This is a genomic window from Streptomyces sp. NPDC086549 (assembly GCF_044746205.1).
Lineage (GTDB): Bacteria > Actinomycetota > Actinomycetes > Streptomycetales > Streptomycetaceae > Streptomyces.
Genome location: NZ_JBIVBS010000003.1, coordinates 226,085 through 282,526 on the forward strand (window position 1 = coordinate 226,085; position 56,442 = coordinate 282,526).

A 56,442-nucleotide genomic window follows, 5' to 3' on the forward strand; every position below is an offset into this window, starting at 1 on the left:
CCAGCCACTTGCCGTGGTCGAAGGTGACGGCGGCGACGATGCGACCCCGGTGACCGTAGGCGGCGGCGAAACGGCGCTCCGAGACGGATCCCTGCGTGAAGACGATCTCGTCACCGAAAGGCGGCACGCCGACGGACTTGATATTGACGCCGAACTGACCGGACCAGAAGCCGGGAAGCAGCAGATGCGGGCGATAGTGGGGCTCGAGGTTCACCATGTTGTGGGCCGCGACCTCGGCACCGAAAACGGCGTTGTCCCAGTGCTCCATCGCGAGGAACTGGTACTCGTACAGCACATGCGGCGCACGCGCCACGTCCCCCGCCACGTAGATGCTGTCGGTGACCACGCCGTTGATGTCGAAGGCACGACCACCGGCGTCGCACCCCACGCCCCAGAATCCGGCCGCCAGCCCCGAGCCCTCAAGCCATTCCACGTTGCGGATCGACCCCAGCGAGGCCACCACCACGTCGGCGTCCACGGTGGCGCCGTCCGAAAGCTGAGCACGCCGCACGTGCCCGCCGGAGTCGCCCTCCAGCGACGACACCCCCAGCCCGCAGCGCAGGTCCACGCCGTGATCGCGCTGCATCTGCGCGGCGATCTCCCCGATCACCCCGCCGAGCGCGCCGACCAGCGGCGCCGAACCCCGCTCGACGACGGTCACCGGGATGTCCAATTCGCGGCAGACAGAGGCCACTTCCGAGCCGATGAACCCGGCGCCTATGACCAGGACCCGCGACGGTGACTCGGCCAGCGCCTTCTGCAGCTGTGCAGCATCATCCCGCGAGCGGATCGTGTGGACCCCGTGCAGGGCGGCCTCGGCGGGGTTCGGCCACTGTCGCGCGCGGGTGCCCGTGGCGATCAGCAACCGGTCGTACGGGACCTGCTCACCGTCGGCCAGGCGCACCTGCTTGGCCGCCCGGTCCAGCCCGGTGGCGGCCACCCCGAGCCGCCAGTGCGCATCCACTTCCCGCATGCGCGGCAGCTTGGTGTGGTCGGCCGGCACCCAGCCCTTGAGCACCTGCTTGGACAGCGGGGGACGGTCGTAGGGCTCGTACGGCTCGTCCCCGATAATGGTCAGAGGACCGGTGAAGCCCTCCTCGCGCAGGGCTTCCGCGGCCCGCAGCCCGGCCAGAGATGCACCCACGATGACAATCCGGCCACTGGCTCTGAACTCGCGCACCAGCTCTGCGACCGTTGCCGGCAACGTCATGACGTCGCGCTCCCCTCCGCGCCGTCCAAGCGGTCGATCACGATCGCCTGCACGGGGCATGCCGCAGCGGCTCGCTCGACCTGCAGGCGCCGCTCGTCATCAGGGTTCGGCTCGTAGGTGAGCGCCTCCTGACCACTCAACCTGAAGACGTCGTGAGCCAGATACACGCATTGTGCGTATCCCTGGCATCGATTCAGGTCCACGACGATGCGCATGGGCAGACTCCTTCCGCTCTGCCTCCCGCCCCACGGCAACCATCGACACGTTCCTGCAGCTATGGAGCGGTTCTCAAGCCTCCTGCACCTCGCCACCTCCGCGTGCCACGTATGGGCTGTGAGCGTCACATACGGCATCCGATGGCGTCGGTATCAAGGCCCGGCAGGGGCCGTTGGGCCCTAAAAAAATGATCGTCCCGCCTTACCGCGATCGCAAACGCGCTGTTGCGGAAAACACGCTGCGGAAAGCCTGTCCGCGGGGAAGCGACCCGACCCCAGCCGGCCGGCAGAGGCCACCGACAGTCCTGGGCCGATGCAGTGTGGGCAGGGGGCGGAGCAACGGCACGATCCTCAACGCCGCGGCAGCGCACCAGTGGCCGCTGCGGATCGCACATCTGATCGCCTCATCATGTTTGAGGGACTTGACGGCCAAGCTGTTACGGCTGACTATTTCATCAGAAGTGGACATATCTTCCACTATCTATCGTGTGCCGCTCATCCGGATCGCCGACGTCGTGCGCGCTATCACGCTGTGAAGCGGTCGCTGCACTTGCTGGGACCGGGCTCGACCGCGGTCGTGATCGGGGCCGGCGGCCTGGGCCAGATGACCATCCAGATCCTGCGCGCGCTCAGCGCGGCGACCACCGTCGTCGCCGTCGACACCGACGCCGGCAAGCTGGAAACCGCCAAGCGTATGGGCGCCGACGAGGCTCTGCTCTCGGGCGACGAAGCGATCGCGCGCATCAAGGATGTCGGCGCAGCAGGGCGCTCAGCTCGTGCTGGACATGGTCGGCACGGACCCGACGCTGCGGATGGCTGCCCAGGTGGCCAGGATGCTCGGCCACCTGACCATCGTCGGCCTCGGCGGCGCAGCCCTGCCCGTCGATTTCTCCAGCCCGCCGCACGGGTGCTCGGTCGCCTCGCCCTACTGGGGCTCCCTCACCGAACTGATGGATGTGATCACGCTCGCCCAGCAGGAGAAGATCAAGGTGCTGGTCGAGCACTTCCCCCTGCAACGCGCCAACGAGGCGTACCAGCTCCTGCACGACGCAGGATTCAGGGACGTGCTGTCATCACCCCCCACGCGTGATTGCCGTCGTCAATCTGAACGGGACGCTCGGCATGCCTCATGGGCCACGGACCCCGGTCCCGGTGAGCAAACATTCCCACCGAGCAACATGAGGCTGATCGGGTGACGATGGACATGTACGGACGTGACCACGGCTCCCAGGAGGAGGCGGGCGCCATGACATCCCCTTCCGCGACAGGATGACCGGTTGCAGGAGGTGGTTCTCGGCCTGCTGATAGACGATGAAGAAAACGATGGCTCCGATGCCGGCCGGCAGGGAGTGGACGAACGCCACCGTGGAGGCGACGACAGCCCCTATGGTGGCCCCCACCAGGGGAATGAGGTCGGTCAGGGCGACGAAGAGGGCCAGCAGGCCGGCAAACGGCACTCCGGAAACCAGAAGCATCACGTAGGTCAGGAGCCCGCAGATGACGCTGATCAGCAAGTTTCCGGTCAGGTAGCCGTTGACGGTACGGGCGCACGCGGCTCCGACGCGGCGTATCCGGGCCGCGGGCGCCTCGTCCACGAGGGACAGCGACCGATCTATGGCCTTGGGGCCCTCCAGCACCATCAGATAGGCCAGGACGAAAATGGTGAGAGCGCCTGCCGCGGTGCTCGCGGCACTGCGGATGAACTTCAAGGCGGGCGTGCTCAGTCCGGTCGCGAACGCGTGGATCTGCGCCTGATGCTGATGGACATACCGCAGAGCATGCATCCTCTCCAGCAGGCTACCGACTGGCCCGCGGCCGGCCTGGGCGTCCCTGATCATCGTGGGCAGACGACCGGCGAACCGGCTTCCCTCCTGGGCCAGGGGGATGACGAACAGGGCGACCACCGCGCCGACGGCCGCGGCCGCAGCCAGGAAGACCAGCAAGGTGGCCACCGACCGTCGGCACCGCGGCACCCGTCGGTGCAGCGCTTCGACCGCTGGATGAAGTGAGACGGCCAAGAACACCGCGATGACCGCCCAGATCAAGACACGGCGAGCCTGGACCACCAGCTCGAGTATGCCGTAGGTGGCGAGCACCAGACCGATGGTGGCGAGGATGGTTCGCACCGGAACCGGACGCGTCGCCATGGTCATCGGGTGCCCAGCCCAGTCACGGGAAAACGAGAAGACCTCCTCGCCGGGTGTTCCGCTGCCGCCAGTGGTGTGGGCCGGGCTGACGCAAACGTGTCGTTCGGCGCCTGTGCCGCCCTGGTACAGGACCCCGCCTATCGGGACGACAAACTCGGCACGGCCCCGTCCTCCCGGCCGGTCTGGACGGCGAAGCCGTCAGCCTGCCGACTCCCGTGCGGTGCCGCATCAGTCCTCGGGCGCTCCGGGTATGGGTTCCCCGGCATCGTCCCGGTGCCGGGACCTCCGGGCGACTGCGAGGTCGACCCGCCATCCGGCGGGTGGTCTGAGACTCCGGCGAGCCGTTCCCGGCCGCGGTACCGAGATCTATGACCGAAGTGTCCCGTGACGGGCTTGTCGACTGTCGTTGCGGGATGGTGCCTGCTGGTACCGAGCCACAGGGCGTGTCCCCATAGGGGGCTTGCCGAGGATCAGGCGCCATCACGGTTCAGACCGCCCGAGCAGGCCGGTGCCATCCACCAGCGCGTCACCATGCGGGAGGGGAACCACCATGACGACCGGACAGCGCAGCACCTCCTCCACCAGCACGGATTCTCCTGTCCCGAGCGAGGTCGTCCTGGGCGTGGACACGCACGGCGAGGTTCATGTTGCTGCCGTGGTCTCCCCGCTGGGGAAGGTCCTGGGCTCCCAGTCCTTTCCTGCCACGGCGGCCGGCTACCGTCGGATGCTCGTCCGGGCCCGCAAGCTGGGGACGGTGCGCCGGGCCGGTGTGGAAGGCACCGGCACCTTCGGCGCGGTCCTGTCCCGCTACCTGCCGGCTCAACATGTCCAGGTGTACGAAGTGAACCGGCCCGACCGCACGGCCCGCCGTCTGCTCGGGAAGTCGGACCCGCTCGATGCGCAGGCTGCTGCACGGGCCGTGCTCACTGGTCGTGCCCGGGCCCGGGCAAAATCCGGCGACGGCCCGGTGCACAGCGCCCGGATGTTCAAACTAGAGCCTCGGCAGGCAACGTTTGCCCGTCAAGGAGCGGCGTCCGGTGCGTGCTCTGGGGGTCCCCCCCCGGCCGGAGGCTGGGGGAGTGCCGGACGGAAGCCCTCGTACTGGGCGTACTTGGGCTTTCGGCCGGTGCGGCGAGAGTGCGTGCCGGGCGTCGCGACGGGGCGAACGTTGCCTGCCGGGGCACTAGCCAAGGACTCCGCGGTCAAGGCCCGCACCCAAGCGGTCAACCAGCTCAAGGCCGTCATGGTCATAGCCGACCCGGCCTTGCGGGAACGGCTGTCCAGTCTGGGCAACCGCGAGCTGTTCCGCACGTGCGCGCGCTTCAGCCTGCGCGAGGGGGACGACGAGGACGCCGTGGCCCAGGCGACCCGCATCACCCTGAGCCTGCTGGCCCAGCGCATCGAGCAACTCACCGGGCAGATCGATGAGCTGAAATCAGCGCCTGACCCGGCTCGTCGAACGCCACGCCCAGCAGCTGCTCACGCCCCTGGGTATCGGCCCGGACAGCGCCGTCACTCTACCGATCACCATGGGAGACAACCCCGAGCGGCTGCACACCGAGGCGTCCTTCGCTGCCCTGTGCGGAGTCAGCCCCATCGAGTACTCCTCGGGCCGGCGGAGCTCGTGTCGCTCAACCATGGCGGCGACCGGCAGGCCAACGCCGCCCTGCACCGCATCGTGTTCACTCGGCTGCGCCACGACCCGCGCACCCAGGCGTACTACGAACGCCGCAGCCAGGAGGGCAAGACCCCGCGTGAGATCATCCGATGCCTCAAGCGATATGCCGCCCGAGAGGTCTTCAACCTGGTCAGGACGGTATCCAGCATCCCCCGTTACAGCCGCGTCCGTGATACGTGAGAGGGTCTGAGGCGTGAGTGAGACACCGTCGAACACCCTGCAATACCGCTTTGACGGGCCAGAAGAGGCTCCCGTCCTGATCCTCGGTCCCTCACTGGGTACCACATGGCACATGTCGTAGAAGCCGTCCAGGGCCGTCCATCCAGTCCTATGCGGACGTGTATGTCCAGTTTCGGGATCCTGTGCCGGGAGGGCGTCCACGGGGTGTGTGATTCGCGCGTGACAGCTGACAGCACGACGAAGCCCGGCCGGTCTGGGCGGATTCCAGTGGTCGTCGCAACACTGTGAGAGGTGAGGAGCCCCCGTCGGCTGATGCCGATGGGGGCTCTGCGTGTGGTGGGTTGCGACGGTGTGCCGTGATTGGCGGGAGCAGTGGCTTCGGCTTTCCGTCGCGCCGCGCCGTTGCGACGAGGCCAGAATGCTTGGCTGCTCACGGCCCCTGGGGCCTGTGGTCCTGGGCTTCACGGGGTGGTCGCACTCTGGTGTTGATCCTGCGCGGCGCCGCTCGACTTGATCGTACGTGCCGGATGATCCGCGGCTGCGGGGCACGACGGTTCGCACGCCGTGGATGTGCGGGCTGTCTGGGGAGGGGCGTCGTGCAGTTCAGAAAGCGGGATCGCCGCGGACCAGCCGACCCCCGGCCCACGCATGCTTGATCCTGGTGAGGCCGTAACGCCGCAAGGACATGCCACCCGCGACGCGCACAGAGCGTGACCGGCGCGGGGCTGCTCGTACAGGATAAAGCGGCGCATATGCGTGACGATCGTCTTATGCCCTGGAGTTCCCGAAAGCGTGGTCCAAGGACCGATCCGGATCGCTCCGCGCACCGTGTCTCTGATAGAGGGACGCTTTCGACCGTAGATGAGGAACTGCTACGCACTCTGTACGCGGAGCACGCAGGAGCCCTGTTCCACTACGTGCTGCGACTGACCTCAGGAGACTGGCAATGGGCAGAGGACGTGGTGCAGGAGACACTGCTGCGAGCGTGGCAGCATCCCGCCGCGTTCGCCCCCGCACGCGGCCCGGCCCGGGCATGGCTGTGTACGGTCGCCCGGCACCTGGTCATCGACGCCCACCGGGCCCGGCAGTCCAGACCGGCCGAGGCCGGCGGCGAGGCCCTTCAGCGGGCCGCCGAGCAGACGCCGGGCGAGGACCAGATCGAGCAGGCACTGCAGAGCTGGGCGGTTGCCGACGCCATCCGGTCACTGTCCCCGGACCACCGCGCCGTCCTGCTGGAGACCTACTACCGGGGCCGGACCATGGCGGAGGCCGCACAGGTGCTGGCTATCCCGCTGGGCACCGTGAAGTCGCGGACGTACTACGCCCTGCACGCCCTGCGGCTGGCGCTGCAGGAACGGGGCATCGAGCCATGACCGTGGCGGGCAGGAGGTGGCGACCATGAGTGCGGAGCACGACGCCCTTCGGCTGACGCTGGGAGGATACGTCCTGGGCACGCTGCCCTCGGCGGACATAGAACAGGTGCGCGTCCACCTCGCGGCATGCGCCGAATGCCGGGCCGAACACGTCCAGCTGGCGGGATTGCCTGCGCTGCTGGGGACGGTGACCGAAGCCGAAGCCTCAGGCCAGACGGTGCCGACGGCTGACAGGGACCTGACCGGCCGGCTGGTGGCACGGGCAGCCGAAAGCGCGCAGGGCTCCCTGCACGAACGGCCCGCCGCGCCCGTGGTGTCGCAGGCGCCAGAGGGGGGTGTGCTGGAGAGGCTGCTCCAGCAGGCCGCGGCCCGGCGCCGCAAGTCCTGGCGTCTGCAACTGGCCGGCGTTGCAGTCTCGCTGACGTTCATCGCGGCAGCGGCAGGCGGCACATGGCTGGCGGCCATCGGATCCGTGGGCAGTCAGGCGACGCCGCCCGGGCCGATCGCGCCGACTATCTGGCGCACTCTCTCCGGAAGCGATCCCACCACCGGCGTCTCCGCCTCGGTGAAGGTCTCGCCCTCTGCCTGGGGCAGTCTTCTGCAGATCTCCGCCAGGGGGGCACCCGCCGGAATCACCTGCCGGCTCCAGGCGGTCGGGCCCGGCGGGGCCAGGACGGACGGCGCTACCTGGCGGGCAGGCGAGTACCCTGCCGGCACCACGATCCCAGGAGCGGTCGCCATGGCTCCGGGAGCCATCGAGCACTTTGAGATCCTCGCAGGCAACGGTCAGAAGCTGGTCACCATCCGAGCGTGAGGCCAGGCAGGCCATGGCGGTCATGTCACGGGACGGCCCGGCCGCCCAGTGACATGACGACGGCAGCCGGGCGTGAGCGGATGGTGGCACAAGAGGCCAAGAAGACGTCGCCTTCGAAAGGCCGGGCCCTCAGCGGCGAGGGGCCCCGGGCAGTCGACAACAACCGGGCCGCCTCAAGACCGGTGGACCGGGCCTGGAGGAGCGCGCACAGGACGTCCAGCCGATGGCCAGCGAGAGGGCTTGCGATCGGGACATCGGCTGTACAGGCACGCTCGTGATCACCGTCGTCCCCCGATGCCGCCACACCGCACAGCTCCGGGATCGGCGAGACCGTCCGACAAGGGCTCCCGGCCGATGAGCGCGGCGGCCTTGGAGGCCGACACCGGCACCTCTATGGCCGAGGGGCTGATCGGCACCAAGCGCGCGGAGGCGGCTGGTGGTCGAAGAGGCCGCCACCGGCCGGGAAACATCATCCCCGCGGCCAGGCTGATCAAGGTGAAGGCCGTCCGGGTGCACGACCAGCGGGTCGAGGGTCGGGTTCAAGCAGCCATCCGATCGATCTGGCCGCTGTGGTGCCACACATCGCGGGGCCGGTCAGCTGCTGCGGCTGCTTCGCCTGCACGACCTGTCATCGGGGGACTGTGTCGGTATCGGGGCAGTTCTGCAGCTCGGTCGTGGGGCTCTGGCCCGCTTCCGTCACGCGACCTCCGTAGTGGCTCCCGAGACGCGCCGACGGTTTCCGGGCCCTGGTCACTCTCGTCCCGCTCCGGCGAACCGGCCCAGTCCGCAGCTGACCTCATGCATGAGTGGGCCGACGGGGCGTGCACAACTCTTCTTATTCCCCGAAGTCCGTACAGCCCGGAGAAGAGGATCCAGCACGTCTGCACGCCGAGGACTGCGACCCAGCCGAGATGCGGGCAGGGATGTCGGTCCCGTTCTACGGCGCGACGCTCCCGCAGGGCCGTCCGGAAGACCACGGGCGAGGGGACCGAGCTGTCGGTGCCCGGTCCGGCCGTGCGGCAGTGGGCTCTGGGCAGCGGCGGCTGAGCCCAGACAGGCGCCGACATTGACACGACTCGCAAGAATCCGAACAAAAGTGGCGAATAGCTCGAACCGTCCGGCATACGTCGTCCGTGGAACTGATTGAGCGCGCCCATGCAGGATCAGGATCCGGCCTACCGACCGCCTCCGAAATTGTTTGCGCTCGCCCCGTTCCGGTCTCCGCACATCCACAGAAGAGTCAGAAGACCATGTTTGTGACCGATTCCGCCAGCCCGACTTCACTGCTCGGCCGGCCCTGCCGCCGCCAGGCGCTGCTCACCCTGCCGGCGCAGGAGGCGCACGTCTCCGCCGCTCGTCACTTCGCGGCCGATCTGCTGGAGACCTGGAGTGTGCCCGCGAGCGAGCGGGACTCCGCCGTTCTCATCGTCGACGAACTCGCCGCCAACGCGGCCCAGTACGGCCGTGAGCGCATGGCCCTGCTGCTCGCCCTCGACCACGACGCTCTGCACATTGTGGTCACCGACTCCGGCGCGGCCGTGGAGCGCCATCGCTCCGAGGTCGCCCCCGACGAACACGGCCGTGGCACCGGCATCGTCCAGTACCTCGCCCATTCGACCGAGATCCACCAGACACGCAGCGGCCGCGAAGTCCACGCCTGCCTGAGGTGCTCGCCATGACCGGACCGTACGCTCCGCACGAGCCGCGCCCCCCTGCCGGGGCCGGCACTGCGGCACAGGGCCGGGTCACCCGACGCCCCTGCCGAGTGGGCCTTCGCAACCCACAAGCCGTGCCCCGTCGACAACTGCCCGGGCCCGGCCCAGGTACCCATGCGGTCCGTGGCACACCCATCGGCCCTCGATCACGGCGGCCCTCACCACGACACGGTGCTGTGTCGACGCTGCGGCGCCGGCTCCTGCGTTCCGGCGGAGGTGTGAGCGTGGACGTCACCCCGAACAGCGGCAAAGACATCAGCGTCCCGCCCCCGCACGAGGCATACACGAATGCGCCGGATCTGCGGCGCGAGATGCATCAAGTGCTCGCTCTCGGAGCCGAACGCGACCGCCGCCAGGCCAGGCCCCTCACCGGCTCCCCGATCGATGCGACGGCCGCCGAACGCGCCTGGCTGCTACGGCGGGCCGCCCTCATGGACCGGATGGCCCTGGACGGCCCCGGCCCCGGCCCGGTCGCGGCTGCCGCAGAAACCGCCGAACAACTCCTCCTCCACGACCGCCGCCATCCCGACCTGGCGGCCGGCCCGCACCACCCCGACACCATCACGCTCGCGTGGCCGGCCCAGATGAGCCACGTGCATGACCGCCAGTTGCCACAGCCCGCCACCAGAGACAAGGAGCCACAGAACATGGGTGGAAAGCAGAAGACACTCGCCATACTTGCCGGAACCGCGCTGGCAGCCGGACTCACCAGCCCAGCTTTCGGGTCCACCACCGCTCACTCGCCGGCCCTGCGCACCGCCGCGACGGGGTCGGGGAAGTCGGTCGTGGAGTGGAACCGCGAGCTCATCACCATCCTCAGCGATCCGAAGGCGCAGCCGTCCACCGTCCAGCCCACGCGCAGCTTCGCGCTTCTCCAGGCCGCCGAGTACGACGCCGTGGTATCGATCACCCGGGCCGGCCCCGCCTACGTGTTCTCGGTGTCGGCGCCAGGAGGCGCTCGTGCGGATGCCGCAGCGGACCAGGCAGCCCACGATGTGCTGGTCGCCCTGTACCCGGCCAAGCGCGCAGGCGTGGACCAGCTGCTGAGCAGCCAGTTGTCCGCGATTCCGGGCGGCCCGGGCAAGCAGGCGGGCATTGGTGTGGGAGCCGCGGTCGCCCGCCGACTGATCAGCCTGCGGTCCAACGATGGGTCCTCGGCCAAGCCGCCGCGGTTCCGCCCCGGCGACAAGGCCGGTGACTACCGGCCCACCCCTCCCAAGTTCCCGGCACCGGTGTTCACCAACTGGGGCTCGGTCAAGCCGTTCGTGCTGGCCGACGGACGCCAGTTCCGCCCGGCACCGCCGCCGGCCGTGAGCGGCGCCGCCTACGCCAGCGCCTTGAACGAGGTCAAGAGCCTGGGGAGCAAGACCAGTACCACCCGCACCCCCGATCAGACGGCAGCCGCGAAGTTCTGGGCGGCGGCGCCCGTCTGGAACGTCTGGAACCAGGTCGCGCAGGGCCTTGTCACCTCCCAGAACGCGAGCCTGGAGAAGGCGGTGAAGGTCTTCGCCCGGCTCGACCTGTCCCTCGCCGACACCACAATCGCGATGTACGACGCCAAGTACGCCTACCGCGTATGGCGGCCCGTGACCGCCATCCGGCTCGGCGGTACGCACTACAACCCGAGCATCGTCGGCGATCCCAACTGGACCCCCCTGCTGCCGACCGCACCGGATCCGTCCTATCCCGGCGCTCACGGCGCTCTCAGCCAGGCGGCGGCAACGACGCTCGCCGGGTTCTACGGTGCGCGGCATCATCTCGCGGTGACATCGAAGGGCGTCACCCGAACCTTCGCCGGCTTCCAGGACGCCGCCACCGAAGCGTGGCTCAGCCGGATCTGGTCCGGCCAGCACACCTCCCTCGACAACCGCGCGAGCCAGCAACTCGGCACCCAGGTGGCCGATTTCGTGGCGCGTCATCTCTGACCGCCCCCACCGCGCGACAACCATGCGCAGCATGGCAGTGGCCAGAAGCCAGTGGTCCCGGCGCATCGGGTACCACTGGCTCGGACCACGCTCAAAGAGCGGCCATCCTCCGCACCGAGGGCCCGCAGTTGCTGGCCGGCAGGCCGGATGTCCGCCCGCAAGAAGTCCTGGCTTCCTACTGACTCCGGCTCGTCAGACACCCCATGGCGTCGAGATGTCTGACGAGCCGAAGTCAGGTAAACGGGGTCCTCACCGATGGAGCAGCGTCTGCCCGGGCGGGCCAGTTGGAGTGGACAGGACCCGAGCACCCGGGGCCAACTGGGAGAACAGGTCCGCTGGGGTCGTTTCCCGCGGCTGCGTGGATGCGCCGTCCGACACCATGGAGCGCTCATGAAAGAAATGGCCGCGGCGGCACTGCCGGCGGTTTCCGCCGTGCCGCTTGCTGCTGCAAGCGGCACTCCCAGCCGGACGATCTCGTCCGCCTGTCCCAGGCCCACATCTGGAGCGCTGTCAGTCGGCATCCCCCTATACATCGGCTCGGCCGCACCCGGCAGCGCGGCCGCCGCCACTGGCACGGCCACGGTGCACTCCAGCAAGCTCGGCCCCATCCTGGATGACGCCAAGGGGCGCACGCTCTACCTCCCCAAGGCCGTCAAGCCGACTACGCCGACCGGCGGCGGAGCATACGCGTTTGCCTGGCCGCCGCCGCTCACCTCCGGCACGCCCAAGGCGGCCCCGCTTGCCAGGAGCAACCTGATCAGCACCGCGAAACGCTCCAACGGCATCACTCAAGTGACCTACACCGGTCACCCGCTGCACTGCTTCGCGGGTGACACGACGGCCGGTGACACCAACGGCGAGGAAACCAGCGCGTCCGGCGTCACAGTGGTACGTCGCAAACGCATCCGGCAGCAAGGCCGAACCCGATTGATGGGGGCCTGATGACCGGGCACACGGGCGCGCGGATGCGGCGTCCCGCACGAACGGTGGCGGGCTTTTTGGCTGCTTTGCTGCCGGTCGCGGTCGCGGTGGGGGTGTATGCGTTCGGCCGCACGCACACACCCGACTACACCAGCGGCCTGTTCGGGCAGCACGGCGTCGGCGTCATCGATCTCAAGGCGCGCCTGGGCAGCGCTCTGATGGCACTCGCGGTCGTCCAACTGCTGCTCGGACTGTGGATGTACCGGCGCCTACCGGGAGCGGGGGCCGCACCGCACCGGGTGCACCCCGCACACCGGCTCATCGGCCTCCTTGCCTTTCTGCTCTCGCTGCCCATCTCCTACCACTGCATCACCGCGTACGGAGTCGATTTGACGAACAGCCGAGTGGCGGTGCACTCCATCACGGGCTGCGTCCTGTACGGCGCGTTCGTCGCCAAAGTGCTGGTGGTACACAGCCGCCGACTGCCCGGTTGGGCGCTTCCGGCCGCCGGCGGCGCCCTGGTCACCGCCATCGCACTGATGTGGTACACAGCCGCCTTGTGGTTCTTCGCCGGCTCCGCCCCCGGCTTCTGACCGTGCTCTCATCGAGGCCCGCCATGGCCTGCACGGCAGCCCTGTTGCAGATCGGACATCGCGTTGCTCCGTGCAACGCCCTCTCAGAGAGCGGTATGCGATTTGGTGTCCGTTTCGCCCTTTCGGGAGGGTAAGCGGGCCGGCCGTGGCGTCGCCGGGCGGTTACGGCCGCGGCTGGGTGAACAAGCCCTGCTCGGTCTCGACCAGGATTCCGCGCTCGGTCAGCCGCTTGAGCTTCAGGCGGGTGTTGTTGATGTTGTTGGGCGTGATCTCCAGGTCCATCGCCTCGCACACCTGCCGCGCCCGCAGCGGCGTGTCGGCCGCGGCGAACACCGCCATGATCTGCTGGTAGGCCGGATGGTCCGGCAGCTTCGGGGCCGGCGGCGCGTGCGGCTGCGGATCGGGCAGCTTCAGCAGCGTCTTGCGGGTGATCCGGACCTCCTCGGCGGCCCGGCCGAGCTCGTCCAGCCGTGCGGTCAGCTGCGCGATCTCCTTCCTCGTCGCCTCGGCCTGCGCGGCGATCTCCCGTTCCCGCTCCTCCAGCCGCGCCAGCACCGCCCCGAGGGTCAGCTCCCCGCCGGTCATGCGCTGCGCCAGGCCATAGCGGTGGCCCCGGTCAGCCGGCGCAATATCACCGCAGTCATCGCCCAGTACACCCGCGACTCCGAACTGCGCGGCAGGTGCTCGTAGTCGCGCACCAGCCTGCGGTGCAGCATCAAGATCCCGTAGGCGCGCTCCACGATCCACCGCTTGGGGATCGGCACGAACCCGGTCCGGGCCGGGTTGCGCTCGACGATCTCCACCTCGATGCCCACCGTCTGCCCATGCGCGACGACGGCGTTCTTGAAGCCCTGGTCGACCAGGGCCTTCTCCACGGTGTCGGTATCAGCGGCGACCCTGTCCAGGAGCGCGATGCCTGCGGCGTTGTCGTGCACGGACGCGGCGAGCACCGCCACCGCGATCACCAGGCCCAACACGTCAGCGGCCAGGCCGCGCTTGCGGCCCGGTACTTTTTTGCCGCATCACGCCCCGTCGACTCCGCGGGCACCCTGGCCGCCGCGTGCACGCTCTGGGTGTCGAGCACCACCTCGAACGCGCTGTCCGCGGAGGGGGCGCGAGGGACCTGTCTGGTGGCGTTCCAGTACTCGTTCGCGACGGCGGACATGGTGACGCCCGGCCTGTTCGGCTTCCTGTACGGCGTGAACCGGGTGCTGCCGTGGGTGGTCGTGGGCTGCCTGGCGCTGACGGCGGGCGTGGCGATCCGGCCTCTGGAGCGGCGCTTGGCGGACGACAAAGCGGTGGGAGGCTCCCTGCAGCGCCTGAGAGGTGACGGGCCGCGGGGGCGCCTGAGCGGCAGGGCATGCGAGCCGCTTGAGCGGCGGTTGACTGACTGCGGGACGTGGGAGGGACGCGGCGCGGATCGCGGCCGGGAGAGGTGTTCGAAGAGTGGGTGCAGGATGCGCAGCACCCGCACCAGCGGGTCTGCGGGCAGGGTTGGCATCTGCTGCCAGGTGTGTACCCGGAAGGCCGGCTCCGGCAACTGGCGCACGGCGCGTGGTGGTGTCCCGTCGTGTGCTGAGAGAGATCAGTTGTTGTCAGTGCTGGGCAGCGCGGTGGTGTCGGTGGTGGGGACGTCGCGGTAGACCGCGGCCATGCTCTCCTCAGAACCTGGCAGGTTCGACGATTCGGCAGGCCAGGCTCAGGTGCAGGCCCTCAGGAATTTGATGAGCGCCACGTTCACCTCGTCCGGGCGTTCCTGCTGAGTCCAGTGCCCGCAGCCGGCCAGCTTGAGGGGATTGCGCCACAGCTTGGGCATGAGGTTGGGGAGGCTCTCGATGACTTCGGGTGTGCCGGGGAAGGCGGGGACGGCGTCGCGGTCGCCGTAGATGTACATGGGGTGAGCCGCCGATCCCCGGAGCTGTCGGCTGCACGCTGGAGAACCGGATTTTCCGAGACGCCTGGCCCGACTTCCGGCGGGCGGGGGTGGATGTACGCGGGGCGAGCACCCAACTCCCCCACGAGCAGGCGGAGTTTGCCCGCTCCGAGGAGGTCCCGTACCCCCTCCTCTCCGACGCCGCCCACCAGCTGGCAGCTGCCCTGCGGCTGCCGATGTTCCGTGGCGCAGGCCGACCGCGCCACAAACGCCTGATCCTGATCGTCGACGTCGAACGGACCGTACGGCACACGCTGTTCCCGGTCCTCGACATCCCCCACGCGGTCGCCGAGAGCCTGCGACTGGCCGCGGACTGCGCCCGGACAGCGTGAGCGGCCCTGCCGTGTCCACTCGCCCAGTGAAGCCCGATGAAAGAGGCACCCAGTGAAGGAGACTGCACGCCGTGAATGATCCGACCGTGCCCGCTCAGACCGTCCACCACCCTTTCTCCTACGGCACCCTGCAACTGCCCGAGGTCCAGATCTCCCAGTTCGGCCGCCTGCTCGACGGCAGCCCGGACGCCCTGCCGGGCCACCGCATGACGACCATCCAGATCACCGATCCCGCCGTGATCAAGGCCAGCGGCACCGACCGTCATCCGCTGGCCGTCGTCTCGCCGGACCTGGAGGACGCCGTCGAGGGGCAGGTTTTCGCGATCAGTGATGCCGAATTGGCCGCGACGGACGCCTATGAGGTCGACGATTACGCCCGCGTCTGGGTGACCCTGCGCTCGGGAATCCGGGCGTGGGTCTGTCTGGAGCGCACGAACGGAGCGCCCGGCGCCACGGATGCCCCCGCTTCCGGCGAGCGTGGCGGCGCGGTGGGCGTGGACGACGGTGCCGGGGATCCCGTGAGTGTGCGGGAGTGGCTGCGGAGTCTGGAGGTGTTCGCGGGACCGCTGGCGGACTTCGATCCCGCCGGCGCCCCGGCTGAGCCTGTCGATCTGTTCCTCGGTTGGCTGAGGGAGGCGGTCGCCGCGGGTGTCTGCGGCCTGAAGACCGGTGCGGAGCTTCCGCTCGGCGTGCCCGCAGTCAACTCGACTGGATGCGGGCGTCTGAGGAAGACTGGGCACGTCCGGCAAGCGTTGGCGGGCGGGCAGGTTTTCCGAGCCGGTCCGCTGCGGGCGAAGTGCACCCAGCGCCCCGAACTCGCCGAGATCCTCATCTCCACAGGGGACGCTGTCATCCGGTACACCGGCCTTTCGGACTCGTCGTCCCGGAGGGATGTATCCGGCAATCGTGGATAGAAGTGGATGGGTCGACTGGTGGAGTTGACCGGTCCGAACTCGGTGCGATCCGTTCGGACCTGCCCAGGTCGGGGTCCTGGCAGGGTGTCGCATGACACACTCGGACCGGGTCGTCACAGGTGGCGGCAGCGGGAGGTAGCACCTTGCTGACATTGGATTTGCACCCGATCTTCCGGAACAACCGCGACATCGAACTCTCGCTGCGGCAGATCGTCTTCCAGGCGAAACGCACGGGGGAGCCCGTCGTGCAGATCATTCACGGAAAGGGCACTGGGCAGCTCAAGGGGCGCGTCCTCGCGTTCCTCGGCCAGAAGCACATCAGGAAGCTGTACGACCGCGTGGAGATCGACACGGCCAACACGGGCCGGATCCTGGTCCACTTCGCGCCACGCCCCTGAGCCCTCTCCCGTCTTGGTTCGGGGCGCCGGGGCGCCCGTTCCAGGGCCGTCCATCCGGCGCCCCGGTCCGTACGCCATCTCAGGATGGAGCTGACGCCGTCACCAGGTGACAGGCAACTCGTGGACGCCGTAGGCGAGTTTGTCGTGCCGGAACGGGACGTCAGCCAGCGGGACGGCCAGCCGCAGGCCGGGCAGTCGCCGCAGCAGAGTGGGGCAGGCGACCTGGAGCACGAACCGGGCGAGGGGCTGACCCAGGCACATGCAAGCAGCAGGGTGGGGTCTCAAGCCGAGTTCCATTGGTAAGGGAAAGGGCGTATCGCGCGTGGAAATACGCCATGGCGAGTGGTTCTAGGGGGAGCCATAGTCAAGAGTTGTGGGCGAGCTGAATTCGGCGCTTGCTCTGCTTCATCTCGTGGAACTCGACTATCCTCGACGGACGTGTGCTGCGCTCACACAGTACGAGGCCCGGCCGGCCAGGAGGCCACCAGCAAGGCGCTCACCGAGTCGCCGGCGACCAGCCCGAGCTGGTCGCCTGAAAGGCGTTCGTCGCCCGTCGCCCAGCGGCGCTGGCCTCGCCGGTCATGGGAGCACGAGCGCAGTACGTGGTGGTCGAGAAACGCGCCTGGCAGCGGTACTACTCGCACTGGGCCGCCAACCGGGTGGTTGACGATCTGCTGCCCGGTCCGGCCGCGGCGACACGCTGCTTCCGCGCCAACCGGGAGATCGACCGATGGCTCGACGACGTGTGGTGCGAGGGCGCTGCACTTGTCGACCACGACCGCCGGATCCTGCTCTGGTTTGCCTTCGCGGACAGCTGGGCCGACCACCTCGCCGCCCGCGCCGTACTGGCCCGGACATGGCCCGGTTGGGACGTCCGCTTCGCGCACGACGGCATGGGCGATCTGACTCACCACCTGGGCCTTGGCAGGGACCTGACCCGTCCGCCGGGCTGTGCCGCACCAACCGGCCGATCCCACCCCCGCCGAACTGGCCGCGCTGCGTACGGCGCTCGATGCGCTGGTCGCAAGGGCGGAGGTTGACTGACCACCACCTCATGGGCTTCCCATGGCCCGGATCGGACAGCACCGTGGCCATCTCCTCGGCATGCGCGACGTGCAGCGGCAGCAGGTCCAGCCGCCTGGTGCCGATGGCCTGGGCCGCGAGGGTGCTCACGCCGCGATCACCGGCGCGAGGCTGCGAGCCGTGATCACGACCTTGCCGGAGACGACGGTCGTCGGCCTGCCCCGCGGTGCCGGCGAGAGACTTGTCCGCTTCGTTGCGGAGCCCACATCTCTCCGCTGATCTGATAACCCACGGGGGTGCTACGTGACCTGGGGCGTTCCGGCCCTCGGGGCACGAGTGCTCCGCCTTGCTGCAGGCCCTGCCATAGGGGCTTCTGTGATAGCGGGTGATACGGCGAGGCCCGCCAGAAACCGTTCCGACGGGGACCTCCGCGCGGAGCCGTGAGACGCCGAAGCCGCACCGAAGCGCTCCGGCGCGGCTTCGGCGTGAGATCGGTTGCGCTCGCACGAGTGGTTCCCGGGAGCGGTGCAGGAACGCCTGCCCGAGCAGCCGACCCGCCGCAGGAAGGCACTCCCCGGTGCGAAATACTCTCCCGATGAGTTCACGCACTTCCCCGATCAGCCAGCCGATCACGATACGGAGGGCCGTCGCCCGGGATGCCAAACGGCTCACGCGGCTCGTGCGTGGCTCAGGCGCCTACGAGGGTAAGTACGCGGCCGCAGTCGCGGGCTACCGGGTCGGTCCTGATTACATCGAGGCCCACCGCGCCTTTGTGGCCGTCGGCGCCGACGAGCATGGAGGCCGGGTCCTCGGGTTCTACTCGCTCGTCCTCGCTCCACCGGAGCTCGACCTGCTGTTCGTCGCCGACGACGTGCAAGGACGGGGTATTGGACGGCTGCTCGTGGCGCACATGCAGTCCGAGGCCCGTGCCGCCGGGCTCGACCGTGTCAAGGTCGTGTCGCATCGTCCCTCTGAGGACTTCTACCACCGCGTCGGTGCGGTGCGGACCGGGACCGCGTTCGCGAACCCGCCCGCCGTGCCGTGGGACCGTCCCGAATTCGAGTTTCGCATTCCTTCGGAATGACGCGGTGCCGGTTCGCAGGGCACCGGCTATGCCTGCATGGTGGTCGGCATGCAGGAGCCGCTGGACGCCGCGCGCTCCGTGTGTGCCGTCGTCTCTGCCCTGGCGGGGGGATCGCCTGCGCCGGCGGCCTCTCCCGGCGACTCCCTCGCCTCCGGCACTCCCAGGGCCATCGAAATCGCGTACACCTCGGCTCGCTCCACACACGATCGAGGTCGGCCGCGTAAATACGTAGTTCACACAACCCTGATCTGCGAGACGAAGTGGCCACAGTCCACCGTCAGCGCTGTAGGGGGTGATGCCTTGCCAGTGCAGCCATCAGCGCAAGTGGAAGTAGTCACAGCTCTTGCCCCGTGGAGCTTGGCCGACCGGCGTCGGTGCGGCCCGCGGTGGAGCGGATCGGCGGGAGGCTCCGGACAGGGGCATCAGAGTCTGACTGTCGTGGGTGTTGGCCAGGTCCTACTCGGCGTTCGGGTCGTCGTAGGCGTCGACGATGGCGATGGTCCTGCCGGAGCCGCTGGCGGAGGCGGCGGAGGTCAGGCCGTAGGCCGACTGCAGGTCGCTGGGGCCGTAGCCGGTGGGGGAGTCCGCGGCGGCGTTCGGCCGGACGGTCTGGGGTGCGATGCCCTTCTTCGCCGCCTGCTCTTCCTGGAAGGCGGTGGTGCCGCTGGTGACGCGCAGGGCGTTGCAGGATGCGTAGCCCTTCTTCGGGGTGCCGGCGCACTGCAGCATCTCCAGGCGGAACCGCCGGCCCGCCCAGCGCTACGGCGTGGGGGGCCGCTGCGGGGAGCGGAGTACGAGCAGGGTGATCTCGCTCGGGGCGAAGACGCGGAAGGGCGGGCCCCAGAAGCCGGTGCCACGGCTGGTGTAGAGGAGGGTGCGGGTGCCGTGGCGGCTGAGGCCGGCGAGGGCGGGCTGGTCGATGCGGACCAGGTGGTGGAAGGGCCAGATCTGGCCGCCGTGGGTGTGGCCGGAGAGCTGGAGGTCGACGCCGTCGGCTGCCGCCCGGTCGACGAACTTGGGCTGGTGTGCCAGGAGCAGGACGGGGTGGTCGGGGTCGGCGCCGTGCAGGGCTCCGGCGAGGTGGGCGCCGTGGCCGGCGAGGCCGGAGGACTCGGCCGTGACGTCATCCACGCCGGCGACCACGAGGGTGTCGCCGCCGCGTTCGAGCAGCAGATGACGGTTGCGCAGTGGCTCCCAGCCCAGCTCGTCCATCAGGTCGACCCAGCCCTGGGCCTCGCTGTAGTACTCGTGGTTCCCGGTGACGTAGACCCGGGCCCGGGTGGCCTGCACGGTGCCGAGTGGGGCGGCCTGGGCGCGGCGGCGTTCGGCCGTGCCGTCCGCGATGTCTCCGGTGTGGCAGACCAGGTCGGCCTTCAGCGTGTTGACCGTCTCGCAGACCCGTGCCGACCAGTGGGCGCGGTCGAGCGGGCCGTAGTGGGTGTCGGTGATGAGGACGACACGCGTGCCGTCCAACCCGGCCCCCAGGCGCGGAAGTTGCACGTCCAGGCGGCGTACCCGTGGTACTCGGCGGGCCTCGGCGTACCCCCAGGTGAGCAGCACGGTGGCTGCGCCGAGGACCGCCCAGGTGACGATCCGGGCCCGGTCCTGGCCTTCGCCGACGCCGGTCACGGTCAGGGCGAGCCGCAGCGGGACGCCGAGCACGACGGACCAGGTGAACAGGGTCCAGATGGCGCCCAGCAGGGTGTCTCCGACGATCGCCGCCCAGTCCTGCTGGCGTCGGCCGTGGCCGCGCACCATCGCGAGCGGCATACCGATCAGGCCGAGGACGAACAGGGCGGTGCCGGCGAGCGTGACAGGGAGCGGCCAGTGCTGACCGGTGTGCAGCAGCAGCCAGCAGGGCACGGTCCACAGCAGGACGGGGGCGATCAGGGGGAGGTAGCGCATCAGGCGGTGCAGTCGGCTCTGCTGAGTCGCGTGCGCTGCACTGTCGGCGGATCGGGTTTCGCTGGTGTCGGTCACGCTTCCCCTCCTTGAACAACCAGGATGCCGTCGCGCGCACTGTATCCGGCCGTCCCGGGCCGGTCGGACGGACGGGGTGGTCATGGTGGGCAGCCCCATGTGGCGAGGTGGCCTCCGAGTTCGCCCCGGCTCACGCGGTTGGTGACTCTGCTCCTGACCGGGGCCGCGGCGGCTTCGAACGGTGAGGCGTAGAAGCTCCGGAAGCAGTGGAGAGTACAGCCCATCGTCGTGGGCCGGGTGAGATCCACATGCCGGTGCCCGTAATGCTCAGTATTTCTGGGTGGGGATGCTGTGACGGGCGGGAGGATGGGTGGGTGCTGTCCCGGGTCCGGGGTCTGACTCATGACACGCCTGACCGAAGTGTCCTGGTCTCACGGTGTCGGCCGTTGGCCGGGGATGGTGCGTTGTCGGTGCCGGGCCGGCGGGGCGTGTCCCGATAGGGGCCTGCCGATCAGTTGTGGCGTCCTCACGATTCTGACCGCCCGATGCGGCCCGGTACCGGCAACGTGACGCGCCATCGGACCGGAAGGGGGACGGGCATGTCCAGTTCGACCATGTCCAGTACGCCGCCTGCCCCGCAGACTTGTCGTCGACGCTCTGCGGGATACCGCGATCTGCTGAAGTAGGCCAGGAAGTGGGGAGCCGTGAGGCTGCCCGCGAGGTCTTCCACCTGGTCGGACAGCTACAGCCAGGACCCCGCTCATAGGGGCTGTGACAGCTGACAGCACGACGAAGCCCGGCCGGTCTGCCGATGGGGGCTCTGCGTGTGGTGGGTTGCGACGGTGTGCCGTGATTGGCGGGAGCTGCTCGTCTCGCTGGTTGGGGTGGTGGGAGCGCCGGCCAGGCGGGAGGAGGCCCGCGGCCTCCTCCCGCGGCTGTCAGGCGCCTACCTGGATGTCCACCTGGTCGGTGTAGAAGGCGACGTGGCCGGCGATGGCTGCGACAAAGTCGTACGGCTCGCGGTAGGACCACACCGCGTCGGTGAGCCCGCCTCCGGGAAGGGCGATGCCGTAGTAGGACGCGTCGCCCTTGTAGGGGCAGTACGTCTGGGTGGCGCTGGATGTGAGCAGCGACTGGTCGACGTCGTCGAGCGGGATGTACTGGACGGGCGGGTAGTTGGCCTCGCGCAGGGTCAGGGCCCGGGTGGTGTCGGCGACGATCTGTCCGCCGGCGCGCGCCACGACGCGCACGCCGGTGGGCTCGATGGTGATCGGATGGTCGGGACCGGGGATCTTGGGTTCCGGTGTCGTCGTCATGGTCTTCTCCTCAGTTCCTGGTGGTGGGTGGTCTAGCCGGCGATGAGGTCGAACTCGTTGCCCTCGATGTCGGCGAACGTGGTCCACCGGGCGCCGCCGCGCACGACTTCGTGGAGCTTGGTAGCCCCGAGAGCGAGCAGACGCTCGCTCTCGCCCTCGTAGTCCCTGGTGATCAGATCCGGGTGGAACCGGTTCTTGACGCTCTTGGCCTCGGGCACCTTGTGGAAGGCCAGCCGCGGTCCGCTGCCGGGATCACCGGCCTCCACCACGGCGTCGTGCTCATCCGCCCCGTCGGCGACTACGCGCTCCAGAACCGCGGCCCAGAACTGCGCCGCGCGTACGGCGTCGGTGGCGTCGAACGACACGCCGAAGAAGGCGCTACTCATGTGCTGCTCCCTGTGTTGAAGAGTGATTAGACCAGTCTGTTCACTCGTTCTCTAACCGTAGAAGCGGGCTATCCAGCTGTCAAAAACAACAGATGAGATGCCTTGACGACCTTGCCGAGTTGACGAGACTAGACCGACCTGTTTAGCTGGATAGCGAAAGAAGACAGACCGGTCTAACCAAAGCTAGAGGAGTTGCGATCATGTCCGAGACGCAGACAGCCCTGGTGACCGGCGCGACGTCTGGCATCGGCCGGGCCGCAGCGCTGAAGCTCGCCCGGGACGGATTCAAGGTCCTGGTCCACGGACGCGACGCCGAGCGCGGAGCCGCAGTGGTCAAGGAGATCGAGAGCGCAGGCGGCAGCGCCGAGTTCCTCGCCGCCGACCTCGCCGATGTCGGTGCCGTCAGGCAGCTTGCGGCCACGGCCGGGGACATCGACGTTCTCGTCAACAACGCCGGGTTCTCCTGGTTCGGCCCCACCGCCGACCTGGAGCCCGACACCTACGACGCGCTGTTCGACGCCAACGTGCGCAGCGCCTACTACCTCACGGCCGCCATCGCACCGGCGATGGCCGAGCGCGGCGACGGCGTCGTGATCAACCTGGGCAGCATGGCCGGGCAGGTCGGCCTGCCGGGCGGTGCCGCCTACAGCGCCACCAAGGCCGCGCTCACCTCGCTGACCCGTTCCTGGGCCGCCGAGTACAGCCCGCGGGGTGTGCGGGTCATCACCGTCGCCCCCGGACCGGTCTACACCGGCGGCTCCTCCAGGGAGAACCTCACGGCCCTGGGCAAGACCACACTCCTGGCCCGCACGGCAGAGGCCGAGGAGATCGGAGACGTCATCGCGTTCCTGGCCTCGCCGGCCGCCGGCTACATCACCGGCGCCGTCATCCCCGTCGACGGCGGACGCACCGCCGTGTGACCCCCACCGCTACAGAAACCGAGCAAGGCAATGGACAACCCCGTCGTATTGATCACCGGTGCCCTCACGGGCATCGGCCGTGCCGCCGCCGTCGCCTTCGCCAAGCAGGGCGCGAACGTGGTCGTCACCGGACGCCGCGATGAGGCCGGCAAGGCCCTGGTCGAGGAACTGCGCGCGGCCGGCTCGTGGGCCGAGTTCATCAACGCCGACGTCCGCAACGAGGACGACGTACGCGCCATGGTCGACGAGACCGTCACCCGTTTCGGCCGTCTGGATATCGCGGTGAACAACGCCGGCACCGAGGGCCGGCCCAGCCCGATCACCGACCAGAGCGCGGAAACGTACAACGCGACGTTCGACACGAACGTCCTGGGCGTGCTCCTGAGCATGAAGCACCAGGTCCGCGTCATGCAGGAACAGGGCAGCGGCAGCATCGTCAACATCTCCTCGACCTACGGGCACGAGGGCGCGGCCGGGGCCTCCGTCTACGTCGGCAGCAAACACGCCGTCGAAGGCATCACCAAGTCGGTGGCCCTGGAGGTCGCAGCCTCGGGAATCCGCGTCAACGGCGTGGCCCCCGGCCCCACGGACACCGGCATGCTGACCCGCTTCACCGGCACACCGCAGAACAAGGCAGCCCTGGTGAGCGAGGTCCCGCTCGATCGCCTCGGGCTCCCTGAGGAGCTTGCCGCCGCGATCGTGTTCATCGCATCGGACGACGCGTCGTACATCACCGGCCACATCCTCAACGTCGACGGCGGCCACACCGCCAACTGATCCGCTCCGGGTGCAGACCTTCCCTGTGCACCCGGACGGCCACAACGTGCGGCCGCCGAAACCGCTGCCTGGCTCACCACCTCACCTCCCCACGCTGATCCAAGGAGAAGCGCCACCGTGCCCGATCACATCCACGACACCGCTCCGACCCAGTTCGTCGAGGTCGGCGGCATCCGTTTCGCCTACCGGCGCTTCGGCGACACAGCCGCCGGTCGGACACCGGTCGTGTTCTTCCAGCACTTCATCGGCAACCTCGACGACCACGACCCGGCGATCAGCGACGGATTCGCCGCCGACCGCGAGGTCATCCTGTTCAACAACACCGGAGTGGCCTCGACCAGCGGCGTCGTCCCGGACACCATCGAGCAGATGGCCACCGACGCGGGCATCTTCATCGACGCCCTCGGGCTGACGAGCGTGGACCTGGTCGGCCACTCTATGGGCGGCCTGGTCGCCCAGCAGGTCGTCATCCAGCGCCCCGACCTGGCCCGCAAGCTCGTGCTGGTCGGCACCGGCCCGCGCGGCGGCGTGGGCATCGGCGAGACGCCGGCGGAGACCGCCGCACTGTTCACCGTCACGCTGCCCCGGCAGGAAGACATGTGGCTGCCGGTCCTGTTCGCCCCGACCGAGACCAGCCAGAAGCTGGGCCGCGCGTACGTCGAGCGGATCGTGGCCCGCAAGGAGCGCGACGCCTCTGCGTTCGGCGAGCAGGTCTACGCCGGCCAGGGCACCGCCATCCACGCTTACGGCGCCACGAAGGACCCCGCGTACTCGGTCCTGAAGAACATCAGGATCCCGGTCCTGGTGGTCAACGGCACCGACGACATCATCATCCCCACGATCAACTCGTACATCCTTCAGCAGTTCCTCCCGGACGCCGAGCTGATCCTCTACCCGGACGCCAATCACGGCGCCCACTTTCAGTACCCCGAGCGGTTCGTCACCCATACCAAGCTCTTCCTCGACCGCTAGGACACGGCGGCAAGGCAGAAGGCCGGCAGAGCAGAGGCGGTCACCGCAGCACGGTGACCGCCTCTGCTCGTCAGCGAGGGAAGACAGGTCTGTCTGGCTTTGTTGGACGGGGTAGGAGGCGAATGAGTCCCCGCGCGGAGCCGTAAACTGGACCGCCAGTCTGAAAGAAGGAAGTCACCATGCCCACCAAGGCCAACGCCTCGAAGCCGTCCGTGCGTGAACGTCTGCTGGCCGCCGCCGACGAGCTGTTCTACAGCGAGGGCGTGCAGAGCGTTGGCATCGACCGCATCGTGCAGAAGGCCGGCGTGGCCAAGGCATCCCTCTACAACCTGTTCGGCAGCAAAGAAGAACTGGTCCAGGCATACCTCGACGCCCGCCACGCCAACACCCGTGACCAGGTCGAACGCGCCCTGACCCGGTTCCGGACGCCACGCGAGCGCTTGCTCGGAGTCTTCGACGCGCAAGGCCAGCTGTTCACCGAACCCGACTTCAACGGCTGTGCGCACATGACGGCCAGCGCGGAGGCGCGGCACGGCGGCCCCGTCGAGTGTGCCGCGGACCGGTACCGGCTGTGGGTGCGGACCATGTTCACGGAGCTGGCGCGGGAGGCCGGCGTCACCGACGCCGAGGGCTTGGCGCGGCAGCTGCACCTTCTGTACGACGGTGCGGGGGTTTCGGCGCGGATGGACCGGGATCCGTCCGCGGCGACGACCGCCCGCGCGGCAGCCGCGGCGCTGTTCGACGCCGCAGTCAGGGACAAGGAACTGGTCGACGCCGGGCAGTAATCCGGTGAGACGCCGAAGCCCCCGCTGAGGACCAGCTCAACCGAGGCGCCCGAGGGCATTCGCTCCGGCCTCGAAACGCTGGGCGGTGGAAGCACCGACGGATCCTGACGTCCACACCCATCGCCCATTCACGGATGAAACACTGCGAGAAGACCACCTATCGCGGCCTTACGCGGCGCCGGTGCGGCTGTGCAGGTCGGTGCGCGCGCTGTCGAGGATTTCGTCGGCAAGGGCCGGGTCGGCGTCGGCGACGGCGCGTGACAGAAGTAGCTGGTATGGCACTCATGTGAGGTACTCACGTTGGTAGGAGGTTGTGATCGCCAGGATTGATCGTCTGTCGCGTGATCTATCGGGTGGTCTCTAGGGCGCGTATCGAGTCGTGATCATCGGGTGGTCCTGGTGAGGTCTTTGATCCAGATCATCGAGGCGTGCAGGTGGAGACTGGCGAGGTAGCTGTCGGGAGTCTTGTCGTATCGGGTGTCTCACCGTCCCAGTTCCGGCCTCCTGGTACGTCACGCTCTGGGGCGGGTGAGGCACGTGGAGCCGACGTGAGCCGACCGGTGCACTGATGTCCGGGCGGGGACTCATGGGACATGGCCCGGCACCCGGCTCAGGTTCCGGGGAGGATACGGCGCGTTTCGTAGGCCCACATCGCGATCTCGACCCGGTTGCGGGCGCCGAGTTTGGCCATCAGGCTGGCCAGATGCGTCTTCACCGTGCTGAGGCTGATGTGCAGTGCATCGGCGATCTCGGTGTTGGTCAGCCCGCGAGCGACGGCGAGGAGCACCTGCTCCTCGCGGGCGGTGACGGGGGAGACCGGCTGGGCCACGGGCCGGCCGGCGGGCAGGTCCGCGAATGCCTGGAGCAGACGGACGGTGACGCTGGGCGCGATGAGCGCCTCACCGTCGGACGCCGACCGTACGGCCTGCGCCAGAAGGTCCGGTCCCGTGTCCTTGAGGAGGAATCCGCGGGCGCCGGCACGCAGTGAGCCGTAGACGTACTCGTCGAGGTCGAACGTGGTGATGACGACCACGGCCAGCGGGTCGGCGACGCCCGGGCCGGCGATCAGCCGGGTGGCCTCGAGCCCGTCGAGTACGGGCATGCGGATGTCGAACAGGCAGACGTCGGGGTGTAGTTCGCGGGCCAGACGTACCGCTTCCCGTCCGTCGGCGGCCTCGCCGACCACCTCGATGCCGGGCTGGGCGTTCAGCATGATCCGCAGCCCGGTGCGGATGATCGTCTGGTCGTCAGCGACGAGGACGCGAATGGACACCGCTCTCGCTCCTCGCTCTCGGCAGTTCGGCTTCGACATGCCAGCCCCGGTCGGTACCTGGGCCGGCTCGTAGTGTGCCGCCGAGCAGGGTCGCGCGCTCGCGCAGTCCGGTAAGTCCGTATCCGTCGCGACCCCGGCCGGTGCGCCGGCCGTTGTCGCGCACGCTCACCCGTACCGTGTGCCGTTCGGCGGCGACCCGGACGACGAGCTCGGTCGCGTCGACCGCATGGCGCAGCGCGTTGGTCACCGACTCCTGCACGATCCGGTAGACGGCCGCGTCCACGGCCGGGGGCAGCGCGTCCAGTTCGCCGTCGAGCCCCAGGTCGACCCTGAGGCGACCACCCGGGGTGCGCACAAGGCGCTCCAGATCCGCGACTCCGGCAGGGGGCGCCAGCTCGGCGCCGACCCCGCGGTCGCGCAGCGCGGCGACCATGGCGCGCATTTCCTCCAGCGTGCGCGCCCCTTCTTCCTCGACCCCCTCCAGCGCCTCGACGGCGGCGGACGGGTCGGTGCCCGCGAGCACCCGGCCCGCCTGGGCGGTGATCACCATGGCCGACACGTGGTGGGCCACCGTGTCGTGCAGTTCCCGGGCGAGCTGCTCGCGCTCGCGGGAGCGCACCTGCTCCAACTGCCGCTCGCGAGCGGTCGCCCGGAACCGCACGGCAGCCCCGACCACGCCGGGCAGCAGCAGGAAGACGAAGCCCACGACCTTTTCGACGACCGGGGTCTCGTCCGTGACGACACACAGCGCGCCGGCCGCGAGGATCACCGCGCCGCCCAGCACGATCTCGCGTCCCGATCCCCACCGGGGCAGCGCGTACACCAGCACGAGCACGACCGCGCCGGTGTACAGGCCGACGGGCTCGCGCGGTGCGGCGACGAGCGAGGCCACCGGAAGCAGGATCACCGAGCCGAACGCCAGCGTCACCATCGCCAGCGGGCGGGTCCGGCGCCACAGGGGCAGCAGGCACAACCATACGGCGAACACCACCGCCACCGGCCGCCACACGACGTTCTCGCGCAGGGTGGCCTCCAGCGCCACACCGGCAAGGCCCGCGGCGAGCAGCGCCCAGTCCCGCCGCACCCGGGCGGGCGCGTCGGGCGGCCGGGGTTCGGTCCACAGGGTTCGCAGGTCGTCTCGGAGCACGGTTCTCAGCCTAGGGACCGCGGCGTGCCGCGCATCGGCCGAAAGGACGGGTCGTCACTCCGCCCCGGGGCCGACGGATCCGCGGCCCGCGGGCCGATGCCGCGGAGCGCCGTGGCGACGAGCCTCGGCATCGGCGGCCGTACAAGGACGGCCGACGAGGTGGTTGGAGGACCCGATGCTCTCGAAAGCCCTGTTGCGCCTGGGCGCAAGCGCCGCCCGCCATCCCTGGCGGGTGATCGCGGCATGGCTGATCGCCGCCACGCTCGCCGTCCTCGCCGCCGTCGCCTTCGGCGGGCGTACCGCGGACTCGATGACCGCTCCGGGACTGGACTCCCGACGGGCCGCGGAACTGATCGAGCGGGCAGGCACCGGCCAGGAGGGGATGACCGCCCAAGTGGTCGTCACCCCCCTCGACGACGGTGCGACGTTCTTCGACGACGACGGCGCGCGCACCGCTCTCACGCGGCTGCGGGCCGAGGTGAAGCGGCTGCCGCACGTGCTCGGCACGAGCGACCCGGCGGGGGCGCTCGACACGGGCGGGGACACCGCCGTGCGCGGCGGCCTCGTTTCGGCCGACGGGCGGATCGCGGTCGTCCGGGTGCAGTACCCCGACCAGAGCCGGCTGTCGGCCGAAGACCTCGACGCCCTCGTCGATCTCGGCGACCGGCTGCGCGCCGAGCTGCCGCTGCGCATCGAGATGGGCGGGAACCTCTTCTACGTCTTCTCCGACCCCGACGGCGGCGCGAGCGAGCTGATCGGCCTCCTCGCCGCGGCCGCGATCCTGTTCCTGGCGTTCGGTTCGCTCGTCGCCGCCGCGCTGCCGATCGGCATGGCGGTCTTCGGGCTGACCGTCGGGGTCGCCACGATGACGGTACTGGCGGGGGTGACAGAGGTCCCCACCTTCGCACCGGTCCTGGGCAGCATGGTCGGGCTCGGAGTGGGCATCGACTACGCGCTGTTCGTGCTCGCCAGGCACCGGGAGTACCTCGCGCGCGGGCTCGATCCGCACGAGGCGGCCGGACGAGCGGTGGCCACGGCGGGGCGGCCGGTGGTCTTCGCCGGCGGCACCGTCGTCGTGTCGATCCTCGGCCTGGCGGTCGCGAACGTGCCGTTCATGACGGTGGGCGGGGTTGCCGTCTCGATCGTCGTCCTGACGATGGTGCTCGCGTCGGTGACGCTGCTGCCGGCCTTCCTCGGCGCCGCCGGCCCACGCCTGGCCCGGGCCGGCCGGATCGGCCGGGCTCTGCAGACCAGGAAGCTGGGCCGACTCGCACGGCGGCGGGACCCGGCGGCAGGCGCCGCCCACGCCGCCGGGTGGCGTCGCTGGATCGGGCACGTCAGCCAGCACCCGGTGCCGTACGCGGTCGGCGCGGCGGGGCTGCTGCTGACCGCGACGCTGCCCGTGCTCGGCCTGCGCGTCGGCCTGCCCGACGACGGCTCACTGCCCCACAACCGTACCGAGCGCCGGGCCTACGACCTCGTCGCCGAGGGGTTCGGCCCGGGCACCAACGGTCCCCTCGTCATCGCCGCGGACCCCACCGGTGATCCGGGAGTGCTGGACCGACTCGTCGCAACGGTCGCGGCGGATCCGGGCATCGCATCCGTCGCGCCGACGCACATCGATCGGGCCACCGGCATCGCGACCCTCGTGGTGTTCCCGACCACCAGCCCTCAGGACAAGGCCACGGCCGACACCATCGCCCGGCTGCGCACCGACGTGCTGCCCACGGCGATCGGGCACGGCCCGGCCAGGGCCCACGTCGGCGGCGCCGCCGCGAGCCTGTCCGATGTGGGCCAACGCACCAGCCAACGCCTGCCGGTGTTCGTCGCCGCCGTGCTGGCGATGTCGTTCCTGCTGCTGATGCTGGTCTTCCGCTCGATACTCGTACCGCTCAAGGCTGTACTGCTGAATCTGCTGAGCATCGGCGCGGCCTACGGCATCATGGTCGCGGTCTTCCAGTGGGGCTGGGGAGCCGCACTCATCGGGCTGGAAGCGACGGTTCCGATCGTGTCGTTCATCCCGATGTTCCTCTTCGCCATCCTGTTCGGCCTGTCGATGGACTACGAGGTGTTCCTCCTCTCCCGCGTACGCGAGGAGTACCTGCGCACCGGCGACAACGGCACGGCGATCGTTGAGGGCGTCTCGCGCACCGCCCGGATCATCACCTCGGCCGCCCTCATCATGGTGGCGGTCTTCCTGTCCTTCGCCGTCGCCGAGGACCCCTCCACCAAAATGTTCGGGCTCGGCCTGGCCACCGCGATCTTCATCGACGCCACGGTCGTACGCATGGTGCTGGTACCGGCGACCATGACACTCCTCGGCCGGACCAACTGGTGGCTGCCGAAGTGGCTAGACCGGATGCTTCCCCGCGGCCCGGTCGGCACCGACGACACCGACGCGGAATCCACGGGTGAAGCCCCGCGTCCACGGCTGGTTGACCGTTGACTCAACTCCTGCCCGCCCTTGGCGTCCGGCACCTCAGCGCGTCACCTAGGGGCATATCGAGTCGTGATCATCGGGTGATCCTGGTGAGGTCCTTGACCCAGGTCATCGAGGCGCGCAGGTGGAGACCGGCGAGGTAGCTGTCGGGAGTCTTGTCGTATCGGGTGGCGATGCCTCGCCATGCTTTGAGCTTGTCGATCAGGCGTTCGACGGTGTTCCGCTCCTTGTAGAGATCGGCGTCGTGGCTGACGGGTCGGCCACCTCTGGAGCCCTTCTCCTTCCGGTTGGCGGCCTGGTCCTTCTTCTCCGGGATGACCGCCTTGATACGGCGTTTGCGCAGGTGGGCGCGGTTTCCGCGGGACGAGTACGCCTTGTCCCCGGCGACCGCGTCCGGCCGGATGCGGGGTCGGCCGACGGGCCCGCGTACCCGTACCTTCTTCAGGGCGGGGATGAACTGCGGGCTGTCCGCTGCCTGGCCTGTGGTCAGGATGAACGCCAGCGGGCGGCACTTGCGGTCGGCGGCGAGGTGGACCTTGCTGGTCTGCCCGCCTCTGGAACGTCCGAGGAGGGCGGCCTTCAGCCGGAGTTTCCGCCGACGCCGGATGCGTCGTCGTTCTTCCAGCGCGGGATCACTTTCGGTCTCATGCCCGTTTTGCTCTTCGAGGCCGCCCCCTTTGACCTGGCCTTCTCCTCCTCGGCCGCGGCTTTCTCCAGGGCGGTGACGACGTCCTCGTCGAGGTGCATCCCGGCCGCGTCGTGGTGGGCTCGGGCGGTGGTGGAGTCGATGCTGACCAGGGACAGGTCCACCTCACCCCGCTTCGCGGCTTCCGTGATCAGGCCCTCCAGCAGGGCCTCGAAGACGCCGGCGTCACGCCACTGCCGGAAGCGGTTGTGGACGGTCGACCAGGCGCCGAACTCCGTCGGCATCTCCCGCCATTGCCCGCCCGTCGTGAACCGCCAGATCACGCCCTCGAACTGCTGCCGCAGTCGCTCGGGGTACGGGCCGTACTCGCCGATCGGCAGGTACGGCTCGATGAACTCCCAATCCGGATCGGTCAGTTGCACTCGCGTCACGTAAGACCGTCTATCGGACCGGACCGTGCCACGAAGGCACATCCCGCAAATTGATCACGACTCGATACGCGCCCTAAGTCAAGCCCGGCGCCCGCCGCCGGTCACTCGCCCCGGGCGGGCGCCAGTCCACCGGCGGCGGCAGGGTGCCCTGCGCGATTATGTTCGCGTAGACGCTCTCCAGCGCCTGGCTGAGCGGCCCGACAAGCTCGCGCGGCAAGCCGTCGAAGAACAGGCGACGCACGAGTTCCACGTGTCCCAGAGCCGCGGCCTCGAGCACCTTCCGGCCGTGTTGGGTCAGACTCACCTCGGTCACGCGCCGGTCGTTCGCAGACAGGCTGCAGTTCACCAGTTCCCGCTTGGCCATCCGCCGCACGTGGTGCGAGACCCTGCTGCGCTCCCAGCCGATCTGCGCGGCCAGCACCGTGATCGGCATCAGGCCCCCGTCGGCGACGCTCAGGGCCGTCAGGGCGTCGTAATCCGGCAGGGACAGGTCGCTGTCGGACTGCAGCTGGCGATTCATCTCGTAGGTCAGCCGCAGCTGAACCCGGATGTACGCCAGCCAGGCTCGTTGCTGTTCGCCGTCGAGCCACCCGCCCTCGGGCACCGGCGCGCCGCCGTTGGCATTGCGTGACATGTCACCTATGCTTTCTGTCTAGCACCACCGTCGAGGCGTGCCGCTCCCCTATCATCTCGCGCGGACCGCCAGGAGCAGGAGGTACCCGTGCCGTACGCAGCAGTGCTCACCGGATACGGATCGCCCGAGACGCTCGTGTGGTCGGAAGTCGCCCTGCCCGCACCCGGACCTGGCCAGATCAGGATGCGCGTACACGCAGCGGGAGTCGGCCCGACCGACCTGAAGATCCGGCGCGGCGACCTCCGAGAGGTCTTCCCGCTGCCCAACCCCGCCGTTCTCGGCTTCGAGGCCGCCGGCACCGTCGACGCCCTCGGACCGGGCGTCACTGGCGTGTCGCTGGGTGACGAGGTCGCCGCCCAGCTGCCCACGCTCGGCGGGTACGGCGAATACGCCCTCGCCTCGGCCTGGACCGTCAAACCGGCCACCGTCAGCTGGGCCGACGCCGCAGCGCTGCCCGCCTCGGCCGAAGCCGCCGTCGGCGTCCTGCGCCAACTCGGCGTCACCTCCGGCGAGACCCTGCTCGTCCTCGGCGGCGGAGGCTCAGTCGGCGTGATCGCCACCCAGCTGGCCGTATCCCAGGGCCTCACAGTCTTTAGCGCCACCGGCCCGAGCGACGAGCAGTTCGCCAAGGATCTCGGCGCGATCCCGGTCCGCTACGGATCGGCGCTCCTTGCGCAGATGCGCGCGCACGTCGGCAAGGTGGACGCCGTCTTCGACGCCGGAGGCAAGGGCGGTCTGCGCGACGCTGTCGAACTCGCGGGCGGCCCCGCGCGCGTGATCACCCTCGCGGACGAGCACGCGGCCGACTTCGGCGTCGCCCTCTCCGCCCCCACCCCGGACCGCGCTCCCGACGCGGTCGAGCAGACCATGCCACTACTCGCTTCCGGGCAACTCCGCCTGCGTGCCCAGCGGCTGCTGCCGATGCGGGACGCCGCGCAGGCGCACGCCCTCCTCGAAGTGGGCACAGCGCACGAAAAGCTCATCCTCACCGCTTAGCGGCCTATCGCAGTGCACTGTTCAGATCAACCGCGGGAGGAGCCAGATGGAGAGCCCAATCGAGGTAGTGCGCAGGTTTTGCGCGGCGTGGTCGGACAACACTGGGGCCGCCGAACTGGCAGCATTTTTCACCGACGACGCCATTTACCACAACATCCCGCTGGCGCCGATCACCGGCCGGGAGGCCATCGCCAACACCATCACCTCGTTCATCCGCCCTGGCCCGCCAGGCATTGAGCACATCGAGTTCCGCGTCATCAACATCGCAGCCAACGGACCGATCGTGATGACCGAGCGGGTGGACGTCTTCAAGCTCCCTGACAAATCGTTCGAACTGCCGGTCATGGGAACCTTCGAGGTCACTGACGGCAAGATCAACGCCTGGCGCGACTATTTCGACATGAACCAGTTCACCAGCCGGATGGGATAAGGCTGGACCTCATCAGCGCTCGAGCTCACATTGAGGTTTTTCATCCTGATTTCGCAGGTGGGATGGGGCGGCCTGGGTTCGGTCGGTGTGATCGGGCTGGTCGGCGGTCGTGATTGTCACTCGTGATCGTTTGCTGCACAGCGCCCGGATGTTCAAACTCAATGATGTCCCGCACTGTGGTTCGCTCGCTACGATTGTGTTGGTCGGCGGGCCCGCGGCCGCCTTCCGCACCGCCGACTCAAGGCGCGACGGGACGTCCCAGCCTGCCAGTAGTAATCACTGAAAACAACGGATATCCCTGACCAGCAGTGATCCGCCGACGGCGGCCAGGGCAGGCTCAGAGAGCCTTCACGCGGCCGGCGGGGTACGCGCCTCGGCCGACTTCCTCGACACCACCAACTGAGCGCACGTGCCTTCGCCCTCCCGGGAACTCGGGCGGCACCCGCAAGTGATGCGGAGACAACGGCTATGACCAGATCGGCATCTGACAGGCAGTGATGCAGCTGCTTGCCTGACCGTGCCCCGCCAAGGGCGCTACGGCCGAACGCCTCGACCTGGCGGGCCGTCCCGGCGAGGACCTCCGGCCTGGACATCGGGTAGTAGATGGTGTCGATCTGGTCCGCGAGATCGATGGCGATGATGTCCGCGCCTTCCTCGGCGAGCCGGACCGTATGGCTGCGGCCCTGGCCACGGGCCGCAGCCGGTGATGAAGGCGACCTTGCCGTCGAGCTGTCCAACGCGTGTTGCTCCTCTGGTCCGGATGGAGTCGGCTCAGGCCCCGTTGAAGTGCTCGTCGACGAAACCCGGCTTGGCCTCGTCGATCGCCCGCCGGTACCGCTCGGCGATGTGCTCGGGGTCGAACGGGGTGCCCGGCTCGACCATCCCGTTCACCGTGAGGGTGAGGACCCGAATGCCGTCGTCGGCCAGCTGGGTGCCCAGCAGGCTCGCGACCCCGCGCAGCCCCAGCTTGCCCAGGGACAACGTGGCGAGGCTCGGGTGCGGCTGGTCGGCCAGACCACCACCGGTGAACAGCAACGTGCCGCCGCCGGCGGCTCGCATGGCCGGCACCGCGACCTGGGCGGCCACCACCCCGCCGACGACGTCGACGGTGTAGGCGCCCAGCAGGTCCTCGGGCGCGGCCGACAGGAGGTCGTCGGGCGTCAGCTGGGCAACGTTGTACAACACGACGCCGGGCGGGTTCGGGGCCGCGTAGAGCGAGCTCAACGCCTCGCGCAGCTGCCCGGGGTCGGCCGCGTCGACGCGCACGACGGCCACCTCGGCCCTGGTTGGGTGCAGGTCGGCGGCGAGCTCCTCAAGCTTGTCCCGGTGCCGGGCGGCCAGGGTCACCCGGTAGCCGTCACGGGCGAAGCGACGGGCGGTGGCGACGCCGATGCCGGGGCCGGCACCGATCACGAGCAGGTGGCGTGCGTCGGCGGGATGCGGCGAGGGGGACGTAACGGCGGACACGGTAGGAGGGCTCCTTCAGGGCAGGGTGCACAGGGCCGATGGCCGTATCGTTTCCGGTCTTAAGAGTGGTATCAAGTCACCGCTGATGCTAGTTTCCAGACTGAGTGGGGGCTGGCTGGCCCCCGGAGGTTCCTGATGGTTGTGTACACCGTGCCGCGGCCCGAGGAGCCGGTCGCCCCGTCGCCCGGTTCCGGCAACGCGAGCGATCTTGAGAGCCGCGGCGACTCCGACGGCGCGTCTGCCCGGCGCCGAGAGCTCGCCGCCTTCCTGCGCAGCCGACGCGAGCGCATGTCGCCGAGCGAGCTCGGTATCGCGGCGATCACTCGGCGGCGCACCCCCGGTCTGCGCAGGGAGGAGATCGCCCAGCACGCCGGGATGAGCGTCACCTGGTACACGGCCCTGGAGCAGGCCCGCGACGTACGCCCCTCGCCGCAGGTACTCAACGCACTCGCCCGCACACTGCGCCTGGACCACGACGAGCGCCACCACCTCTACCGGCTCGCCGGTGCCGCGGACGACGCCGTGGTCACGGAGTGCAACGCCGTGAGCGCCGAGTTGCACGCCGTGCTGGACAAGCTCGACCCCTACCCCGCCTGCGTCCAGAACGGCAAGTTCGACCTGCTCGCCTACAACAGCGCGATGCGCCTGCTGATCACCGACCTCGACGAGGTGCCGATCGCACAGCGCAACTGCGTCTGGCTCACCTTCACCGAGCCTCGCTGGCGCGAGCGCATCGTCGACTGGGAGCAGGCCGCGGCTCGCCAGGTTGCGAACCTGCGCGTCGCCATGGCCGAGCACGTCGACGACGGCCGATGGAAGGCGCTGGTTTCGCGGCTGCGCGCGGAGTCGTCGGAGTTCGCCGAACTGTGGGACCGGCACTCCGTCCGCGGTGTCGACGCCGGTGTGCTGCGCCAGATCGACAACCCGGCGATCGGTCGAATGACCTTCACTGTCTCCAACACCTGGGTCGCGCCCGGCTCGACGACCCGGCTGCAGGTGCTGCTCCCTGCGGACCCGCACACCGTCGAGCGGCTGACCAGGCTGGTCGCCGACGCCGGCTGAGCCAGCCCCGCGCTCGGCCGGCCCGGTCGTCGGGTCAGTCCCCCGCGGATCAGCAGACCGGCCAGAGCGGCATCGGCCACCGTCTCGCCGTTCGCCCCTGGTCAGCGGCGCGTGCCCGACGATCAGCCGCGGAGGCGGATCAACCCGTTATGGCCACGCCACTCCTGCGGTCCGCGGGCGATCACACGTGGACCGCAACCCCGGTCTCCCCTTGCCGCGCATGCAGGTGGGGCAGGGTGAGCGAGCCGCCCGCGATCGCGAGCATGATCGCGGCCTGGACCACGAGCGACACCACGAAGGCGGTCCCGACGCCGGTCTTCTCGAGCCCGACGAACAACGTGCCCAGCGTCGCCACCCCGAGCGCCAGGCCGGACTTTTGCACCGTGGTGACCACACCACCCCCCACCCCCACCAGGTGCTTCTCTGCACCAAGCCGAAGGGGACGGTCGCTGCCGGTGGTGTGCGGTGAGTACCGGAACGGCTATCGAGTGGACCGAGATTCTCCGCACCAACTGCGCCCTCGTGCAAGCGCTTCTCCCCGAATCCATGATTACTTTCTGTGAGCTTCGGAAGGGGGAGGCATGAGTACCACGACGAAGATCGAGTGGACGCGCGGGGATGACGGCGCGGCCGGCGCGACCTGGAACCCGGTGACCGGGTGCACGAAGGTCTCCGAAGGCTGTGATGTCTGCTACGCCGAGGTGTTCGCCGAACGCTGGCGGGGGATCCCGGGGCACCCCTTCGAGCAGGGCTTCGACGTCCGCCTCTGGCCGGATCGACTGGAGCTGCCACTGCGCTGGCGGAAACCCCGGCGGGTGTTCGTCAACAGCATGTCCGACCTGTTCCATGATCAGGTGCCGGACGACTTCGTGGCACGCGTGTTCGCGGCTATGGGACAGGCGTCGCGTCACACGTTCCAGGTGCTGACCAAGCGTCCCGGCCGGATGGCCTCACTGCTAAACAGTGCAAGGTTCGTCCAGATGGTCCTGGAACACGGAAGTGCCAGGGCGACCGGCTGGGCGTTCAATGTGGAAGCGTCGGCTGCCCATGCTGAGCGATGGATGAGCGGTGGCCTGTGGCCACTGCCGAATGTGTGGCTGGGTACCAGCGTGGAGTCCCAGCGGTGGGCAAAAGTGCGTTTGGACAAGCTCGCCCAGACCCCGGCAGCAGTGCGCTTCGCCTCGTGTGAGCCGTTGCTGGGCGCGCTGGATCTGCGGCCATGGCTCGGTGGCGGGCTGGACTGGGTGATCGTCGGCGGTGAGTCGGGAGCCAAGGCCCGGCCGATGCACCCGCAGTGGGCCCGAGCAGCGCGGGATGAGTGCTTGCATGCGGGCGTGCCGTTTTTCTTCAAGCAATGGGGACAGTTCGCGCCGGAGGCTGCCGGTGCCTGGGTAGGCGAGGACGGTTCCCCGCGCGGTGCGGTGTCGGTGCTGGATGTCCAAGGCGGCCGTTGGAACAGCACGGGGGCTCCTGTCCCGAAGGAGGCAGTGCGAATGCGGCGGGTCGGCAAGGGCCGGGCCGGCCGCGTCCTGGACGGCCGGACGTGGGAGGAATTCCCGACGCCCTCGACCCCGGCGGAAGTAGGCGGTGCCTGACCGGGGCGCGGTTCACTACTGACCGTTTTAGGGTGTCCCGCTATGTCCGCGAAGCGATAGAGGTCCTGTCTGCTTCGGTTCCCAGCCTGGCCGAGTCGTGCGGATAACGTGCCCGCCGCAGCGGTCCTCTGGGATGGCTATCGGGGAAGTGGCGGATCATCTGATGGGGTGAAGTGATCCGTTCGCGGGACTGGTGTGGGTACCAGATTGGGAAATGGCCGAGAGGACCAGCGCCCCATTTCCGCGGAGGACTTCAATGAGCCCGAAACTGCCTGTCTCTGCTGCCGCTCTCACCGTGGGTGCCACTCTGGCCCTGGGGCTCGCGAGTGTTCCATCTGCAGCGGCACAGCCCACCCCGCCGCCAATTTGTGATCCTCCTAATAACACGCCCACTCCGCCGCCCACTCCGCCGTTGTGCCTCAGTGACACCACGGTGGCTGCGGGCGGTGCGCTGACGTTCACTGCAAGGGGGTTCGCTCCCGGCCAGGAGGTCGCCGCGGTGCTCCTGTCGTGGGCGAAGGTGCTGGGCAGGTTCACCGCCGACTCACAGGGCACTGTGACGGGGAGGGTCACCATTCCCCGTCGCACCAATCTTGGACGGCACCTGTTCAAACTGATCGCCCATGACCCGGACCTCACTCTGTCCGCCGAGATCACTGTCACGCCCCCCGGAGATTGCGCACACGGTTGACGACACCGGACTTGCGCTCTCCGGCGTAGCCGCCGGGCTGGCCGCGCTGGGTGGCGCCGTGGTCCTGGTCGCCCGTCCGCAAGTCGGACTGACCTCCGGTCGACGGGCCATATCCCCTTCCTGAGAGCAGGTGATGTCCATATGAGCGTCAGTACGCAAGCGGCGACACTTGAGGGTCTGTCCTTCTCCGGTATTGACGATCGCGGCCAAGCGCTGACGTTCGCGTCGCGGTTGTGCGTGGTTCCTGACGTCCTGAGTCCCTCATGTGCTCAGGAGATGTTGTCCTGGGCCCTTTCTGACCTGGACGGGTTTCAGGCCGCCACCACGATCGACGGTCCTCCGGACGCCCGACGGTCCATGGTGCGTTACACAACACCCCCCCGCCCCTTTGAGGAAGCGTTGGCGACGCTGCTGCCCGCGGTGGAGAGTGTGTTGGGTGTCACAGCACTGGAGAGGCGAGTGGATTGCCAGGTCACTATTCATCAGGACGGTGACTATTTCCGCAGGCATCTGGACATCGGGGAAGGGGGCGCTGCCACTCGACGGATCAGCTTCATCTACTATCTGCACCGGGCGCCCCGGCCTTTCACCGGAGGACAGCTTAGGGTCTACGACACCCTGGCCACCCAGGAGCGGATTTTTCCCGCAGCGTCCTTCCGTGACATCGAGCCGGTCCACAATTCCATCGTCTTTTTCCCCTCAGCTAGCGTCTTCCACGAGGTGCTCCCCGTTTCATGCGCCTCGCACCGCCCGGAGGACAGCCGGATTTCCTTGAACGGATGGGTCCACTGAGAACCTGTCTGAACCTCGGCAAGAAAGGGGCGGCCTCCTGTCATTCTGGCGAGCCGCCCCTGGACGGGCTTGCGTCCGCTCAGTAGAGGAAAAGTCCGTCGAATCGCGCGCCCTGCTCTTGCGTCGGGTCCAGTGGGCGGTAGAGCGGCCCCTGGGCTGGCTGACGTTCCACCCATGCCTGGCCCGCGACGAGGAGACCCTGTCCGCCCACTCCCAAGCATGATCCACCTCGCGATGACCGATCTGATGCCCCGCTGCGTCATCGCATCCAGGGTCTGTTGCAGGCCGGCGACTTCACCGAGCCAGACCCGGTCTCGTGCCTCGGTGATCCGTTCAGTCAGGTTGGTCTCCAGTTCCCTCATCAACGGCAGCCGGCTGGGCTCGGGCCGGAGCATGGGGCAACGAACACACGCTTCTCTGAACTTCTGCTCGATCTTGGTCAGGGCCACGAAAATGGACTGCCGGACGGTCCAGTGTCGTGCGACGATCGGCTGGTCCCGACAACAGGCGCCGCCGGGGTGCCCGAGGTTCTTATAACCGAACCGGTGGGAGTAAGAGGCAGCTCACGGGGTGGCTGCACGCGTGGCGCACGAACGGCGTCCTGAGTAGTCCCCATCGGACCCGGTGGCAGGGCCGGCGACGATGTGCAGGAAGCGGGTTCATCGATCGCCACGTGTGGTGGGGATGCCGAGGTCGACGGCCCTGTGCTGTCCGTGGCGGCGATCGACCTGGCGGAGTTTCTCCTCGGCACCGGCCAGGCTGACATGGAGACCTTCCACCTCGCCGAGCCAGCCTTCCCGTTCGGCTTCGGCGATGCGGGCGATCAAGTTGTCGCGGATCTCGGCAAGGCGTGCCCGTTGGGCCGGGTCAGGTCGGAGGAGCGAGCATCTGACACAAGCGTGCTCATGGAGGCAGGGGGATCCGAAGGCGCGTGCGCAGGTGCCGATGGACACCTTCCGCTTCTCGAAGTGGGCGAGGAAGGCGTCCCACTCATCCTCTGTCGGGATCCGGTATTCCTCGCCGGGACGGGAGGCCCGTCGGCGGGCGATGAACGCCCGGTGGGCCTCGATCGTCTCGGCAGGGTAGACCGCCTTGTATCCGATCGTGGTGTCGATGTTCTTGTGACCGCAGATGACCTGGGCAATGTGCGGGGGCAGTCCGTTCATGATGGCGTCGGTGACGAAGATCCTTCGAAAGTCGTGGGGAGAGAAGGACAGTGCCTCACCTTCGGCGTTGGTCAGCCCGGTCGCGGCCAGCGCATTGATCAGCAGTTTGCGGATCGCGGTCGGTGTGAAAGCGCGGTGCTCGGAGCCGATGCCGCGCTGGAACAGCAGCGGCATCGGCGGGTTCCAGACCTTCTCGCGGACGTCATAGGCGGCCACCAGCGGAACCATCCCGCCGGGGCCGCGCAGTCGACTGATGATGGCGCTGAGGACGTCGGCGAGTTCCGGGCTGACCAACAGGAGTCGCTCGGTGTCGGTCTTGGACGGAGCGATCTGCAGCAGCGGGACGACCTCGCCGGTGGCCGGGAGCCGGTACTGGGTGACGCTGTGGTGCGTGAGTTCCAGGAGTTCCTCGTTGCGAACGCCGGTCAGACGCAGGACCTCGATCGCGGCGAACGCCCAGAAGGCTTCCTCTTCTTCATAGGACAGGTTCCGTCGGCGCCCGCTGGAGGTCTCTTCGGCCCACGTGAGGTGGCCTGCGGCCTTCGGAGCGATGGCTCTGCGCAGGGCCCCGCCGGTGCCGGGGATCAGTTCTCCGGGCTCGGTGTCTCCCGCCGCCTGGAGCAGGCCGGCGGCTTCACGGCGCCGCCGGTCGGTGGTGCCGACCAAGATCGGAAGGACGGGCAGCCGCTCGCGGGTGCGCTGATCCATCCGGGCTTTGCGTCTCTTGCGTTCCTTTGCCTTGTGGATCTCGTCGTCGTTGATCGGACAGGGCACGGCCCATGGCCCCCAGCGGGCCGGTTCCTCGGCCGCCCATTGCGCGATGTCGAGGTAGAACGCTCGGACGCGCATGAGTTCGTCCTTGGCGTTGAGTCGCGGGCTGGAGACCTCGACGCTCTTGCCGTCGGGGCCGACGACGCTGCGCTTCTTGACTTTCAGATCGTCCTTCCAGGCGCGAGCCACCGCCGGGGGCAGCCGCAGTGAGTCGATTCCCGGCGCCAGAGCTTCGATCCGGGCCCAGAACAGGCCCGCGAGCGTGCGCGAGATCGCGTCCGGGCTGGCGAAGTCCAGCGATGGTTGGCGCTCGCGCAGATAGTCCACGATCACGTCGCGTACCGGTTGGCACCGGATCCGGTAGCGGTCCACCAACTCTTCGATGCTCAACTGGCCCAGGGCGAGCCCGAAGGCACGAATCGTGGCCGGCGCATCCTCGGGGAAGATGCCCATGGCCCGCAGCCGCAGGTAGAAGTCGACCTTCTTCTGCCCGCCGCGAGCGTGCACCCGGCGCTGGGTATCGACGAGATCCACGCAGTCGCCGACGGTGATGTCGCCGATCCGTCCGCCCTTGCAGGCCAGCAGAGTGGCGATCCGCGTCGCGGCGATCTGTGCATCCTTGCGCGAGCTTGCTGGCCCGGCGGCGGCCAGCTGGTGCAGGCGCGCGAATCCGTCCGGGTCTCGGACCTGAGCCATTACAGAGGCGAGATACCGGTGCGTGCGGGTGAGCATCCACGGCAGAGCAGGACGGATGACGTCTCCGCAGATCAGCATGAGCAGCCCGGAGGCCAGGTCTTCCCGGTCATACGACGGTGAGGGCCCGCGCTCGCTCAGCCACCGCTGTGGGAGCTCCACCCAGGCGGCTCCGCACAAGTCCTCGGCCCCCGTGGCCATCCAGCGCTGCTGCCACGTATCCCCGGGCTGGCCCGACAGCCAGTGCAGCAGCTTGGTCACCCCACGGCGGCGTCCGGCTCGGGTGCCGTTCGCCGCAGGGAGGAACGGCGGCGCCGTCAGGCGTCGCAGCGTCTCCTCCGACGACTGCGCGGTCTGGGACCACCACCGTTCCGCGGTCCGGGCCGGGAACTGCTCCCGCAGCCGGCTGTTCCGCGCCTGGGCCTGCTCCACGATCGCGTTCGTGATCTCCAACGGCTTGTGCGTCGCGTGCTTGACGACGGCCGTCATGACGAGCGCCCGAACAGGACGTCCAGCGACGCCGGGTCGTAGCCCGGTGCCGACGGCGGAGGCGCCGGCTGGATGTTCTCGCGGGCCTGGCGTGCGTGGTGCGCCAGCACGCCGGCCACGACCTCGTCCTTGTGCGGCGTCAGATATACCTCCGTGGCAGACAAGTGAGCGTGTCCGAGCACCCACTGCACGTCGGACAGCGTCAGCTTCGGGTCGCGCACCATGCGGGAGGCCGCGCTGTGCCGCAGGTCATGAAGGGTCCAGTCGGCGCCGAGCGAGGCGTTGACACGCTCGAACATCCGGTGGGCACCGTGGTAGGTCAGGGGTCGGATCGGGTCTCGCCGTGTCCACCACACCGGCTGGGTGCGGCCTCGCGCAACCTGGCCTTGTACCTCCTGCTGGTAGAGGCGCAGCCATACGAATGCGTCCGCCGATGCCGGCACCTGCTGGACCGCCCGCGAGCCCTTGCGCACCACGCTGATCAACTGCTGGCCGGGGTCGACATCGCGCTGACGCATGCCGATCAGTTCCGAAGCCCGCACCCCGGCGGAGATCCAGAAGGCGACCAAGGCCCGGTCGCGGTTGGAGGGCAGCGCCGCGAACAGCTTGTTGAACCATGCTTCCGGAATCGAGCGCGGGATCCGCCGCGGCAGGCTCGGCCGGTAGCGGCCCACCCGCTCGGGCCTCCAGCCGTCCATCGGATTGTGGTGCGCGTGAGCCCGCCCAGAGCGGCGGGACAGATCCAGCGGGAACGGGTTGAGCAGCGGGCCGGTCCCCGCATCGCGGTGCACATCGTAGAACCGGCGCAGGACCGTCTCGCTGTGCACGACGGTGGCCGGAGCATATCCGGATCCGGTCGACGGCTTCCCGGTCACCGGGTTCGCAGCACCGGCTCCCCGTACCGCTCGCGGGCCATGGGCCTTGATCTTCCTGGGTTTGACGGTCTCTTGGATCCAGCAGCTGAAGTCCCGGCCCTCCCGACGGGTCGCCTGGTTCCAGGAAACGTCCACGGCCTGCAAGAACCGCCACCACCGCAACAGATCCATCCCGTAGGAACGAACCGTCGACGGCGCTTTCCCCGCGGCCAGCAACTCCTGGAAGTAGACGGCGACCGCCTCGACGGCCGCTCCGTCGGGATCGATCAGCCGGTAGGGCTCGTACCGATCACCGGTCTCCACCAGCCGACCCCACCGGGGAACCACCAGGGCCGCCAAATCTCGTCGGGAAGCATCGTTCATCACGACCGGTGACCGTAATGCTCGATGACTCCATCCGCTCACTGAACTGGGCAATCTCTAGGGTTCGTTCAGTCAACGGGGCGTGCTCATGCGTGCAGGACGTGCCGTAAGGACGTCCGCAGGAGCCGAGTTCGACCTTGCGCTTGTCGAAGTGCGCGACTGTATGCGCGACGCAGTCGCCACCACCGCAAGCGCCGTAGCGAACTGGCCGATGAACTGACACGGACGTGCCGCGCGCGTCGGGCTGCAGCTGAGCGGGTGCAGTCGGCAGGTACTGCACAGAGGCCACTTACCCCTGACGGAGAAGCCCCAGCCGTGCCGGATCCACGCGACGAAGTACTAACAGCGACGCAGTAGGCGCTGCTTGGTGAGCGGCTGGCCAGATATCCGGTGCAGGACGACCAGGTCACTCCTACTAAGCTTGGCAACGCCATTCGGCGCTTGGAGGAGTACGGATATGACCGGTATCGCCTAGATTCTCAGGTGCTTTGGAACGAGCTCACCGCGATGGCACCCGAGCAAGCTCGCCGGCAGGTCGACACCGCGCGCACCAGCGTCGACTTCTTCATAGCCCTGCTGTACGGGCACATAGTCCTCGTCGCCATGGCCCTGTGTGCCACATCGGTTGATAGTGCCGATCCTCCAGTTCTCCTCGGCACGGCCGGCGTCCTCTGCGCTCTGTGCCCGCTTTGGTATCGGGCCGCGGTTGCAGCGACTGATGAATGGGCGGCAGCCGTCCGCGCACTGGTCAACCTGGGGCGCCACCCATTGGCTCAGGCCATGGGCCTTGACCTGCCACAGGACATCGCAGAAGAGAGAGGAAAGTGGCGGATGGTCTCTCGGATGTCCCGTTCCCGGTTCCACGACCGAGCTGTCGCTTTGAACCGCTTCCGCTCCCCGCCTGGCATGTGCGAGCCTCGGTGAACGACCGCCCGGTGACGACGGGAGTCAGCGCTGGCATCTGTGGGCGTGTTGCGTCTCCCGGATGCGACTTCTCGTCTGACGTGGACGTGGAGGCGGGCCGAACAGCTGCTCGCAGGATCGTCTCGCGGTGGTCCCAGGCGGGGTGGACGAGGTGCCCGTACACGTCGACCGTAGTTTTGATCAGTCGCGTCGACCCCGCGCCCCCGCGGGGATGCTCCGCGGATGGTGATGGTAATCGCTCCTGCGGGGCCGTCGACCCCGCGCGCTCAGGACTACTACGAGCGCCGATCAAGGAGGGTAAGTTCCGTCGCGAAATCGTCCCTTGCCTCAAGCGCTACGCGGCCCGGGAGGTCTTCCACCTGGTCGGACAGCTGCAGCCAGGACCCCGCTCATAGGGGCTGTCGTGACAGATGAGAAGCTCAGGCGGGTGAGTGAGACACCGATGAACACCCTGCAATACCGCTTTGACGGGCCAGAAGACGCCCCGGTCCTGATCCTCGGTCCCTCACTGGGTACCACATGGCACATGTGGGACCGGCAGGTCCCGGAACTGGTCAGACAGTGGCGGGTCTTCCGGTTCGACCTGCCGGGACACGGCGGCGCCCCCGCCCACCCGGCGGGCTCGGTCGCCGAGCTCGCCGCCCGGCTGCTCGCCACTCTGGACGGGCTCGGCGTGCAGCGGTTCGGCTACGCGGGCTGCGCGCTCGGCGGCGCGATCGGAATCGAGCTGGCCCTGCGCCGCCCGGAGCGGGTCGCCTCGCTCGCACTGGTCGCCGCCTCGCCGCGGTTCGGGACGGCGGACGAGTTCCGGCAGCGCGGGGTGGTCGTGCGGACGAACGGGCTCGACCCGATCGCCCGCACCTCACCGGACCGCTGGTTCACCAGCGGGTTCGCGGCCGCGCAGCCCGCGATCACCGAGTGGGCCGTGCAGATGGTGCGCACCACCGACCCCGGCTGCTACATCGCAGCCTGCGAGGCGCTGGCCGGGTTCGACGTCCGCGCCGAGCTGGCCCGCGTCGGTGTGCCGACGCTGGTCCTGGTGGGCTCGGACGACCAGGTCACCGGCCCCGCGGAGGCCCGCACCCTGGTCGCCGGCATCCCGGACGCCCGTCTCGCGGTCGTCCCCGGCGCCTCCCACCTCGTCCCGGTCGAGCAGCCCGCGGCCGTCACCGACCTGCTGGTCCGCCACTTCTCCACCGCCTGGCAGCCCGCCTTCGACTCGTCCACCGGCCAGATGGCCATCCCGGGGACCCCGGTGAAGCCGGTCCCGGCCACCGCGCCGCAAGCCGCTCCGCGGGTCGCTCCCCAGGCCGCGCCCATCGCCGAGATCGCCCCCGCCGTCGTACCGCCGCAGCCCCTGGGGCCGCCCGACCGGTACGAGACGGGGCTCAAGATCCGCCGGGAGGTGCTCGGCGACGCGCATGTCGACCGGGCGCTGGCCCAGGCCGACGACTTCTCCGGGGACTTCCAGGAGTTCATCACCCGGTACGCCTGGGGCGAGATCTGGGACCGGCCCGGCCTCGACCGGCGCTCGCGCAGCTGCGTCACGCTCACCGCGCTGGTCGCGGGCGGTCACCTGGAGGAGCTCGCCTTCCACACCCGCGCGGCCCTGCGCAACGGACTCACCCCGGACGAGATCAAGGAAGTGCTGCTCCAGGCGGGGGTCTACTGCGGTGTACCGGCCGCGAACAGCGCGTTCAGAGTGGCGCAGCAGATCATCCGCGAGGAGACCACTCCGTATGAGTGATCGTCAGCCGGGTGGCAGGAGCACTACGTTGAGGTGACCCCCGGCCGCCCGCGCGGGGGCAGGATGGTCCCATGAAGCTCACGAAGAAGTCGCACGCCTGCATCCGGTTGGAGAAGGACGGGCGCACGCTCGTCATCGACCCCGGCACCTTCAGCGAGGAGGACGCTGCGGTCGGGGCGGACGCCATCCTGGTCACGCACGAGCACCTGGACCACTTCAACGAGGACCGGCTGCGGGCCGGCATGGAGGCGGACCCGGGCGTCGAGATCTGGACCCTCGCATCCGTCGCGGAGAAGATCTCGGCGGCCTTCCCGGGCCGTGTGCACACCGTCGGCCACGGCGACACCTTCACCGCGGCGGGCTTCGACGTCCAGGTCCACGGCGAGCTGCACGCGGTGATCCACCCGGACATCCCGCGCATCACCAACATCGGCTTCCTGATCGACGGTGGCCGTGTGTTCCACCCCGGTGACGCCCTGACCGTCCCCGACCAGCCGGTGGAGACGTTGATGCTCCCGGTGATGGCCCCCTGGAACAAGATCTCCGAGGTCATCGACTACGTCCGCGAGGTCAAGCCGCAGCGCGCCTACGACATCCACGACGCCCTGCTCACCGACCTCGCCCGCCCGATCTACGACCACCAGATCGGCACCCTGGGCGGTTCGGAGCACCTGCGGCTGACGCCGGGGGACTCCGCCGACCTCTGAGCCGGAACCGGGCGGGACGGCGTTGTCGGTCCCGCCCGGTAGGTTGTGAAGCATGCGCATCGCGACCTGGAACGTGAACTCGATCACCGCACGCCTCCCGAGGCTGCTGGCCTGGCTGGAGAGCAGCGGCACGGATGTGCTCTGCCTGCAGGAGGCCAAGCTCGCCGAGGAGCTGTTCCCGTTCGACCAGCTGCGCGAGGCGGGCTACGAGGCGGCGGTGAACGCCACCGGCAGGTGGAACGGCGTGGCGGTGATCTCCCGCGTCGGCCTGGAGGACGTCGTCAAGGGCCTGCCCGGCGACCCGGGCTACGAGGGCGTCGAGGAGCCCCGGGCGATCTCCGCGACCTGCGGCCCGGTCCGCGTCTGGTCGGTGTACGTGCCGAACGGGCGCGAGGTGGACCACCCGCACTACGCCTACAAGCTCCAGTGGTTCGAGGCACTGAAGGCCGCCGTCGCGGGCGACGCGGCCGGCAGCCGCCCGTTCGCGGTCCTGGGCGACTACAACGTGGCGCCGACGGACGACGACGTCTACGACGTGGCCGCCTTCGAGGGCCTCACCCACGTGACCCCCGCCGAGCGCGCCGCCCTCACCTCCCTGCGCGAGGCGGGCCTGTCCGACGTCGTACCGCGCCCCCTCAAGTACGACCACCCCTTCACGTACTGGGACTACCGCCAGCTCTGCTTCCCCAAGAACCGCGGCATGCGCATCGACCTCGTGTACGGCAACGAGCCGTTCGCCAAGGCGGTCAAGGACGCCTACGTCGACCGCGAGGAGCGCAAGGGCAAGGGCGCCTCGGACCACGCGCCGGTGGTCGTGGACCTGGAGGTCTAGGGCCTGTCCGGCGGATCATGCCGCGGACGCGGGGTCTGGCACGCCCTCCCGCGCGACACCCCCGTTCGGGCTGTGGTGCGCACGGCGGTGCGAATGCCACGCTGGGCATATGAACATCCCCTTCCTGGGCAACCGGCACAAGAAGAGCGGTGAGACGGTTCTCACCGTCGACCCCGAGGGCGTCGCCGAGCTCCTCTCCGAGTGCGAGCTGCTGCGCTCCCAGGCGTCCCAGGAGGGCGTCCGGCTCGACGACTCCGCGGCCTCCCTGGAGGCGCTCGACCAGCTGCTGCCGCGCTGGCGTGACGACGAGGAGAGCCTCACCTGGCTGGGCAACGACGCCGGGCTGTACCTGGGCACGGTCATCGTGCGCACCGTCGCCGGCGCACGCTGGGACATCCGGCCCGGCGGGCAGGCGGTCGTACGGCTGGCGTCCGGGCGCGAGTTCGACGTCGTGGAGAGCGGCCACGAGTGGGCGGTGAGCGGTGTGCCCGAGCTCTCGCAGCTCTACGCCGAGGTCGCCGAGACCTAGGGCATCGAGACCTAGGGCATCGAGACCCAGGGCGTCGAACCTCGACTACGATTGACCGCTCATCCCCGTGGTGACGGTGGTACCGCCGATCCGCAGGGGATGTGCGAGGAAGGCTGCCGGGCGGGGAGACCCCCCACGCCCCCGAGACCGTAGGGGGCAGCAGTTCACAGGGCCAGGCCCGGCCGGCGGCAGCCGGAGATCACTGCTCGCGCAGCGGGACGGACACGTACGACGGGTCGTCCGCCGGCGAGGAGAAGGTCAGCTGCGCGCCGGACGGGTTGTGCTCGGTGTAGAGCGGGTCGACCGTGTCGACGACCAGCGCGAGCCGGTGTCCGGCCGGGACGTCGTACGCCGTGGAGAACAGGTCCAGGTCCACGTCGAACGCCTGGCCGGGAGTCCGGTCGTACCAGGTGTACGGCGCGTTGGTGACCAGCTTGCCGAGACCGAGCGGGCCCACGTCGTACAGGTACGCGACGAGAGTGCCGTTCTCCTTGGTCGGAGTGAGCGTGGTGTGCAACTTCGCCGTGCCGCGCACCTGTTGGGCGGTGCCGTACTTCTCCGACTGCCAGACCGCGGCCCAGCGGCGGGGGAGCAGCGGGATCGAGGCGACCGGCGGGAGCTGGGCCACCTGGTCGAGGACGCTGGAGAGGAAGACGATCCCGCCGTCCGCGCCCGAGTCCACGTTCGCGTGGATCGTGGTGGAGCCCGCGAGGGCGAGCTTCCCGCGGGTCGCGCCGACCGACTTCCAGTCGGGGTAGGCCTCGTAGCCGCCGGAGGTGCGGGACTTGAGCTGCACGGGCTGCTCGCGGTCGATGCCGTTGTCCACGCCCCGGAGATAGTGGTCCATCCAGCGCCCGGTGTCGGTCCACACGTCGTTGGGCAGCCCGAACAGGCCGGTCAGCTCCGCGGTCGCGTGGTCACCGGGGCGCATCTCCAGCCGCTTCGGGACGGTGAGCTTCTCGTAGAAGTCCGCGTACTGGTTGGCCGGGAAGATCGTGTCGCCCCAGGCGTTGGCCATCATCACGGCCGGGCCGTTCTGGTTGAGCTGGTCGACATAGGTCGCGACCGAACGTTTCTTCCCCCAGTCGATCATCTCCTGTTCCTTGGTGAGGTTGGAGGCGTAGAAGTCATTGAAGATCTGCCGTACTTCGGGGCTCTCGCGGCCCGTGATGACACCCGCGCCGTCAAGGAAGGCGGCCGCCTCGACGTGCTGGGTACGGCCGGAGTAGATGGAGCCGATCAGGTCCGCCCAGCCGCTCAGCGCGGCGACCGCCTTGATCCGCTTGTCGTGGGCGGCGGCGAGCAGGCTGATCCCGGCGCCGTAGGAGACGCCCGCCATGCCGATGTGCTCCGGGTCGGCGGGGGTGTTGGCGAGTGCCCAGTCGATCACTTTGGAGGCGTCCGCTATGTCGGGCGGACCGGCCACTTCTATCTGTCCGCCGGACTGCCAGAAGCCGCGCACGTTGTAAGTGAGCACGATGTAGCCGGAGTTCGCGAGCTTCTGGGCCTGGACCAGATACTCGGCCTGGGGCAGGCCCCAGCTCGTGGGCAGCACGATGAGCGGGTAGCTGTGCGAGGCGTCGGCGCCCGCCGGGGTGACGATGTTCGCCTTGAGGGTCGTGCCCCCGTCGCCGGTGATGTCGACGAAGCGGACGGAGGCGGCGGCCCGCGCGGCCGGAGCCAGTCCCACGACGCTGCCGGCGATCAGGGCGGCCGAGACGGCTCCGACGGCGGAGGTGCGCAAGGTGGTGCGACCGTGTCCCATGAGTCACTCCTCACTCGTGTCAGTGCAAAGTGACCCGACAGTAACCGTGACGCCCTACCCTAAGTAACCCGTCGGTAAGTTACGCGCGGGTAAAGATATTTGGAGTGTGCTGTTCCCTAGGAGGCCCGGTGTGATGTACGTGCAGCCTCCAGTGTCGGCAGCGGGGCCTGAGCGGTCCGCGTCACGTCCGCGACGAGCTCGACGACGTCGGGGCCGTACGCCTGCGAATTGACCACCTTCAGCAGGAGCACGAAGGTGTTGCCGCCGTGCTTGCGGGCCAGCCGCTCGTGGTTGCGGGCGAGATAGCGCGTCGCGGCCTGGTTGGTGATCGCGCGCTGGCCGCAGAAGAGGAACACCGGACGCGCGTCGCCCCGCTGGCCCGCGGTGAGCCGCGCGAGGAGCACGTACTCACCCTTCCCGGACTCCAGCCGGTAGCGCTCGCTGCCGATCTGGAAGGCGCCCCGGTCCGGGCCGGGCTCCGCGTCCACGTTGACGTGCACGCCGGGCAGCAGGGAGGCGAGGTGCGCGGCCATACGGCGGTTGGAGGCGGGCCCGCCCACACAGAACTCGGTGCGCTCGCCGAAGCCCTGCTGGGTCGCGTCGTGCGCGACGACCTGGGCGTTGGCGTTGCAGTCCTTGATGAGGGCGGCGAGTTCGAGGAGCGCGAACACGTCGTGCCGCATCACCGTCAGCTCCGGCCCGCCGGCCTCGCGGTTCACCACGAGCAGCGACTCGGAGTTGTCGGGCAGCCCGAAGAACGCCTGTTTCCGCCGCAGCTTGCGCTTCCACAGGTAGGTGCGGGCGAGCCAGCCGAGCCCGGCACTGACACCGGCGGCCATCACGCCCAGGACGATGTTGCGGACGTCGTCATTCATGGGCGCGCATGGTAGCGGTCCCGGGTGGCCGGAACGTACTCGTGTTCGATGTGTGACGTTCGCGCGACAATTGCCTTGAATGTGGCTGTCGGGGCCAGGCCGATGTGGCTACGCTGCGCGGACTGTCCTGGACTGGAGGTACGGATGCGTCGCTCTGCCGCGCGGAAACTGACGGTTCTGGCGGTTTCGGCCGCCGTGGTGTCGGTGGGGGCGGCGGCGCCACCGGCCCCGACGGCCGGGACGGCGACGAAGGTTCCGGTGGCCGTCGGCTACGGCGGCGCGGTCGCCAGCGTCGACGCGGACGCCTCCGCCGCCGGCATCGAGGTCCTGAAGAAGGGCGGCAACGCCGTGGACGCGGCCGTCGCCACGGCCGCCGCGCTCGGTGTCACCGAGCCCTACTCCTCCGGCATCGGCGGAGGCGGCTACTTCGTCTACTACGACGCCAAGTCCCGTACGGTGCACACCATCGACGGCCGCGAGACCGCGCCGCTCACGGCCGATTCCAACCTCTTCGTGGAGAACGGCAAGCCCCTCGCCTTCGCCGACGCCGTCAGCAGCGGCCTGAGCGTCGGCACCCCGGGCACGCCGGCCACCTGGCAGACGGCCCTCGACAAGTGGGGCAGCGACAGACTCGGCACGGTCCTCGAACCCGCCGAGCGCATCGCCCGCGACGGCTTCACCGTGGACGACACCTTCCGCACCCAGACCGCGTCCAACGAGACCCGCTTCCGCTACTTTCCGGCCACGGCGAAGCTGTTCCTGCCCGGCGGACAGCTCCCGGTCGTCGGCTCCACCTTCAAGAACCCCGATCTCGCCCGCACCTACGAGGAGTTGGGCAAAAAGGGGGTCGCAGCGATCTACCACGGCGGCCTCGGCGAGGACATCGTCAACACCGTGAACAACCCCCCGGTGGACCCGGGTTCCGGCTGGCACGCCCGCCCCGGCAAGCTCTCCGCCGCGGACCTGGCCGCCTACCGCGCCAAGCCGCAGGCGCCCACGAGGACGTCGTACCGCGGGCTGAAGGTCTACTCGATCGCACCCTCCTCCTCCGGCGGCACCACGGTCGGCGAGGCCCTCAACATCCTGGAGCGGACCGACCTTTCGAAGGCCTCCGAGGTGCAGTACCTGCACCACTACATCGAGGCGAGCCGCATCGCCTTCGCGGACCGCGGGCGCTGGGTCGGCGACCCCGCCTTCGAGGACGTACCGACGAAGGAACTGCTCTCGCAGAAGTACGCCGACTCGCGCGCCTGCCTGATCAAGGACGACGCGGTCCTCACCAGCCCGCTCGCGCCCGGCGACCCGCGCGACCCGGCGTCCTGCACCACCTCGGGCACAGCCGCCCCGACCACGTACGAGGGTGAGAACACCACCCACCTCACGGTCGCCGACAAGTGGGGCAACGTCGTCTCCTACACGCTCACCATCGAGCAGACCGGCGGCAGCGCGATCACCGTCCCCGGCCGTGGCTTCCTGCTCAACAACGAGCTGACCGACTTCTCCTTCACCCCGGCCAACCCGGCCGTGCACGACCCGAACCTGCCCGGGCCCGGCAAGCGGCCGCGCTCGTCGATCTCCCCGACGATCGTGCTCGACCGGCACGACCGGCCGGTGGTGGCGCTGGGCTCGCCCGGTGGCGCGACCATCATCACGACCGTGCTGCAGACCCTCACGGAGTTCCTCGACCGCGGGCTTCCGCTGGTCGACGCGATCGCCGCGCCGCGCGCCAGCCAGCGCAACGCCGCCCAGACCGAGCTCGAACCCGGGCTCTACGACAGCGACTTGAGGACCCGGTTGGAGGCCATCGGGCACAGCTTCAAGCTGAACCCCGAGATCGGCGCGGCGACCGGCGTTCAGCGGCTGCCGGACGGCAGGTGGCTCGCCGCGGCCGAGAAGGTACGCCGGGGCGGCGGGTCGGCGATGGTGGTGCACCCGGCGTCGTAGGTCAGGCGTCCGGTGCCGCCGGGCGTGCCTGCGCGTCCGGCGCCTCCTGGCCGGCCGGAGCGGCCGGTGCCGCTCCGCCCGGCTGTGACGCCGTCCGCGGTGCCGGCTCCGTGTGGAACGCCAGTCGCCCGTCCTCCACGTCCACCGTCACCTGGCCGCCCTCGGCGATACGGCCGTCGAGCAGCAGCCGGGACAGCCGGTTGTCCACCTCGCGCTGGATGGTGCGGCGCAGCGGCCGGGCGCCGTACTCCGGCTGGTGGCCGCGTTCCGCGAGCCAGCCGACGGCCGCTTCGTCGAACTCGACCGCGACGCCCTGGGCGTGCAGCAGCCGACGGGTGCGCTCCAGCAGCAGGTCGGTGATCTCCCGCAGCTGCTCGGCGGTGAGCTGGCGGAAGACGACGACCTCGTCGATGCGGTTGAGGAACTCCGGCCGGAAGTGCTCGCGCAGCGGCCGCAGGATCTGCTCGCGCCGTGCCTCCTCGTCGGCCTGCGCACCGGAGGGACCGAACCCGATGCCGGCGCCGCGCCGGGTGATGGCCTCGGAGCCGAGGTTGCTGGTCATCACGATGACCGTGTTGGTGAAGTCCACGGTGCGGCCCTGCGAGTCGGTGAGCCGGCCGTCGTCCAGGACCTGCAGCAGGATGTTGAAGACGTCCGGGTGCGCCTTCTCCACCTCGTCGAGCAGGAGCAGCGAGTACGGGTGCCGCCGCACCACCTCGGTGAGCTGACCGGCCTCCTCGTGGCCGACGTACCCGGGCGGCGCGCCGACCAGGCGGGACACGGTGTGCCGCTCCTGGTACTCGCTCATGTCCAGCCGGACCATCCGGTCCTCGCTGCCGAAGAGCACCTCGGCGAGCGCGCGGGCCAGCTCGGTCTTGCCGACGCCGGTGGGACCGAGGAACATGAAGCTGCCGATCGGCCGGTCCGGGCTGGCCAGCCCGGCGCGGGAGCGCAGTACCGCCTCGGCCACCACGGCGACCGCCTCGTCCTGCCCGATCACCCGCTCGTGAAGGTGCTGCTCAAGACCGAGCAGCCGGTCCTTCTCCTCCTGGGTGAGACGGCTGACCGGGATGTGGGTCAGCCGGGACACCACCTCGGCGATGGCCTCCGTCGTCACCTCCAGGTGCTGGCCCTCGTCGGCCTCCTCGTCGCCGCTGGCCTCGGTGATCCGCTCCTTCAGCTCGCCGATGCGGTCGCGCAGCTGCGTGGCCTGCTCGTACTGCTCGTCCGCGACCGCCTGGTCCTTGTCGCAGGTGAGCTGCGCGACCTCGCGCTCCATGGCGCGCACGTCCGAGCCCTTCGTCTTGGCGCCGAGCCGCACCCGGGCGCCCGCCTGGTCGATCAGGTCGATGGCCTTGTCCGGCAGCCGGCGGTCGGTGAGGTACCGGTCGGACAGCTCCACGGCGGCCACCAGGGCCTCGTCGGTGTAGCGGACCTGGTGGTGGGCCTCGTAGCGGTCGCGCAGTCCGCGCAGGATCTCGATGGTGTCCTCGACCGTCGGCTCGGGCACCAGGATCGGCTGGAACCGGCGGGCCAGCGCCGCGTCCTTCTCGATGCGGCGGAACTCCTCCAGCGTGGTCGCGCCCACGACGTGCAGCTCGCCGCGGGCCAGGGCGGGCTTGAGGATGTTGCCCGCGTCCATCGCCCCACCTTCGCCGCCCGAGCCGGCACCGACGACGGTGTGCAGCTCGTCGATGAAGACGATCAGCTGGTCGGAGTGGGCGCGGATCTCGCCCACGATGTTGTTCAGCCGCTCCTCGAAGTCCCCGCGGAAGCGGGTGCCGGCGACCACGCCGGTCAGGTCGAGGGCGACCACACGGCGGCCGATGAGTATGTCGGGCACGTCCCCGTCGGCGATCCGCTGGGCGAGCCCCTCCACGATCGCGGTCTTGCCGACCCCCGCGTCGCCGATCAGCACCGGGTTGTTCTTGCCGCGCCGGGAGAGCACCTCGATGGTCTGCTCGATCTCCTCGTCCCGCCCGATGACCGGGTCGATGCGTCCCTCCCGGGCCTGCTCGGTCAGGTCCCTGCCGTACTTGTCCAGGGTGGGTGTCGTCGTCGGCCGCCGCTCGGCTCCGGGGCGGGCCCGGTCCGTCTCGGGTACGTCGGGCGATCTGCCGGTGGCCGCGAAGTGGGCGGCGCCCAGGATGTGCCCGGCGGCCGAGTCGGGGTTCGAGGCCAGAGCGCTCAGCACGTGTTCGGGGCCGATGTACCCGGCGCCGGTCGACCGTGCCAGGTCGTGCGCGTCCAGCAGGGCCCGTTTGACGGCCGGGGTCAGCGAGAGGGAGGTCGGCGGCGGGACCTCGCCCGGTGGGTGCTGGACCGGGCCGGACCGCTCGTCGATCTCCGTGGCGAGGGAGTCCGGGTCCGTGCCCGCGCGGCTGAGCAGACTCCGGGTGGGCTCGGCGGACAGGGCCGCGCGCAGCAGGTGCTGGGTGTCCAGGTCCCGGCTGCCGTGCTCGGCGGCGTACTGGGCGGCGCCCCGCACGAGCTCCCTCGCCGGCTGGCTCAGCATGCGGCCTATATCGATGTGGCGAGGGTTCTGCTGGGGGCCGCCTCCGCCGAGGAAGCGGGACAGGAAATCACCGAAGGGGTCGGGAGGGTAGCCGTCGGTCATGGCGTTCCGTTCCTTTGGTGCTGGTTCATAACACCTTGGCACGGATGGTCTCCGACGGCACGTGCGGGGCGCCTGCGGATCGGGGAACGAGTGCGGTCGCGTGGCCGCGGGTCCGTCGTGGCCGGTCGCGCCCACGCGGCGGAGCCGTATGCCGACACGGCCCGCGCCCGTTGGCCGGCTGCCCTACCGTTGCGTAAGGATGCGCGGGCCCGTCTCCGTGATCGCCACCGTGTGTTCGGCGTGGGCCGCCCGCGAACCGTCGCTCGTCCTGAGCGTCCAGCCGTCCGGGGCCGCGTAGTAGTCGTCGGTCCCGCCCGCGACGAGCATCGGCTCTATCGCCAGGACCATCCCGTGACGCAGGCGCAGGCCACGGCCCGGCCGGCCCTCGTTGGGCACCGGCGGGTCCTCGTGCATGCGGCGGCCCACGCCGTGCCCTCCGAAGCCGTCCGGGACGCCGTAACCGGCCTCCCGGCACACCGTGCCGATCGCGTGGGCGATGTCGCCGATGCGGTTGCCGACGACGGCCGCCGCGATGCCCGCCGCCAGCGCCCGCTCCGCGGCGCCGATCAGGCGTACGTCCGCCGGGCGCGGCCTGCCCACGGTGAAGCTGATCGCCGAGTCGCCGACCCAGCCGTCCAGCTCGGCGCCGCAGTCGATCGAGACCAGGTCGCCGTCGCGCAGCCGGTAGCGGCCGGGGATGCCGTGGACGATCGCGTCGTTGACGGAGGCGCAGATCACGGCGGGAAAGGGGGTGGGGGCGAAGGAGGGACGGTAGCCGAGGAACGGCGAGGAGGCCCCGGCCTCACGGAGCACCTCGCGTGCCACCGCGTCCAGTTCGAGGAGGGTGACGCCGACGTCGGCGGCCTCCCGTACAGCGGTCAGGGCGCGCCCCACGACCCGGCCCGCCGCGTGCATCGCGTCGATCGATGTGTCCGTCTTCAGCTCCACCATGCCAATTACTATACCGGTATTAGAATGACGGCATGGTACGCACCCCACTCACCCCTGAG

Annotated in this window: 48 protein-coding genes and 8 pseudogenes (2 of these 56 only partly in view); 33 read left to right on the forward strand and 23 right to left on the reverse strand. The window is 69.4% G+C overall.

The annotated features are described in order from the left end of the window. Positions 1-1,210, reverse strand: the 5' portion of a protein-coding gene (locus ACIPSA_RS11975) for an NAD(P)/FAD-dependent oxidoreductase (RefSeq protein ID WP_402632329.1). 194 nt of this gene lie to the left of the window's left edge; only the first 1,210 of its 1,404 coding nucleotides appear in the window; its start codon is at positions 1,208-1,210; its stop codon lies beyond the left edge, outside the window. Beyond that, the gene (locus ACIPSA_RS11980) at positions 1,207-1,425 is read right to left on the reverse strand and encodes a ferredoxin (RefSeq protein ID WP_402632332.1); all 219 of its coding nucleotides are present in this window, start codon (positions 1,423-1,425) and stop codon (positions 1,207-1,209) included. The genes ACIPSA_RS11975 and ACIPSA_RS11980 overlap by 4 nt, the downstream gene beginning before the upstream one ends. A gap of 604 nt (positions 1,426-2,029) precedes the next feature. On the opposite strand from ACIPSA_RS11980, the pseudogene ACIPSA_RS11985 reads away from it, so the two are divergent. Beyond that, a pseudogene (locus ACIPSA_RS11985) lies at positions 2,030-2,170 on the forward strand (hypothetical protein); the annotation flags it as partial. A 40-nt stretch (positions 2,171-2,210) separates the two neighbouring features. Next, a complete protein-coding gene (locus ACIPSA_RS11990; protein WP_402633815.1) occupies positions 2,211-2,621 on the forward strand; it encodes a hypothetical protein in 411 nt (136 codons plus the stop codon). On the opposite strand, the gene ACIPSA_RS11995 is transcribed toward ACIPSA_RS11990, so the two are convergent. Next, on the reverse strand, positions 2,553-3,572 hold the full coding sequence (locus tag ACIPSA_RS11995; protein WP_402632335.1) for an AI-2E family transporter: 1,020 nt from the start codon (positions 3,570-3,572) through the stop codon (positions 2,553-2,555). The two genes, ACIPSA_RS11990 and ACIPSA_RS11995, sit on opposite strands and share 69 nt — an antisense overlap. A 550-nt stretch (positions 3,573-4,122) precedes the next feature. Here ACIPSA_RS11995 and ACIPSA_RS12000 point away from each other — a divergent pair. From ACIPSA_RS12000 to ACIPSA_RS12040, 9 genes and pseudogenes are all read left to right on the forward strand, one after another. Then, a pseudogene (locus tag ACIPSA_RS12000) lies at positions 4,123-4,497 on the forward strand (transposase); the annotation flags it as partial. A 604-nt stretch (positions 4,498-5,101) separates the two neighbouring features. Continuing rightward, entirely contained in the window at positions 5,102-5,440 is a 339-nt protein-coding gene (locus tag ACIPSA_RS12005; RefSeq protein WP_402633742.1) for a transposase, read from the forward strand. Positions 5,441-5,443: 3 nt separating this feature from the next. Further along, positions 5,444-5,545 (forward strand): annotated as a pseudogene (locus tag ACIPSA_RS12010) (3-oxoadipate enol-lactone hydrolase); the annotation flags it as partial. 655 nt (positions 5,546-6,200) lie between these two features. Continuing rightward, positions 6,201-6,803 (forward strand): sigma-70 family RNA polymerase sigma factor, encoded by a 603-nt coding sequence (locus tag ACIPSA_RS12015; RefSeq protein ID WP_402632338.1) that lies wholly within the window; start codon positions 6,201-6,203, stop codon positions 6,801-6,803. A gap of 25 nt (positions 6,804-6,828) precedes the next feature. Continuing rightward, entirely contained in the window at positions 6,829-7,617 is a 789-nt protein-coding gene (locus ACIPSA_RS12020) for a zf-HC2 domain-containing protein (protein WP_402632341.1), read from the forward strand. A gap of 1,256 nt (positions 7,618-8,873) precedes the next feature. After that, complete coding sequence (locus tag ACIPSA_RS12025) at positions 8,874-9,296, forward strand: ATP-binding protein (protein WP_402632344.1); 423 nt, start codon at positions 8,874-8,876, stop codon at positions 9,294-9,296. A gap of 260 nt (positions 9,297-9,556) precedes the next feature. After that, positions 9,557-11,257: a vanadium-dependent haloperoxidase gene (locus ACIPSA_RS12030; protein WP_402632347.1), complete on the forward strand. Its 1,701-nt coding sequence runs from the start codon at positions 9,557-9,559 to the stop codon at positions 11,255-11,257. Between the two features lie 390 nt (positions 11,258-11,647). After that, entirely contained in the window at positions 11,648-12,199 is a 552-nt protein-coding gene (locus ACIPSA_RS12035) for a hypothetical protein (RefSeq protein WP_402632350.1), read from the forward strand. Next, positions 12,199-12,771, forward strand: coding sequence for a DUF6529 family protein (locus ACIPSA_RS12040; protein WP_402632353.1), 573 nt, complete (start codon positions 12,199-12,201; stop codon positions 12,769-12,771). The genes ACIPSA_RS12035 and ACIPSA_RS12040 overlap by 1 nt, the downstream gene beginning before the upstream one ends. Before the next feature lie 162 nt (positions 12,772-12,933). Here the strand turns inward: ACIPSA_RS12040 and ACIPSA_RS12045 are convergent, their stop codons facing one another. The 3 genes and pseudogenes from ACIPSA_RS12045 to ACIPSA_RS12055 form a co-directional block, all read right to left on the reverse strand. Next, positions 12,934-13,356, reverse strand: coding sequence for a hypothetical protein (locus tag ACIPSA_RS12045; protein WP_402632356.1), 423 nt, complete (start codon positions 13,354-13,356; stop codon positions 12,934-12,936). Next, positions 13,353-13,858, reverse strand: a pseudogene (locus ACIPSA_RS12050) (transposase); the annotation flags it as partial. The pseudogene ACIPSA_RS12050 and the gene ACIPSA_RS12045, both read right to left, overlap by 4 nt. A gap of 612 nt (positions 13,859-14,470) precedes the next feature. After that, a pseudogene (locus ACIPSA_RS12055) lies at positions 14,471-14,665 on the reverse strand (alpha/beta fold hydrolase); the annotation flags it as partial. An 8-nt stretch (positions 14,666-14,673) separates the two neighbouring features. Between ACIPSA_RS12055 and ACIPSA_RS12060 the strand changes: the two are divergent. The 3 genes and pseudogenes from ACIPSA_RS12060 to ACIPSA_RS12070 form a co-directional block, all read left to right on the forward strand. Next, positions 14,674-15,036 (forward strand): annotated as a pseudogene (locus ACIPSA_RS12060) (redoxin domain-containing protein); the annotation flags it as partial. A gap of 71 nt (positions 15,037-15,107) precedes the next feature. Then, positions 15,108-15,950 carry a gamma-glutamylcyclotransferase gene (locus tag ACIPSA_RS12065; protein ID WP_402632359.1) on the forward strand — a complete coding sequence of 281 codons (843 nt, stop codon included), beginning with the start codon at positions 15,108-15,110 and terminating at the stop codon, positions 15,948-15,950. A gap of 143 nt (positions 15,951-16,093) precedes the next feature. Continuing rightward, on the forward strand, positions 16,094-16,348 hold the full coding sequence (locus ACIPSA_RS12070) for a Smr/MutS family protein (protein ID WP_153293251.1): 255 nt from the start codon (positions 16,094-16,096) through the stop codon (positions 16,346-16,348). A 99-nt stretch (positions 16,349-16,447) separates the two neighbouring features. On the opposite strand, the gene ACIPSA_RS12075 is transcribed toward ACIPSA_RS12070, so the two are convergent. Then, positions 16,448-16,609 (reverse strand): hypothetical protein, encoded by a 162-nt coding sequence (locus ACIPSA_RS12075; RefSeq protein ID WP_402632364.1) that lies wholly within the window; start codon positions 16,607-16,609, stop codon positions 16,448-16,450. A gap of 320 nt (positions 16,610-16,929) precedes the next feature. On the opposite strand from ACIPSA_RS12075, the gene ACIPSA_RS12080 reads away from it, so the two are divergent. The 3 genes from ACIPSA_RS12080 (at position 16,930) to ACIPSA_RS12090 (ending at position 18,455) form a co-directional block, all read left to right on the forward strand. Then, positions 16,930-17,388, forward strand: a complete 459-nt coding sequence (locus ACIPSA_RS12080) for a hypothetical protein (protein ID WP_402632367.1) — start codon at positions 16,930-16,932, stop codon at positions 17,386-17,388. 25 nt (positions 17,389-17,413) lie between these two features. Continuing rightward, positions 17,414-17,650 carry a hypothetical protein gene (locus ACIPSA_RS12085; protein ID WP_402632370.1) on the forward strand — a complete coding sequence of 79 codons (237 nt, stop codon included), beginning with the start codon at positions 17,414-17,416 and terminating at the stop codon, positions 17,648-17,650. Positions 17,651-17,966: 316 nt separating this feature from the next. After that, the gene (locus ACIPSA_RS12090) at positions 17,967-18,455 is read left to right on the forward strand and encodes a GNAT family N-acetyltransferase (protein ID WP_402632373.1); all 489 of its coding nucleotides are present in this window, start codon (positions 17,967-17,969) and stop codon (positions 18,453-18,455) included. A gap of 462 nt (positions 18,456-18,917) precedes the next feature. Here ACIPSA_RS12090 and ACIPSA_RS12095 read toward each other — a convergent pair. The 4 genes and pseudogenes from ACIPSA_RS12095 to ACIPSA_RS12110 all read right to left on the reverse strand — a co-directional run. Next, positions 18,918-19,184, reverse strand: a pseudogene (locus ACIPSA_RS12095) (peptidase S8); the annotation flags it as partial. A 30-nt stretch (positions 19,185-19,214) separates the two neighbouring features. Next, entirely contained in the window at positions 19,215-20,435 is a 1,221-nt protein-coding gene (locus ACIPSA_RS12100; RefSeq protein ID WP_402632376.1) for a metallophosphoesterase, read from the reverse strand. 878 nt (positions 20,436-21,313) lie between these two features. Next, positions 21,314-21,691, reverse strand: coding sequence for a DUF427 domain-containing protein (locus ACIPSA_RS12105; protein WP_402632379.1), 378 nt, complete (start codon positions 21,689-21,691; stop codon positions 21,314-21,316). Between the two features lie 32 nt (positions 21,692-21,723). After that, the gene (locus ACIPSA_RS12110) at positions 21,724-22,077 is read right to left on the reverse strand and encodes a VOC family protein (protein ID WP_402632382.1); all 354 of its coding nucleotides are present in this window, start codon (positions 22,075-22,077) and stop codon (positions 21,724-21,726) included. Between the two features lie 200 nt (positions 22,078-22,277). Between ACIPSA_RS12110 and ACIPSA_RS12115 the strand changes: the two genes are divergently transcribed. The 4 genes from ACIPSA_RS12115 (at position 22,278) to ACIPSA_RS12130 (ending at position 25,531) form a co-directional block, all read left to right on the forward strand. After that, the gene (locus tag ACIPSA_RS12115) at positions 22,278-22,997 is read left to right on the forward strand and encodes an SDR family NAD(P)-dependent oxidoreductase (RefSeq protein WP_402632385.1); all 720 of its coding nucleotides are present in this window, start codon (positions 22,278-22,280) and stop codon (positions 22,995-22,997) included. A gap of 30 nt (positions 22,998-23,027) precedes the next feature. Next, complete coding sequence (locus ACIPSA_RS12120) at positions 23,028-23,774, forward strand: SDR family NAD(P)-dependent oxidoreductase (protein WP_402632388.1); 747 nt, start codon at positions 23,028-23,030, stop codon at positions 23,772-23,774. A gap of 117 nt (positions 23,775-23,891) precedes the next feature. After that, positions 23,892-24,746, forward strand: a complete 855-nt coding sequence (locus ACIPSA_RS12125) for an alpha/beta fold hydrolase (protein ID WP_402632391.1) — start codon at positions 23,892-23,894, stop codon at positions 24,744-24,746. Between the two features lie 179 nt (positions 24,747-24,925). Further along, positions 24,926-25,531 carry a TetR/AcrR family transcriptional regulator gene (locus ACIPSA_RS12130; protein WP_402632394.1) on the forward strand — a complete coding sequence of 202 codons (606 nt, stop codon included), beginning with the start codon at positions 24,926-24,928 and terminating at the stop codon, positions 25,529-25,531. A 610-nt stretch (positions 25,532-26,141) separates the two neighbouring features. Here the strand turns inward: ACIPSA_RS12130 and ACIPSA_RS12135 are convergent. Next, complete coding sequence (locus ACIPSA_RS12135; protein WP_402632397.1) at positions 26,142-26,804, reverse strand: response regulator; 663 nt, start codon at positions 26,802-26,804, stop codon at positions 26,142-26,144. Next, a complete protein-coding gene (locus ACIPSA_RS12140) occupies positions 26,779-27,951 on the reverse strand; it encodes a sensor histidine kinase (protein ID WP_402632400.1) in 1,173 nt (390 codons plus the stop codon). Before ACIPSA_RS12140 ends, ACIPSA_RS12135 begins: the two co-directional genes overlap by 26 nt. Positions 27,952-28,126: 175 nt before the next feature. On the opposite strand from ACIPSA_RS12140, the gene ACIPSA_RS12145 reads away from it, so the two are divergent. Further along, positions 28,127-30,397: an MMPL family transporter gene (locus ACIPSA_RS12145; protein ID WP_402632403.1), complete on the forward strand. Its 2,271-nt coding sequence runs from the start codon at positions 28,127-28,129 to the stop codon at positions 30,395-30,397. Positions 30,398-30,464: 67 nt separating this feature from the next. On the opposite strand, the pseudogene ACIPSA_RS12150 reads toward ACIPSA_RS12145, so the two are convergent. Both ACIPSA_RS12150 and ACIPSA_RS12155 read right to left on the reverse strand, forming a co-directional pair. Continuing rightward, positions 30,465-31,468: pseudogene (locus ACIPSA_RS12150) on the reverse strand (IS5 family transposase). Between the two features lie 73 nt (positions 31,469-31,541). Then, positions 31,542-32,102 (reverse strand): MarR family winged helix-turn-helix transcriptional regulator, encoded by a 561-nt coding sequence (locus ACIPSA_RS12155; RefSeq protein ID WP_402632406.1) that lies wholly within the window; start codon positions 32,100-32,102, stop codon positions 31,542-31,544. A gap of 87 nt (positions 32,103-32,189) precedes the next feature. Between ACIPSA_RS12155 and ACIPSA_RS12160 the strand changes: the two genes are divergently transcribed. Together ACIPSA_RS12160 and ACIPSA_RS12165 are read left to right on the forward strand one after the other, a co-directional pair. Then, the gene (locus tag ACIPSA_RS12160) at positions 32,190-33,098 is read left to right on the forward strand and encodes an alcohol dehydrogenase catalytic domain-containing protein (RefSeq protein WP_402632409.1); all 909 of its coding nucleotides are present in this window, start codon (positions 32,190-32,192) and stop codon (positions 33,096-33,098) included. 46 nt (positions 33,099-33,144) lie between these two features. Then, positions 33,145-33,528 (forward strand): limonene-1,2-epoxide hydrolase family protein, encoded by a 384-nt coding sequence (locus ACIPSA_RS12165; RefSeq protein ID WP_143656877.1) that lies wholly within the window; start codon positions 33,145-33,147, stop codon positions 33,526-33,528. Between the two features lie 771 nt (positions 33,529-34,299). Here ACIPSA_RS12165 and ACIPSA_RS12170 read toward each other — a convergent pair. Then, a complete protein-coding gene (locus ACIPSA_RS12170; protein ID WP_402632413.1) occupies positions 34,300-34,995 on the reverse strand; it encodes an SDR family NAD(P)-dependent oxidoreductase in 696 nt (231 codons plus the stop codon). 135 nt (positions 34,996-35,130) lie between these two features. On the opposite strand from ACIPSA_RS12170, the gene ACIPSA_RS12175 reads away from it, so the two are divergent. After that, positions 35,131-36,057 (forward strand): helix-turn-helix transcriptional regulator, encoded by a 927-nt coding sequence (locus ACIPSA_RS12175; protein ID WP_402632416.1) that lies wholly within the window; start codon positions 35,131-35,133, stop codon positions 36,055-36,057. Positions 36,058-36,238: 181 nt separating this feature from the next. Here ACIPSA_RS12175 and ACIPSA_RS12180 read toward each other — a convergent pair whose 3' ends face one another. Further along, the gene (locus ACIPSA_RS12180; RefSeq protein WP_402632419.1) at positions 36,239-36,451 is read right to left on the reverse strand and encodes a hypothetical protein; all 213 of its coding nucleotides are present in this window, start codon (positions 36,449-36,451) and stop codon (positions 36,239-36,241) included. Between the two features lie 187 nt (positions 36,452-36,638). Here ACIPSA_RS12180 and ACIPSA_RS12185 point away from each other — a divergent pair, with 187 nt between their 5' ends. Next, on the forward strand, positions 36,639-37,652 hold the full coding sequence (locus ACIPSA_RS12185) for a DUF5131 family protein (RefSeq protein ID WP_402632422.1): 1,014 nt from the start codon (positions 36,639-36,641) through the stop codon (positions 37,650-37,652). A gap of 832 nt (positions 37,653-38,484) precedes the next feature. After that, a complete protein-coding gene (locus tag ACIPSA_RS12190) occupies positions 38,485-39,135 on the forward strand; it encodes a 2OG-Fe(II) oxygenase (protein ID WP_402632425.1) in 651 nt (216 codons plus the stop codon). A gap of 659 nt (positions 39,136-39,794) precedes the next feature. Here the strand turns inward: ACIPSA_RS12190 and ACIPSA_RS12195 are convergent. Continuing rightward, a complete protein-coding gene (locus ACIPSA_RS12195; RefSeq protein ID WP_402632428.1) occupies positions 39,795-42,254 on the reverse strand; it encodes a tyrosine-type recombinase/integrase in 2,460 nt (819 codons plus the stop codon). Beyond that, positions 42,251-43,432, reverse strand: a complete 1,182-nt coding sequence (locus tag ACIPSA_RS12200; protein WP_402632431.1) for a tyrosine-type recombinase/integrase — start codon at positions 43,430-43,432, stop codon at positions 42,251-42,253. The genes ACIPSA_RS12195 and ACIPSA_RS12200 overlap by 4 nt, the downstream gene beginning before the upstream one ends. 1,411 nt (positions 43,433-44,843) lie before the next feature. Here ACIPSA_RS12200 and pcaC point away from each other — a divergent pair. The 4 genes from pcaC to ACIPSA_RS12220 all read left to right on the forward strand — a co-directional run bounded on the left by pcaC (position 44,844) and on the right by ACIPSA_RS12220 (position 48,231). Continuing rightward, positions 44,844-46,163: a 4-carboxymuconolactone decarboxylase gene (gene pcaC, locus ACIPSA_RS12205; RefSeq protein ID WP_402632434.1), complete on the forward strand. Its 1,320-nt coding sequence runs from the start codon at positions 44,844-44,846 to the stop codon at positions 46,161-46,163. Between the two features lie 71 nt (positions 46,164-46,234). Further along, a complete protein-coding gene (locus ACIPSA_RS12210; protein ID WP_402632437.1) occupies positions 46,235-46,870 on the forward strand; it encodes an MBL fold metallo-hydrolase in 636 nt (211 codons plus the stop codon). A 52-nt stretch (positions 46,871-46,922) separates the two neighbouring features. Then, on the forward strand, positions 46,923-47,702 hold the full coding sequence (locus ACIPSA_RS12215) for an exodeoxyribonuclease III (protein ID WP_402632440.1): 780 nt from the start codon (positions 46,923-46,925) through the stop codon (positions 47,700-47,702). A gap of 109 nt (positions 47,703-47,811) precedes the next feature. Then, positions 47,812-48,231: a DUF6278 family protein gene (locus ACIPSA_RS12220; protein WP_402632443.1), complete on the forward strand. Its 420-nt coding sequence runs from the start codon at positions 47,812-47,814 to the stop codon at positions 48,229-48,231. Between the two features lie 199 nt (positions 48,232-48,430). Here ACIPSA_RS12220 and ACIPSA_RS12225 read toward each other — a convergent pair whose 3' ends face one another. Both ACIPSA_RS12225 and ACIPSA_RS12230 read right to left on the reverse strand, forming a co-directional pair. Next, positions 48,431-49,996, reverse strand: coding sequence for an alpha/beta fold hydrolase (locus ACIPSA_RS12225; protein WP_402632446.1), 1,566 nt, complete (start codon positions 49,994-49,996; stop codon positions 48,431-48,433). A gap of 116 nt (positions 49,997-50,112) precedes the next feature. Further along, a complete protein-coding gene (locus ACIPSA_RS12230; RefSeq protein ID WP_402632449.1) occupies positions 50,113-50,871 on the reverse strand; it encodes a hypothetical protein in 759 nt (252 codons plus the stop codon). A 144-nt stretch (positions 50,872-51,015) separates the two neighbouring features. Between ACIPSA_RS12230 and ggt the strand changes: the two genes are divergently transcribed. Further along, positions 51,016-52,815, forward strand: a complete 1,800-nt coding sequence (ggt, locus tag ACIPSA_RS12235; RefSeq protein ID WP_402632452.1) for a gamma-glutamyltransferase — start codon at positions 51,016-51,018, stop codon at positions 52,813-52,815. A gap of 1 nt (position 52,816) precedes the next feature. Here the strand turns inward: ggt and ACIPSA_RS12240 are convergent, their stop codons facing one another. Beyond that, positions 52,817-55,432, reverse strand: a complete 2,616-nt coding sequence (locus ACIPSA_RS12240; protein WP_402632455.1) for an ATP-dependent Clp protease ATP-binding subunit — start codon at positions 55,430-55,432, stop codon at positions 52,817-52,819. A 183-nt stretch (positions 55,433-55,615) separates the two neighbouring features. After that, entirely contained in the window at positions 55,616-56,383 is a 768-nt protein-coding gene (gene map / locus ACIPSA_RS12245) for a type I methionyl aminopeptidase (protein WP_402632458.1), read from the reverse strand. A gap of 32 nt (positions 56,384-56,415) precedes the next feature. Here map and ACIPSA_RS12250 point away from each other — a divergent pair, with 32 nt between their 5' ends. Continuing rightward, on the forward strand, positions 56,416-56,442 hold the 5' end (the start) of the coding sequence (locus ACIPSA_RS12250) for a helix-turn-helix domain-containing protein (RefSeq protein WP_402632461.1). The gene runs 225 nt beyond the window's last position; the window shows 27 of its 252 coding nt (coding positions 1-27); its start codon is at positions 56,416-56,418; the stop codon falls past the right edge of the window.

Bases quoted from the DNA above. Each gene is read 5' to 3' on its own strand.
- ACIPSA_RS12190 (WP_402632425.1), top strand. From the start codon at position 38,485: ATGAGCGTCAGTACGCAAGCGGCGACACTTGAGGGTCTGTCCTTCTCC.
- ACIPSA_RS12165 (WP_143656877.1), top strand. From the start codon at position 33,145: ATGGAGAGCCCAATCGAGGTAGTGCGCAGGTTTTGCGCGGCGTGGTCG.
- ACIPSA_RS12145 (WP_402632403.1), top strand. From the start codon at position 28,127: ATGCTCTCGAAAGCCCTGTTGCGCCTGGGCGCAAGCGCCGCCCGCCAT.
- ACIPSA_RS12090 (WP_402632373.1), top strand. From the start codon at position 17,967: ATGAGTTCACGCACTTCCCCGATCAGCCAGCCGATCACGATACGGAGG.
- ACIPSA_RS12075 (WP_402632364.1), bottom strand. From the start codon at position 16,609: ATGTGCCTGGGTCAGCCCCTCGCCCGGTTCGTGCTCCAGGTCGCCTGC.
- ACIPSA_RS12110 (WP_402632382.1), bottom strand. From the start codon at position 22,077: ATGAGTAGCGCCTTCTTCGGCGTGTCGTTCGACGCCACCGACGCCGTA.
- ACIPSA_RS12215 (WP_402632440.1), top strand. From the start codon at position 46,923: ATGCGCATCGCGACCTGGAACGTGAACTCGATCACCGCACGCCTCCCG.
- ACIPSA_RS12175 (WP_402632416.1), top strand. From the start codon at position 35,131: ATGGTTGTGTACACCGTGCCGCGGCCCGAGGAGCCGGTCGCCCCGTCG.
- ACIPSA_RS12045 (WP_402632356.1), bottom strand. From the start codon at position 13,356: ATGACCGGCGGGGAGCTGACCCTCGGGGCGGTGCTGGCGCGGCTGGAG.
- ACIPSA_RS12155 (WP_402632406.1), bottom strand. From the start codon at position 32,102: ATGTCACGCAATGCCAACGGCGGCGCGCCGGTGCCCGAGGGCGGGTGG.
- ACIPSA_RS12085 (WP_402632370.1), top strand. From the start codon at position 17,414: ATGGCCCGGATCGGACAGCACCGTGGCCATCTCCTCGGCATGCGCGAC.
- ACIPSA_RS12105 (WP_402632379.1), bottom strand. From the start codon at position 21,691: ATGACGACGACACCGGAACCCAAGATCCCCGGTCCCGACCATCCGATC.
- ACIPSA_RS12220 (WP_402632443.1), top strand. From the start codon at position 47,812: ATGAACATCCCCTTCCTGGGCAACCGGCACAAGAAGAGCGGTGAGACG.
- ACIPSA_RS12115 (WP_402632385.1), top strand. From the start codon at position 22,278: ATGTCCGAGACGCAGACAGCCCTGGTGACCGGCGCGACGTCTGGCATC.
- ACIPSA_RS12020 (WP_402632341.1), top strand. From the start codon at position 6,829: ATGAGTGCGGAGCACGACGCCCTTCGGCTGACGCTGGGAGGATACGTC.
- ACIPSA_RS12225 (WP_402632446.1), bottom strand. From the start codon at position 49,996: ATGGGACACGGTCGCACCACCTTGCGCACCTCCGCCGTCGGAGCCGTC.
- ACIPSA_RS12005 (WP_402633742.1), top strand. From the start codon at position 5,102: ATGGGAGACAACCCCGAGCGGCTGCACACCGAGGCGTCCTTCGCTGCC.
- ACIPSA_RS11995 (WP_402632335.1), bottom strand. From the start codon at position 3,572: ATGGCGACGCGTCCGGTTCCGGTGCGAACCATCCTCGCCACCATCGGT.
- ACIPSA_RS12230 (WP_402632449.1), bottom strand. From the start codon at position 50,871: ATGAATGACGACGTCCGCAACATCGTCCTGGGCGTGATGGCCGCCGGT.
- ACIPSA_RS12130 (WP_402632394.1), top strand. From the start codon at position 24,926: ATGCCCACCAAGGCCAACGCCTCGAAGCCGTCCGTGCGTGAACGTCTG.
- ACIPSA_RS12210 (WP_402632437.1), top strand. From the start codon at position 46,235: ATGAAGCTCACGAAGAAGTCGCACGCCTGCATCCGGTTGGAGAAGGAC.
- ACIPSA_RS12015 (WP_402632338.1), top strand. From the start codon at position 6,201: ATGCCCTGGAGTTCCCGAAAGCGTGGTCCAAGGACCGATCCGGATCGC.
- ACIPSA_RS12040 (WP_402632353.1), top strand. From the start codon at position 12,199: ATGACCGGGCACACGGGCGCGCGGATGCGGCGTCCCGCACGAACGGTG.
- ACIPSA_RS12185 (WP_402632422.1), top strand. From the start codon at position 36,639: ATGAGTACCACGACGAAGATCGAGTGGACGCGCGGGGATGACGGCGCG.
- ACIPSA_RS12035 (WP_402632350.1), top strand. From the start codon at position 11,648: ATGAAAGAAATGGCCGCGGCGGCACTGCCGGCGGTTTCCGCCGTGCCG.
- ggt (WP_402632452.1), top strand. From the start codon at position 51,016: ATGCGTCGCTCTGCCGCGCGGAAACTGACGGTTCTGGCGGTTTCGGCC.
- ACIPSA_RS12240 (WP_402632455.1), bottom strand. From the start codon at position 55,432: ATGACCGACGGCTACCCTCCCGACCCCTTCGGTGATTTCCTGTCCCGC.
- ACIPSA_RS11990 (WP_402633815.1), top strand. From the start codon at position 2,211: ATGGTCGGCACGGACCCGACGCTGCGGATGGCTGCCCAGGTGGCCAGG.
- map (WP_402632458.1), bottom strand. From the start codon at position 56,383: ATGGTGGAGCTGAAGACGGACACATCGATCGACGCGATGCACGCGGCG.
- ACIPSA_RS11980 (WP_402632332.1), bottom strand. From the start codon at position 1,425: ATGCGCATCGTCGTGGACCTGAATCGATGCCAGGGATACGCACAATGC.
- ACIPSA_RS12120 (WP_402632388.1), top strand. From the start codon at position 23,028: ATGGACAACCCCGTCGTATTGATCACCGGTGCCCTCACGGGCATCGGC.
- ACIPSA_RS12195 (WP_402632428.1), bottom strand. From the start codon at position 42,254: ATGACGGCCGTCGTCAAGCACGCGACGCACAAGCCGTTGGAGATCACG.
- ACIPSA_RS12080 (WP_402632367.1), top strand. From the start codon at position 16,930: ATGGGAGCACGAGCGCAGTACGTGGTGGTCGAGAAACGCGCCTGGCAG.